51 protein-coding genes and 8 tRNA genes (2 of these 59 cut by a window edge) are annotated in these 57,222 nt (G+C 54.9%); 23 read left to right on the top strand and 36 right to left on the bottom strand.

Features of this window, described 5'->3' with window-relative positions; translation table 11 throughout:
* The 3 genes from DARO_RS06990 to DARO_RS06980 form a co-directional block, all read right to left on the bottom strand.
* Positions 1–161: the beginning of a flavin reductase family protein gene (locus DARO_RS06990; RefSeq protein ID WP_011287103.1), read on the bottom strand. It extends 364 nt beyond the left edge of the window; only the first 161 of its 525 coding nucleotides appear in the window; it begins with the start codon at positions 159–161; the stop codon falls past the left edge of the window.
* On the bottom strand, positions 158–1,399 hold the full coding sequence (locus tag DARO_RS06985; RefSeq protein WP_011287102.1) for a styrene monooxygenase/indole monooxygenase family protein: 1,242 nt from the start codon (positions 1,397–1,399) through the stop codon (positions 158–160). The genes DARO_RS06990 and DARO_RS06985 overlap by 4 nt, the downstream gene beginning before the upstream one ends.
* Before the next feature lie 269 nt (positions 1,400–1,668).
* Positions 1,669–2,649, bottom strand: a complete 981-nt coding sequence (locus DARO_RS06980; RefSeq protein WP_157037151.1) for an AraC family transcriptional regulator — start codon at positions 2,647–2,649, stop codon at positions 1,669–1,671.
* A 297-nt stretch (positions 2,650–2,946) separates the two neighbouring features.
* Between DARO_RS06980 and DARO_RS06975 the strand changes: the two genes are divergently transcribed.
* Complete coding sequence (locus DARO_RS06975; RefSeq protein WP_041224798.1) at positions 2,947–3,234, top strand: putative quinol monooxygenase; 288 nt, start codon at positions 2,947–2,949, stop codon at positions 3,232–3,234.
* 29 nt (positions 3,235–3,263) lie between these two features.
* Here the strand turns inward: DARO_RS06975 and DARO_RS06970 are convergent, their stop codons facing one another.
* From DARO_RS06970 to DARO_RS06940, 7 genes are all read right to left on the bottom strand, one after another.
* Positions 3,264–3,707, bottom strand: coding sequence for a heme-binding protein (locus tag DARO_RS06970; protein WP_011287098.1), 444 nt, complete (start codon positions 3,705–3,707; stop codon positions 3,264–3,266).
* Positions 3,708–3,824: 117 nt separating this feature from the next.
* Positions 3,825–4,460 (bottom strand): nitroreductase family protein, encoded by a 636-nt coding sequence (locus DARO_RS06965; protein WP_011287097.1) that lies wholly within the window; start codon positions 4,458–4,460, stop codon positions 3,825–3,827.
* A 184-nt stretch (positions 4,461–4,644) separates the two neighbouring features.
* Positions 4,645–5,973: an acetylornithine deacetylase gene (locus DARO_RS06960; protein WP_041224262.1), complete on the bottom strand. Its 1,329-nt coding sequence runs from the start codon at positions 5,971–5,973 to the stop codon at positions 4,645–4,647.
* Positions 5,974–6,080: 107 nt separating this feature from the next.
* Complete coding sequence (gene iaaH, locus DARO_RS06955) at positions 6,081–7,577, bottom strand: indoleacetamide hydrolase (protein WP_198134114.1); 1,497 nt, start codon at positions 7,575–7,577, stop codon at positions 6,081–6,083.
* Positions 7,578–7,800: 223 nt separating this feature from the next.
* The gene (locus DARO_RS06950; RefSeq protein ID WP_011287094.1) at positions 7,801–8,553 is read right to left on the bottom strand and encodes an aspartate/glutamate racemase family protein; all 753 of its coding nucleotides are present in this window, start codon (positions 8,551–8,553) and stop codon (positions 7,801–7,803) included.
* Between the two features lie 72 nt (positions 8,554–8,625).
* Complete coding sequence (locus DARO_RS06945) at positions 8,626–9,513, bottom strand: VOC family protein (RefSeq protein WP_011287093.1); 888 nt, start codon at positions 9,511–9,513, stop codon at positions 8,626–8,628.
* 32 nt (positions 9,514–9,545) lie between these two features.
* Positions 9,546–10,049, bottom strand: coding sequence for a lipocalin-like domain-containing protein (locus DARO_RS06940; protein ID WP_497463038.1), 504 nt, complete (start codon positions 10,047–10,049; stop codon positions 9,546–9,548).
* A gap of 771 nt (positions 10,050–10,820) precedes the next feature.
* Between DARO_RS06940 and DARO_RS06935 the strand changes: the two genes are divergently transcribed.
* Positions 10,821–11,306: a hemerythrin domain-containing protein gene (locus tag DARO_RS06935; protein WP_011287091.1), complete on the top strand. Its 486-nt coding sequence runs from the start codon at positions 10,821–10,823 to the stop codon at positions 11,304–11,306.
* A gap of 48 nt (positions 11,307–11,354) precedes the next feature.
* On the opposite strand, the gene DARO_RS06930 is transcribed toward DARO_RS06935, so the two are convergent.
* A complete protein-coding gene (locus DARO_RS06930; protein WP_011287090.1) occupies positions 11,355–11,891 on the bottom strand; it encodes a winged helix DNA-binding protein in 537 nt (178 codons plus the stop codon).
* Between the two features lie 212 nt (positions 11,892–12,103).
* On the opposite strand from DARO_RS06930, the gene DARO_RS06925 reads away from it, so the two are divergent.
* Both DARO_RS06925 and DARO_RS22750 read left to right on the top strand, forming a co-directional pair.
* Positions 12,104–12,940 (top strand): alpha/beta fold hydrolase, encoded by an 837-nt coding sequence (locus tag DARO_RS06925; protein ID WP_011287089.1) that lies wholly within the window; start codon positions 12,104–12,106, stop codon positions 12,938–12,940.
* 134 nt (positions 12,941–13,074) lie between these two features.
* Positions 13,075–13,278 (top strand): hypothetical protein, encoded by a 204-nt coding sequence (locus DARO_RS22750; RefSeq protein WP_157037150.1) that lies wholly within the window; start codon positions 13,075–13,077, stop codon positions 13,276–13,278.
* Positions 13,279–13,664: 386 nt separating this feature from the next.
* Here the strand turns inward: DARO_RS22750 and DARO_RS06920 are convergent, their stop codons facing one another.
* From DARO_RS06920 to DARO_RS22745, 3 genes are all read right to left on the bottom strand, one after another.
* Positions 13,665–14,540, bottom strand: coding sequence for a response regulator (locus DARO_RS06920; protein WP_041224261.1), 876 nt, complete (start codon positions 14,538–14,540; stop codon positions 13,665–13,667).
* Positions 14,541–15,228: 688 nt separating this feature from the next.
* Positions 15,229–15,426, bottom strand: a complete 198-nt coding sequence (locus DARO_RS22190) for a DegT/DnrJ/EryC1/StrS family aminotransferase (protein WP_083761495.1) — start codon at positions 15,424–15,426, stop codon at positions 15,229–15,231.
* A gap of 36 nt (positions 15,427–15,462) precedes the next feature.
* Positions 15,463–15,717: a PLP-dependent aminotransferase family protein gene (locus DARO_RS22745; protein ID WP_157037149.1), complete on the bottom strand. Its 255-nt coding sequence runs from the start codon at positions 15,715–15,717 to the stop codon at positions 15,463–15,465.
* A gap of 178 nt (positions 15,718–15,895) precedes the next feature.
* Between DARO_RS22745 and DARO_RS06915 the strand changes: the two genes are divergently transcribed.
* Both DARO_RS06915 and DARO_RS06910 read left to right on the top strand, forming a co-directional pair.
* The gene (locus DARO_RS06915) at positions 15,896–16,882 is read left to right on the top strand and encodes a restriction endonuclease (RefSeq protein ID WP_041224260.1); all 987 of its coding nucleotides are present in this window, start codon (positions 15,896–15,898) and stop codon (positions 16,880–16,882) included.
* Positions 16,883–17,417: 535 nt separating this feature from the next.
* Entirely contained in the window at positions 17,418–17,759 is a 342-nt protein-coding gene (locus DARO_RS06910; protein ID WP_011287086.1) for an integration host factor subunit alpha, read from the top strand.
* Between the two features lie 219 nt (positions 17,760–17,978).
* Here the strand turns inward: DARO_RS06910 and DARO_RS06905 are convergent, their stop codons facing one another.
* The 4 genes from DARO_RS06905 to DARO_RS22185 form a co-directional block, all read right to left on the bottom strand.
* The gene (locus tag DARO_RS06905) at positions 17,979–18,617 is read right to left on the bottom strand and encodes a hypothetical protein (protein ID WP_011287085.1); all 639 of its coding nucleotides are present in this window, start codon (positions 18,615–18,617) and stop codon (positions 17,979–17,981) included.
* A gap of 12 nt (positions 18,618–18,629) precedes the next feature.
* The gene (locus tag DARO_RS06900) at positions 18,630–19,385 is read right to left on the bottom strand and encodes an HD domain-containing protein (RefSeq protein ID WP_198134113.1); all 756 of its coding nucleotides are present in this window, start codon (positions 19,383–19,385) and stop codon (positions 18,630–18,632) included.
* Positions 19,386–19,471: 86 nt separating this feature from the next.
* Entirely contained in the window at positions 19,472–20,707 is a 1,236-nt protein-coding gene (locus DARO_RS06895) for a site-specific integrase (RefSeq protein ID WP_011287083.1), read from the bottom strand.
* The gene (locus DARO_RS22185) at positions 20,700–20,984 is read right to left on the bottom strand and encodes a hypothetical protein (RefSeq protein WP_011287082.1); all 285 of its coding nucleotides are present in this window, start codon (positions 20,982–20,984) and stop codon (positions 20,700–20,702) included. Before DARO_RS22185 ends, DARO_RS06895 begins: the two co-directional genes overlap by 8 nt.
* A gap of 124 nt (positions 20,985–21,108) precedes the next feature.
* Between DARO_RS22185 and DARO_RS06890 the strand changes: the two genes are divergently transcribed.
* Positions 21,109–21,363, top strand: a complete 255-nt coding sequence (locus tag DARO_RS06890) for a helix-turn-helix domain-containing protein (RefSeq protein WP_011287081.1) — start codon at positions 21,109–21,111, stop codon at positions 21,361–21,363.
* Between the two features lie 180 nt (positions 21,364–21,543).
* On the opposite strand, the gene DARO_RS06885 is transcribed toward DARO_RS06890, so the two are convergent.
* A tRNA-Val gene (locus DARO_RS06885) sits at positions 21,544–21,618 on the bottom strand.
* Positions 21,619–21,713: 95 nt separating this feature from the next.
* Between DARO_RS06885 and gltX the strand changes: the two genes are divergently transcribed.
* The 8 genes from gltX to DARO_RS06845 all read left to right on the top strand — a co-directional run bounded on the left by gltX (position 21,714) and on the right by DARO_RS06845 (position 25,485).
* Positions 21,714–23,108 carry a glutamate--tRNA ligase gene (gene gltX, locus DARO_RS06880; RefSeq protein WP_011287080.1) on the top strand — a complete coding sequence of 465 codons (1,395 nt, stop codon included), beginning with the start codon at positions 21,714–21,716 and terminating at the stop codon, positions 23,106–23,108.
* A gap of 64 nt (positions 23,109–23,172) precedes the next feature.
* Positions 23,173–23,248 (top strand) — tRNA-Ala (locus tag DARO_RS06875).
* A gap of 23 nt (positions 23,249–23,271) precedes the next feature.
* A tRNA-Glu gene (locus DARO_RS06870) sits at positions 23,272–23,347 on the top strand.
* A 27-nt stretch (positions 23,348–23,374) separates the two neighbouring features.
* Positions 23,375–23,451: transfer RNA gene (locus DARO_RS06865), tRNA-Asp, on the top strand.
* 85 nt (positions 23,452–23,536) lie between these two features.
* Positions 23,537–23,612 (top strand) — tRNA-Ala (locus DARO_RS06860).
* A 38-nt stretch (positions 23,613–23,650) separates the two neighbouring features.
* A tRNA-Glu gene (locus DARO_RS06855) sits at positions 23,651–23,726 on the top strand.
* 27 nt (positions 23,727–23,753) lie between these two features.
* A tRNA-Asp gene (locus tag DARO_RS06850) sits at positions 23,754–23,830 on the top strand.
* A 242-nt stretch (positions 23,831–24,072) separates the two neighbouring features.
* Complete coding sequence (locus tag DARO_RS06845; protein ID WP_497463037.1) at positions 24,073–25,485, top strand: transglycosylase SLT domain-containing protein; 1,413 nt, start codon at positions 24,073–24,075, stop codon at positions 25,483–25,485.
* A gap of 1 nt (position 25,486) precedes the next feature.
* Here the strand turns inward: DARO_RS06845 and DARO_RS06840 are convergent, their stop codons facing one another.
* The 6 genes from DARO_RS06840 to DARO_RS06810 all read right to left on the bottom strand — a co-directional run bounded on the left by DARO_RS06840 (position 25,487) and on the right by DARO_RS06810 (position 34,297).
* Positions 25,487–27,463, bottom strand: a complete 1,977-nt coding sequence (locus DARO_RS06840; RefSeq protein ID WP_011287078.1) for an ABC transporter ATP-binding protein — start codon at positions 27,461–27,463, stop codon at positions 25,487–25,489.
* Complete coding sequence (locus tag DARO_RS06835; RefSeq protein ID WP_041224794.1) at positions 27,464–28,867, bottom strand: ABC transporter permease; 1,404 nt, start codon at positions 28,865–28,867, stop codon at positions 27,464–27,466.
* A complete protein-coding gene (locus DARO_RS06830) occupies positions 28,867–29,844 on the bottom strand; it encodes an ABC transporter permease (protein WP_011287076.1) in 978 nt (325 codons plus the stop codon). Before DARO_RS06830 ends, DARO_RS06835 begins: the two co-directional genes overlap by 1 nt.
* 432 nt (positions 29,845–30,276) lie before the next feature.
* A complete protein-coding gene (locus tag DARO_RS06825) occupies positions 30,277–30,846 on the bottom strand; it encodes a hypothetical protein (RefSeq protein WP_157037148.1) in 570 nt (189 codons plus the stop codon).
* A gap of 708 nt (positions 30,847–31,554) precedes the next feature.
* Entirely contained in the window at positions 31,555–33,171 is a 1,617-nt protein-coding gene (locus DARO_RS06815) for a hypothetical protein (RefSeq protein WP_011287074.1), read from the bottom strand.
* Positions 33,172–33,583: 412 nt separating this feature from the next.
* Positions 33,584–34,297, bottom strand: a complete 714-nt coding sequence (locus DARO_RS06810; protein ID WP_041224255.1) for a hypothetical protein — start codon at positions 34,295–34,297, stop codon at positions 33,584–33,586.
* A gap of 217 nt (positions 34,298–34,514) precedes the next feature.
* On the opposite strand from DARO_RS06810, the gene DARO_RS06805 reads away from it, so the two are divergent.
* From DARO_RS06805 to DARO_RS06785, 5 genes are all read left to right on the top strand, one after another.
* On the top strand, positions 34,515–35,078 hold the full coding sequence (locus DARO_RS06805; protein ID WP_011287072.1) for a recombinase family protein: 564 nt from the start codon (positions 34,515–34,517) through the stop codon (positions 35,076–35,078).
* An 89-nt stretch (positions 35,079–35,167) separates the two neighbouring features.
* Positions 35,168–35,989, top strand: a complete 822-nt coding sequence (locus DARO_RS06800; protein WP_011287071.1) for a helix-turn-helix domain-containing protein — start codon at positions 35,168–35,170, stop codon at positions 35,987–35,989.
* On the top strand, positions 35,982–36,623 hold the full coding sequence (locus DARO_RS06795; RefSeq protein ID WP_011287070.1) for a hypothetical protein: 642 nt from the start codon (positions 35,982–35,984) through the stop codon (positions 36,621–36,623). Before DARO_RS06800 ends, DARO_RS06795 begins: the two co-directional genes overlap by 8 nt.
* A gap of 145 nt (positions 36,624–36,768) precedes the next feature.
* On the top strand, positions 36,769–37,002 hold the full coding sequence (locus DARO_RS06790) for a hypothetical protein (protein ID WP_041224254.1): 234 nt from the start codon (positions 36,769–36,771) through the stop codon (positions 37,000–37,002).
* Positions 37,002–38,726 carry a DEAD/DEAH box helicase family protein gene (locus tag DARO_RS06785; protein WP_011287069.1) on the top strand — a complete coding sequence of 575 codons (1,725 nt, stop codon included), beginning with the start codon at positions 37,002–37,004 and terminating at the stop codon, positions 38,724–38,726. The genes DARO_RS06790 and DARO_RS06785 overlap by 1 nt, the downstream gene beginning before the upstream one ends.
* A 307-nt stretch (positions 38,727–39,033) precedes the next feature.
* Here DARO_RS06785 and DARO_RS06780 read toward each other — a convergent pair whose 3' ends face one another.
* Together DARO_RS06780 and DARO_RS06775 are read right to left on the bottom strand one after the other, a co-directional pair.
* Positions 39,034–42,267, bottom strand: coding sequence for a type I restriction endonuclease subunit R (locus DARO_RS06780; RefSeq protein WP_011287068.1), 3,234 nt, complete (start codon positions 42,265–42,267; stop codon positions 39,034–39,036).
* A gap of 73 nt (positions 42,268–42,340) precedes the next feature.
* Positions 42,341–43,315, bottom strand: a complete 975-nt coding sequence (locus tag DARO_RS06775; RefSeq protein WP_497463061.1) for a restriction endonuclease subunit S — start codon at positions 43,313–43,315, stop codon at positions 42,341–42,343.
* Between the two features lie 97 nt (positions 43,316–43,412).
* Here DARO_RS06775 and DARO_RS06765 point away from each other — a divergent pair.
* Positions 43,413–44,539, top strand: a protein-coding gene (locus DARO_RS06765) for an IS3 family transposase (RefSeq protein ID WP_497462969.1) whose coding sequence is annotated in 2 segments (ribosomal slippage) — positions 43,413–43,671 and positions 43,671–44,539 — 1,128 coding nt in all. Because the reading frame shifts where the segments join, the coding sequence is not laid out codon by codon here.
* A gap of 356 nt (positions 44,540–44,895) precedes the next feature.
* Here DARO_RS06765 and DARO_RS06755 read toward each other — a convergent pair.
* The 3 genes from DARO_RS06755 to DARO_RS06745 form a co-directional block, all read right to left on the bottom strand.
* Positions 44,896–46,443: an HsdM family class I SAM-dependent methyltransferase gene (locus DARO_RS06755; RefSeq protein WP_041224793.1), complete on the bottom strand. Its 1,548-nt coding sequence runs from the start codon at positions 46,441–46,443 to the stop codon at positions 44,896–44,898.
* Positions 46,444–46,519: 76 nt separating this feature from the next.
* Positions 46,520–48,184, bottom strand: a complete 1,665-nt coding sequence (locus DARO_RS06750) for a site-specific integrase (protein WP_198134112.1) — start codon at positions 48,182–48,184, stop codon at positions 46,520–46,522.
* 146 nt (positions 48,185–48,330) lie between these two features.
* Positions 48,331–48,418 (bottom strand) — tRNA-Ser (locus tag DARO_RS06745).
* Positions 48,419–48,472: 54 nt separating this feature from the next.
* On the opposite strand from DARO_RS06745, the gene mltF reads away from it, so the two are divergent.
* A complete protein-coding gene (gene mltF / locus DARO_RS06740; protein ID WP_049758550.1) occupies positions 48,473–49,981 on the top strand; it encodes a membrane-bound lytic murein transglycosylase MltF in 1,509 nt (502 codons plus the stop codon).
* A gap of 44 nt (positions 49,982–50,025) precedes the next feature.
* Here the strand turns inward: mltF and serS are convergent, their stop codons facing one another.
* Genes serS through DARO_RS06725 form a run of 3 tightly spaced genes read right to left on the bottom strand, consistent with a single transcriptional unit; the run spans position 50,026 to position 53,247 of the window.
* Complete coding sequence (gene serS, locus DARO_RS06735; protein ID WP_011287061.1) at positions 50,026–51,309, bottom strand: serine--tRNA ligase; 1,284 nt, start codon at positions 51,307–51,309, stop codon at positions 50,026–50,028.
* Positions 51,310–51,358: 49 nt separating this feature from the next.
* Positions 51,359–51,928: a DUF4126 domain-containing protein gene (locus tag DARO_RS06730; RefSeq protein WP_011287060.1), complete on the bottom strand. Its 570-nt coding sequence runs from the start codon at positions 51,926–51,928 to the stop codon at positions 51,359–51,361.
* 5 nt (positions 51,929–51,933) lie between these two features.
* On the bottom strand, positions 51,934–53,247 hold the full coding sequence (locus DARO_RS06725; protein ID WP_011287059.1) for a replication-associated recombination protein A: 1,314 nt from the start codon (positions 53,245–53,247) through the stop codon (positions 51,934–51,936).
* Positions 53,248–53,464: 217 nt separating this feature from the next.
* Between DARO_RS06725 and DARO_RS06720 the strand changes: the two genes are divergently transcribed.
* A complete protein-coding gene (locus DARO_RS06720; RefSeq protein WP_011287058.1) occupies positions 53,465–54,043 on the top strand; it encodes a uracil-DNA glycosylase family protein in 579 nt (192 codons plus the stop codon).
* A 12-nt stretch (positions 54,044–54,055) separates the two neighbouring features.
* Here the strand turns inward: DARO_RS06720 and lolA are convergent, their stop codons facing one another.
* The 3 genes from lolA to DARO_RS06705 form a co-directional block, all read right to left on the bottom strand.
* Positions 54,056–54,676 carry an outer membrane lipoprotein periplasmic chaperone LolA gene (gene lolA, locus DARO_RS06715; protein WP_497463036.1) on the bottom strand — a complete coding sequence of 207 codons (621 nt, stop codon included), beginning with the start codon at positions 54,674–54,676 and terminating at the stop codon, positions 54,056–54,058.
* A gap of 73 nt (positions 54,677–54,749) precedes the next feature.
* Positions 54,750–57,056 (bottom strand): DNA translocase FtsK, encoded by a 2,307-nt coding sequence (locus DARO_RS06710; protein WP_011287056.1) that lies wholly within the window; start codon positions 57,054–57,056, stop codon positions 54,750–54,752.
* A gap of 2 nt (positions 57,057–57,058) precedes the next feature.
* Positions 57,059–57,222, bottom strand: partial view of a Crp/Fnr family transcriptional regulator gene (locus DARO_RS06705; protein WP_011287055.1) — the final stretch only. It continues 499 nt past the right edge of the window; the window shows 164 of its 663 coding nt (coding positions 500–663); its start codon lies beyond the right edge, outside the window; the stop codon is at positions 57,059–57,061.

Genomic DNA, 57,222 nt, shown 5'->3' with positions numbered 1-57,222 from the left:
GAAACGGAAGCAAACGAATTGATGGTGAGCCCGACTGCCCGGCCCTCAGGAGACAAGGCAGTCACCACGGCAACGCCGGTGGGGTAGCATCCCAATGCCGTACGAAATTCGCGGGGATTTTCCCAGCCTCCGTGACTCCAAATATGAGGCCCGTGCTTCATAACACCTCGCAAACCGTTTTTTCAAACGATGCGATAAAGCGATCAGCCTCTTTCTCGTCGTAATACCAGGGATTAAGGATCTTCGGATCATCAAACGCATTGGCAACGGCCGAGGCCATGCGGGCATTCGCTCCGCAAGCCGAAAAAACTTTGAGGAGGTGCTGCGGCGGAGGAAGCAAGTGGGTATTGGTGAATTTGGCAACCCACTGCGCGTAGTCCCAATAATGCTCAAAGGTATCGACCATCCAGTCATTGTCGAATTTTGCGGCACCGTGGGCGATGATGGCATCACCGTAAATTTTTGCGCATTTGCTGGCGTTATTGGAGCCCTGCCCGGTAATCGGATCGTTCAAGACCAGAACATCAGCCATGCCCAAAACGGTCGTTCCAGCCGGCGTCCTCGCCACTGGCTTTCTGACGATCGGAGTAATCCGACCGACTAGCGTACCGTTGTTGTCGGTCAAGCGGATATTTTCACAACGGTCAGCTTCCCAGGGGAAAAATTCCTTGATTTGCGCCTTCCCGAGTTCCAAATACTCAGCTGGGCTCATAGGCTTGTTCCACTGATCCATCGGTCCGCCGGCTATTGACTCCAGATTGATGATGTCACAGGCGCCCGAGTGAGTAAGCGCAGGGAAATTGATGAATTCGCCAACCCCTGGGTTGATGTTGATATTGAGCGCGGAAAATCCGGATTTCGGCGCCATACCATGCACATACAACAAAGCAATAGTCCGCAGTGGCTGATCGAAGGCGCTGCGCACCGAATCACGTTCGAACATCGCGCCGATGGCCCCCTTGCCGCTGGCGACAATTACCAGATCGCTGCTCGCCCCGTAACGGTCGAGATCGGACATACCGACATCGAGGAACTCCATCGTGCCACCACGACGCTGAAACTCATCAATCCAGAACGGCATTTTGATGCGCTGGTCGACAGACTGGCCGGGTGCGGACATCAGGGATTTCCAATCGATCATCGGCTGACCACTGGCATCGCCTGCCCGCATGTGAACCCCCTGGATTGGCGGGCAATCCTCATCCCAGAACGAGATTCCGATTTCACGTTCGTAACCAATTGCCATGTCATACATTGACTGGCTCGACATAACGCGCCCTGCCGCGATTTCCTCCGGCAGGCGGTTCGACACCAGCGTTACCTGATAGCCACGTCCTAGTAGAAACATGCCCAGCTGCAGACCGCCCTGACCGGCGCCTACAATCGTGATTTTTCTCATTTCAAGTCTCCTTTTTGTCTATGTACTCAGCCCTTGATGTGGGCGAATAGGCAAGTTACGGACAAGAAGTGGGGATCGCTATGCAGCTGTGGCAAGCACTATGCAAAAGCTGCAATTGCAGACAAGCAGCGCGGGATCGAATCGACTTTAGGAATGGAAAAAAGCCAGAAAAGCGCTCTACCGCATGGAAAATCGCCGGAAACGCAGGGCTTCCGTAAGCTAGCCGCTACCGTTGGCTACCGAAGAACAGATTGGCCCGCTTGTCGCGACTACTCGCTATAACGCTTGAGTGTTTCTGAGGGGTATTCACCAAACCGGCTTTTGTAAGCCGCGGCAAACCTGCCCAACTCATAGAATCCCCAGCGCGTGGCTACCTCGGTCACGCTGCTTTCTGTTGACGGGGTTTCGAGTTCGCTGCGCACACGGGACATCCGGATATTTCGCAGATGATTCATCGGGGAAATACCCCTGAACTTTCGGAATCCGGCAAACAAAGATCGCCCGCTAACGCCGGAAATGGAGACAAGATTCTCCAGGGTGATAGGCAAGTGACAGTTCGCTTCCATGTACTCCTCCACCAGCCGTACATAACGGGGCGAACCCACCACCTGCTGTTCCCTGAACGCCGTCAAATGGTTGTTCGGCTGCCATTCCAGCAACGAGGTCATAAGCAGTTGCTCGAACTGTGCTGCAACAATGGGCGATTTGAGAATCGAGGGTGTCCGTCGGATTTCATCGACAAAGCTTGCGGCCAAACGCCCCCAACTGGCGCCCGGACCGGATTCGACATCCATCGCCAAGTCGAATTCAAGCGATCCGCGCAGTGCTCCACCAGTCAGGTTAACAGCCTGCCGCTCAAGGGCCACCTTATCGACCCGAACGACCAGTTTCTTGCAGTCGGCACTCCAGCACATCCGAAGATGATGGTGCGGTGAGTGAACCGAGGCGCAGCCTTTATGCGAAATCGCCTCGCTATTGTCCGCCAGGACAACATCTACACCTTCTAGGGGAATTTGAACCAAGTAAAACGACTCAAGGGGTCCAGGCTCGACCGACACCCGAGCTCCATAGTTCATGATACTGAACTCGACCGCCGCCCCACCAATCAAGACATGGTGGTAGTTCAGTCGCTCATCGGCCCCGATTTGTTTGAGTCCATGATCACAGAACACATCCGCAACCAGTTGTCGTGTCTCATCAATATCGGTTGAACTCAGAATCCTGACGTGCCCCCCGTCTGAATCACCCACTGTTGGATCCAACGATATTTCCCCCTATGACAGGAAGGCCCCCCTTCCTCAAACCAGAAAATCGGTCACCGCGCACCAACCCAAACGCATCGCGACGCTAGCCAAGACTAGAAAATCATAAAACACAAACACCTGAGCACTTAGACATCCAAGGCGCGCGAATTATTAAACTATTTACAATCGATTGATAATTGATTAATTTTAACAGATCAAACAATACATAAGTATTCATCGCCGACAGGCTTTCCGACTGACTTCACACCACCTTAAACAAGCTGCTTCCAAGGAAATATGTTCATGAGACTCCACGTCGTCGCTAGTTTCTTGGCTAGGCCAGACTCGACTGATGCATTACGCCAGCTACTGGTCGAAATCGTCAAATCGGTGCGCAGTGACCCAGGCTGCCTGCGGTGTAATCTGGTCTCGAGCCTAGAAACACCAAACGAGTACACATTCATTGAAGAATGGATTGACCGGGCGGCGCTCGACTCACACTTGGCGGAACCCGAGGTGGAGGCTGATATTGTGAAAATTCTTGCCTTGGTCAGTGCACCACCGGATGTTCGTCTTTATACAACTTGCTGAAGAGCGACCCGACCAGACGAGCGCCCGAATCAAAAGACCTCGACCACACTCAACCCGGCCAAGGCACAGCGCTCATCCTGTTCGACATTCGCACCGGAAACACCGATTGCACCGATAACCTGCCCATCGACCTGGATCGGCAAGCCACCGCCAAATGCAACCAAGCGCGGGCGCTGCAAAATTCCTCGCTGAACGTTCTCCGAGAATCCTGCAAGCACTTCGTCCCACTGGGCAGTTGGAAATCGAAAACTTGCGGCGGTATAAGCTTTGTCGATCGCCGTATCCATCGAATGAAGAGACGCTTCTGGCATTCTCAGAAAAGCCATCAGGGTGCCAGCACGATCAACGACAGCGACATTGATACTGACACCAATACGCTCCGCCTCGTCAATGGCCCCCACTGCGATGAGCTGAGCCGCGCGTTGCGTAATATTGCCCTGCATGACACAAAGCCCTCCCTTCTTGGAACTCACCTAATTGCACTCCAATAGCTGCCGAACAGAGACGGGGCCTGCCGGAAAAAAAGCGAGGCGAAAAACGGATAAAAACAGGAGGGCTAAAGGCCCTCCGTAACTATTCGCCGACAACACTCAACGAATTTCGGAAACAAACTCATCGCGAGAACGGCGAATCTTTTTCAAGGGAGACAACCAATCGGTATCGTTATCCCTGTATCCCAAAGGCATCATCAGGACGCTACGGAGTCCCTTCGATCGCAGGCCCAAAATGTCGTCAAGCGCTGAGGGATCGAAACCTTCCATCGGCGTGCTATCAACCTCTTCGAAGGCAGCACCCAACAATGCGGCAGCCAGCCCGATATAGGCTTGCCTGGCCGCATGCTGGAAATTAACCTCGGCACCGCGCTGCGGATACGTGCTCAACAACATATTCCGGTAGTTCTCCAGCCCTTCGTTTGAACCACCACGCTCTTGATTAGCATAGTCGTACATTTTGTTTATCCGCTCCGGGGTGTAATCATCCCAGGCGGCAAAGACCAGCAAATGAGAACACTCAGTAACCTGGGGCTGCCCCATCGAAACGGATTTGATTTTTTCGCGCAACGCGGAATTCGTGATGACGATGATTTCGAAGGGCTGTAGGCCACTGGATGTCGGTGCAAGGCGCGCTGCCTCAACGATACGAGCAACCTTTTCCTCCGGCACGGTCTTCGCCGGATTCATTCTTTTTGTTGCGTAACGCCATTTGAGTGCTTGAATCAGGTCCATTTTAGTACTTCCCTTCGGCGATTATGAACGACGATGTAAAGCTCGCTGCCTAATTAGAGCAGCGAGCGTGATTCAGCTACGAGATACGATCTTTACAAGTAAATTTGGGGGCAAACTGCCTCCAGCCATTCATCGACTCAAACAGATCCATCGACAATACTTGTGGTCGGTGACCTATTACGAATCACAAGGCGAGATCTTCCCGCTTTCTTGTTAACGTATCGATCAGGATGTACATGATTTTTCGGGCACAAGGCATCAGATCTGGAATATAAGTCGCGCCCATTCCGCCCAGCCCCTCTGCAGTCGGTAGGGGAGAGCCGTCTGCCGGCCAAGGCCAGCCGATACGGATGGTCGGGATACCGAAGCGGCGCAAGGCGGCACCATCTGTTTGACCTGCCAAATAGTCAGGTGTCGGGTGCTCTCTACCCTCTACGTGCTCCCATGCCCGAAAAGCCGACCGGACAATCCAGTTTTCTTCAGATGTTGTACCACCAGGTACGGACCCGTACATTTCCCAGTCAAGGTCCAGATCCGGGTGACGTGCCTGCAGTTCGGAAACGAACAATGCGAATTGCGCCTTAACCTCCCCAGGTGTCGTCCTCGGATTGATCCGGACATCAAAACATATTTCCGTGACCGCTGGTGGAAACGCCGGACGCTCGGGGTCACCTGAACGGATTGCCGAAATCCAGCCGTGAGGCTTGATCACCCCCGAGGTGTTTCGTTCCGCATACTCGATGATCCATTGTTCAAGTTCAGGAATAACGATTGCTGCGGGCGTAATTGAACTGCGGAATCCTGGAACGCCTCGAGGAATCCCCGCATAACCGAAGGTTCCATGAATACGAAGTTTGAACCAGCCCATGCCAGGCTCTTCGTGATAGACAAAATTCCACGGCTTCATGATCACCGCAAAATCCGGAGCAACACCACGATTCAACATGTGAATCACACCATTGGACATTCCCGCATTGTCGCGCTGCGGCACATTGACTGGCATCCCGCCATCTGCAGCAGCAAACATCAAGTCGCCGACCAAAGGCACTCCTGCTTCAATCAGCGCAGTCGCCACCTCAGTCAGTGTTGCGAGCATCGCTTTCGGGTTGGAAGCCCCCAAACCATAAACCCAGTCCCCAAGAACCTTCGCTTCAGGAACGAGATCGACAAACCCCTCCGGGCCAACCCAAGGATAGTCAGCCTTGTTGCCTTCCAGATGGGTGTCTAACGGCGAATACAATAATACTGATGCACCGCCTCCCGAACCTCTGACTTCACCAAGCACATTTCCTGACTGTTCGTTCATCGGCCGATAGCTACCTGCCATGCCAACGCTCGAAAGGTAGCCCGCCATATATTCGGCAATATCTCGGGCTGCACCAGTTGGACTATGGATATCAATTAACTTAGCCAGCAAATCCTTCAATCGCTCTGGGTCAAGCTTTTGGCAAGCTGACTCGTACCATGTTTGCTGTTCTTCAGAGAACCCGGGTTGGGTTGCTGTACTAGTCATTGTTTTCTTTCCATTCTAGTTTTCGGATCATCTGTTCGATGGGGGGAACTGCTTTGCTAGCAGCATTAGTTTTGTCGAATGTCGAGCCACACAAGACTTCTCGTAGATCAGCTTTTCTGGGGCAGCGGTGCAGCCGGAATCCGGCCAAGCAAGGATTCAAGCTCAATGCCAATCGCAAGCATTTGGCGGTCTTGCCCGAACGGCCCATCGAGTTCGAGGCCGACAGGCAATCCGGTGCTTGGCCCGAGGCCGATTGGCAGCTGGATGGACGGCAAATTTGCGCTCGCAGCTGGCTCGGTGTTCTGAATCAGCCAGTGAAAATTTTCCGGTAAGCACACTTCCGGGCGAGCAACCGGAGCCACAATCGGTGTCGTGGGAAAGACAAAGGCATCCAGTTCATAACGCTCAAACAGCTCGCGATAACGTGCTTTCAGCGCAGGTCGCCCATGCTCCACCGCTTCAGCGTATACCGGCACAGCATCGACCAAGGCTCCACCCTCACCTATCGTTCGGCGGGGCAATACCATGTCTTTGTAGATACCCTTAACATCAGGACTTGCGATCTGCTCGAAAAGCTGTTCGATCGATATTCCCGGTCCTTGCTCACGCAGATAAGCCACCATGTCATCGTAAGCTTCGTAGATAACGACCGGGAACCCAATGGCCTGATTCAACTCCTGCAGGCCAGCATCGGGAATCTCGATGAAGCAAACCCCGGCATCCTCAAGTTTCTTCAGGGCAGCCGCCGAAATCGCTTGAGTATCTGCATCTAGATTGGCCCAGAATCCGGGTACAACACCCAATCGCAGCTTATCCAATTGCACAGGAGGAAGTGCATCGTCACCGGTAACGATGGCGTCAAGTAAAGCCACGTCTGCCATGCACAACCCCATCGGCCCGACAGTGTCACGGCTGCAGGAAATCGGAATCACCCCCTCCCCCGAATAACGCCCCCAGGATGGTCGCAGTGACGCACAACCATTCAGCGCACAAGGAATCCTCATCGACCCCCCGGTATCAGTACCTAAGGCCGATATCGCCATCCTTGCGCCCAAGGCTGCAGCACTGCCCGATGATGAACCACCGGCAATTCGCGAGGCATCGTACGGGTTGCGGACGCCAACCGTGCCTTCCTGATGGAACGCGTAGTTATATCCGGTTGCCCCGAATGCCAACTCGTGCATATTGGTTTTTCCCAAGATGATCGCACCGGCATCGCGCAAACGTTGCACAGTAGGTGCGTCAGCATCCGGCACAAAATTGGCCAAGGCCGGCGTACCAGCCGTCGCAGGAAGGCCCGCTGCGTGGATGTTGTCCTTTATGACGATCGGAATACCGCTTAATGGTTTGGTTGCACCACCCTTGGCACGATTGGCGTCGACAGCCCGAGCTTCTGCCAAGGCACCATCGACATCAAGGGTGATAAACACGTTGAGATCGGCATTAGTTTTCGCACGCTCAATGAAATGAGTCACCAAGGTCTCGCAACTCAATGCACCCGAGGCAAAATGCCTCATTGCTTCGCTGATGGTCAGCGTAGAGAAATCGATCTCGTGCTGGTCGGCAAACCCAGCTTTTGGGGTGGGGTTAATTTGAAAGTTCATAGAGTTTCCACATCGTTTCCGAAATATTTTCCACATTCAGCTCAAGCGTCGTTTTGTCTGGAAGAAACAATCAAATCGAGCCTCATTCCGATCTTTTTATATCCTGTGCGAGCCCAAATCCTTTGCAAACTCCTGCACGGTTAGATCGAAAGTGTGACCAAGGCTCTGGAGCTCTTTATTTGCTTGGAAGAGCCGGATATCAGACATCCGACAACATTAATTGCTAAGCAATCTGGACCGTTCGGGAGAATGCCGAGTCCTTGTTCAGCTCGGGCGATGGGTATGCCAACTTGCTCTGCGCCAATCCCAGGTCGAGGAAAAGTTCGCAGATTTTGTAGGCGACCACACCGGGATTCAGAACCGGAACCGGCAAACGTGACGCCAGATACGCGTGGGACTGATGCATGGTGGTAGAACCAAGCACGATCACATCGGCGCCGTCTTCCTCGATCGCTTGACGCGCCGCCTCCTCAAGCCGTGCAAAGACAACCTCTTCCTTGCCTGCCAGCAAGGCCTCCGCATCGGGACGAACATTGATTGAACGAATTGATGCGAGCCGCGACTCAAGACCGTACTCTTTCAACGTTTTCCGATACAAAGGGTACCAGCGCGGCCACATCGTCAAAATGCTGAACTTATGCCCGAGCATTGACGCCAGATGGAAGGCGCTCTGACCCGGCGCAAGAACAGGAATCGACAAACGAGAACGCAGAGCGCTCAGGCCAGAATCACTGACGGTATTGATGCATACCGCATCAAACCCCTCTTCTTCGGCACGCATGCCGGCTTCGATGACCGCCATTTCCATCAATGCCATATCGTAGTAGCTGTCAGCCAATGTCATGACATGACCAGCTCCAACAAAAGCCACTTCAATGTCAGGCCGACAAAAGGCCGGAGGGAGTTGCGCCTCCACCAGCGGACGCGTTGCGTCGTTTAGCGGCACGGGGAAAATCATCTTAACTTTTTTGCTCATTTGCGCTTTCCAGTCAATATAACTGCCAGTTCTGGCAGGAGGACGAAGAAGTCAGGACCGCCATTCATCCATCTATTTCTTGAGAAGATGCTGATGCCCCCAGACGCTCGTCACGTCGTAGGTTTTGACATCGTTACTACCTTCCTCGACCTCAACCCCTCCCCAGCCATACTCAATCTGGATACCGGAAGGACTCTCGACGTAGAAAGAGAACATCCTGTCGTTAATGTGCCGACCTAGGGCCCGGGTCTGGCGAAAACCGCTACGAAGTACCCGATCCAGGCCACGGCCGACATCATCAAACTCTTTCACCTGCAGCATCAGATGGCCAAGTCTCCGACCAATCGGCAGGAAACCGATCGCCACGCTGTGGTGACGCTCGTTACAGCGCATGAATACAAAATCCCCCTTAAGACCACCGTAATCAGGAGTCGACACCAAGTCGCTAGTTACGAAACCAAGCATGTCGCAGTAAAAGCGGTGCACTGCCGGCACGTCTTCAACCGAAAGCATGAGATGCCCCAAGCCTTGGTTGGCCGTCACAAACCCACCGTGGGCAATCGGCGTATTACAGGGCGACTGCGGGCGCATCAAAGAGCCATAGGACAACTCGACCGACATCCCAGAAGGATCGACAAAAAACAACAAAGACTGAACGCCTCGAACACTACATTCAGCCTTGCTTCCTTCTCGAACCTGATGCCCTGCCGAAACCAGTCTGGCCTGAATAGTCTCCAGATCCTCCAAGCAATCGACCTCAAGGCCAATAACAGCTAGATCGTTCTTCGGACCGAGAGACAAATGCACTCGCCAAGGGCGATCATCGATCCTCAACCATTCATTCTTTGGATCCGCACCGTCAACAACTTCGCAAGCCAAAACCTCGCGCGCAAATCGACGCCACTCATTGAGATCACTGACCTCAATTTCCACATATGCCAGACGCTTTACCTGTGCCATTACTGTCTCTCTTATAAAAATTGGGCAATCGTTTAAACGGCGTGATCTCGACGCCAGGCCAGAATCGCCGTCCGTGCCTCGCTAGTACCTTCCTCAATCCGGGCAACAAGCGTGATCTCGTCATCACCCTCGCAGATAACCTTTCGACGTTGCGAACTTCCCTGCCAGTTGGGGAAAATGCATAGCTCGATCTGATGAGTAACGAACTCGCCGTCAAAGTCGTAGCCGCCGGCATATGTCAGGTATTCGTTGTAAGCCTTAGCCTTGTCCGCATCGGATGCATCCCACTGTCCGCCGGAACTAAAGCGCGTTCTCGGGCTACGGGAGATGACGCAGAACATGGTTTCCTCGCCATATTCAATGAACCCCTCCAGTCTTTCACCAAAAGGGAAAACGCGCCTGCCGTCGTCATACTCCTGACTCCACGACACAATTTTCCAGCGGCCTTTTAGATCCTGTTTTGTCATTTTTAATCCTATCAAGCCAGCCTCCTTGGAGGCCACGGCAACCATTAATGTCTTTCGATTGATATTCAATTGATAGTCAATCTTTCGAAGATGGACGTTAAATAATGCGGAAGCCGTTGTCAATAGGTAGATAGCTTTTCATCCAAGCATGGGTTTGCACGAGCGGTAAGCCACCAACTCACACTCACCACACAGAATCGACTCAGAAAGCTAACAGGGGCGCTCCCCCCTCAGCAGATGGGGAGGATGGCAAGTGGCACTCAATAGAAACTGAGGAGCGCAGGAGCCAATGGTTTCGGGATGGACCGACTACCTGAGCATCAAATGACACAGGATTGTCTCAATGAGACAGCCTCAAACGATCGTCAACCCAAAGGTATCTGCTCACGAACACCGGAAAGCATTCACCGATACACAAAAGTTGACTTTCAATTGATTTTTGATTGACACTAAATGAAACAGCGGAACCACGTACCCTAATAGAGAAAGCATCATGGATCCCCACCTTGGCCCCCCACCCTCCACGACCAAAAGCGTGGGTATCAGGAAGCTGTTCCAAATGCACAAATCAATTGTAAACAGCGAATTGACAGGAAATGGAAAGCAGTTTCTAGCCTAATCGATCATCGATCAATCAACATGAAAATACGTCTGTACAGTGGAATTCAAATTTGTCAGACGGAGCTTTTTAGCCAGCCCTACAAAATTTATCTCTAACAATAATTGTGCAAAATTAATTTCGCATTTCTTGATGGCCATAGGCACCACATCGCAAGCCGTTTCTCAAAATAGTGCACGAGAATTCGGCAACGAAAATCCGTCAGTCTTTAAGGAAAAATAATGGGTAAAAATGAGAAACCACTAATTTTTGGTGAACACCAGAAATCAAAAATCCAATGGTCGGACAATTTGCTTGTCGGACACTCAGGAATTGACGAAACCCATCGCGAATTTGTCACGTTAGCGAATGCATTGAGCGAATCCTGTGAAGAATCAGCACCAACGCGGCTTCATCAACTAGAAGAGCATCTCATGTCCCATTTTGACAATGAAAAGCTATTAATGGAGAAAACTGAATTTCCCGCAACCGATTGCCATATTGAAGAACACGCGAAGGTTTTTGATGCTGTCGTACTCGTCAGAGAACGATATTCGGATGGAACAGCAAGTTTAAATGACATAAAACGCTTGGCTCAAGCGTTGATAGACTGGTTCCCCGGCCACATTTTCTACATGGATTCAGCGCTATCCACTTGGGTCAGCAAAAAAACACACAACGGATCCCCCCTTATATTGCACCGGAGCAAGCCTAGTTCATCGACATAGAGTGACTTAGGCACAGCTTTCAAAGCACTTTTCATTTCTAAGTATCTATCAATCGAGTATTCGTGGCGCAAATGTTGCCGAATCCCTTGCAGCCTCTTCGTAAATACCAGTCATGAGGGACAAAAACCTTGCCCCCTTTTCAAATTTCTCGGAAGCCCCGGAGATATCCTCCAGGCGCGAAATCAAGATTTTACTTCTCAACTCATTATATTCATCGGTAACCTTTATACCCTTTTCAGTCGCAATATAAGAAAACGTTTTACTGTTTCTGTCTTTTTGTTTTTCAATCAACCCGGCTGATTCAAGCTTCCGCAACGAGTACTGAATATTAGGAATATCGTCACGATTAACAATTCTAGCAATCATCGTACTATTCTTAGGCCGATCAAGCATTCTGACCACATGCAGAATTATGTATTCCTGGTATTTTATTTCAACATCAGAATCCACCGATATACTTCCGACCGAAATGACGTATCTCGAAAATGCTTCATTGAAGCGAATCAAGGCCAATTCAAATTCAGTGGCATTAAATTCAAAATCCGTTTTTGATAAATGCCAATTCTGTTGATATTTTTTTTCCACTCTTGAATTCTCCTATATCTCTATCGAACCGCTCGAAGTAGGCAGTTTAATGTAATTAAATAAAGCCGAACAATTAACTACATAAATTACCCTAAAATTTTTAATAATCACTAATCACAGGCCATTAGTTTTCAAGTATAGCCAAAACCAGATTTTACCCGAACCAAAATCATCTATTTTTACCCCACAAGATTGCAAAAGGAGAGTTACTTATGAGTAAAACGAGCCCAGAAATTGCCAACAGCACGATCGCGAACGGTATCCGCACAAACTACCATGACACAGGCAGCGGATTTCCGCTACTGATGATCCACGGATCCGGTCCTGGAGTATCTGCATGGGCGAATTGGCGATTGGTAATACCCGAACTTGCAAAGCAGTCACGTGTTATCGCCCCCGACATGGTCGGATTTGGCTTTACTGAACGTCCTGATGGGCAAGAGTACAACATGGACGTATGGGTAAATCAGGCGATTGGTCTGCTTGATTCGCTCCAAATCGAACAAACTGATCTCGTGGGAAATTCCTTTGGTGGCGCTTTAGCCTTAGCGCTGAGCATCCGCTACCCAAAGCGCGTTCGCCGACTCGTGCTCATGGGAAGCGCCGGAGTTCCATTTGATATTACACCTGGACTTGATGCAGTTTGGGGCTATACACCTTCAATTGCAAACATGCGGGCTTTGTTAGATATCTTTGCATGGGATCGCAACCTCGTTAATGACGAACTAGCAAAACTTCGTTATGAGGCGAGTATCCAACCAGGATTCCAGGAGTCTTTCTCGAAAATGTTCCCCGCCCCGCGTCAGCGATGGGTCGATGCCTTGGCAAGTTCAGAAGAAAACATACGCTCGCTGCCCCATCACACTTTGATTATTCATGGCCGCGAAGATGCAGTAATCCCTTTATCAAATTCAATTAGGCTAGCCGATCTCATTCCAAACTCTCAATTACACGTTTACGGGCATTGTGGTCATTGGACGCAAATTGAGCATGCAGCACGCTTTGCAAAATTAGTCTCGGATTTCATTGGTGAGTGCAACGATGTTTAGACATGTCTTTAGCCGAGCACACAATGTCAGATGGAAGTCCCCCTGTAGCCACCGGCGACCGATCCTGACCACCTAATAAAGCATTTTTCCTACCTAAATAGGCTTACTCCGGCCGTCATGGTCGGAGAGCTTTTGTGGCAACCGGGGCAGACAATGCGAATTGTGGCTCGCTCCTTTTGTTTAATACCGTAGCTTTATGCGAAAGAAAATCAGATATTCTGGCTGCAGACAGCCCCAAAGGTGTATTGCTGGTGGTGCATAGAAGAATCGACGGGCAGCCGAAGAAACAAATAAGTTTCTTTGCAGGTGCTGCAAAGTTGGATCTTGGCAGCGGCTAGGAGGTTTCGAGCGCCTTTATCGGCACATTGCAGCCCGATCAACAATTGCTGACCAACGACCGCTTCGGCCGAGCAACGACCTCATGCCAGCGACAACAGGCTGCTCCTCGGCCAATCCGGCCATTGGCCTAATGCCCAGAATCAGGCGGCAATCAGTCGCTAACCCGCCATCCAGCCCTGAACCAGGGCGAACGGCAGCTTTTCCATTACAGCGAATGCGCACCCCGTGCTCACTCCTGCCCTTCACCTCTCCAAGGTTCCGCAGGCAGGTTCTTGAGTAGAGCGGGCACTTATAGCGGCAACTGATGGTCAGCGCACCACCAGTGGTTCAGTTTTTGGTGCAAATCAACAAGCTTTTCAACATAGTCGGCTAGCTTGTCTCGTTGCTAACGCGACAAAGCCGAGTGAACTCTTGAAACTAACTCATTAGCGCCGGACTTTTTATTCAATAGTTCCATCCCCAGCTTTACTGATTTGTTCTTTGCTGAGTCGGTCGTATTTGGGCTAATCATGATTATCGGCAGCTGGCAAGTATGCGGATTGCGGCGAATCTGCCTAGTCAATTCATATCCATCCATCACCGGCATCGTTAAGTCGACGAGAACGAGATCTGGAAGCTGAGTGTAGTTTGCAAGATGCCCTAATGCCAACCAACCATTTTCGGCTGCCTCGACGCGGAACCCGAACCGTTCGAGCATTCGTTGCAAATTGGCACGTGTCACTTTGGAGTCGTCCACAACTAAAATCGTCTTCTTGGGTTCCTGCTCAATGCTGAGGCGTTCAATGGTGACTGGTTGGGTCACTTTACCTTCGTCCGCTACAGGAAGCCCCTCAAATGTGTGCGGCAAAATTACGTCCGTACCAATTTCTCTTTGCTGTAAGAACAATTCCTTGTCTATGAATCCTTGCATCTCATCCGGAGGGGCTCCAAACAACATGACGAAGTCCTCCGAACCTAGCACCGATTCGCATTCTTTAAACATTAAGGACAGCAGGTTATTGAATCTGTCGACATACTCCGTAGCTAACAGGTCACCGTTCTCAAGTTGTTGAGTAGCTATCGCTTGGTGCTGATGAAGTAATTTTTGGGCAGCAAGGACAGCACGCTTCTTCTCTTGCGAATAGTCTGCCCCCAAGAACGCGTCGAACATCGCAACGATTTCTTGCTCGTGTGTGGAGTAGGTTGAAACTGGATTTACTTCCTTATGGATTTCCATGAGCGTTTGAGCAAATAAGTGCTCTGCAGTTCCGTTGGTTTGCATGTTTCGCCTACGGATGACTATGTTGCCTTGCACACATGTCGAGTTCTGGCCAAGGGAAAAGTCCGGGTGAGTACGGCTGCCCATTCCCGGGATCTCGGCCGTATAAGCCCCAAGCAAAGATCGACCCTCGCGCTCCTCGTGCTGCAGCGACGGTTGTCTTAGAGGGCCACAAAATGCGGTTTGCTGCTTGATGGCAGACGCCACTAATCCCGTAACGGATGCCAGCCGTTTGCACTGGAGTCGCCAAGCAGTCCGCCTGGTCAACGTTCCCAATACCACTGCAGACGACAGAGCCGCCCTTAGAGCGGCCATGGCATCCCCACACATGACCGGAGTTGGATCCCACGTAGGTGTGGTCCAAACCAGGGAGATTGAAGGCCGGGATTGCGTATCCGATCAGAGTACCTAGTGCCACGTGTTCTCCTGTGGAGACTTATTCCATCAGACTACACCAAAATGTTGCGAGCGGAAAGTACTGTCCTGACCTGCCCCCAAGACAAATCCTAGCTTGATGTAGAGTCTGCCCCGAAAGAGCGGGTATGAAGAAGCGATTTTCGGAAGAACAATCATTGGCATCCTGAAAGAAGCCGAAGCGGAACTGAAGGTAACGGAGTTGTGCTGCAAGCAGGGGATTACGGAGGCCACCGGGGCATTGGGAAGGTGATCTACTGTGCGGCAGCAAGAATAGTCAGATTGCGACTGAAACAAGACTTTTCATATCAGCCGGAATACCCCACATGTGGACGGCGAGTACGGCTTTTGTTTTTGAGGAGACAGCTGCGGCTACTAGGTCGGGGTCAATATTCCCAGTTAACGGATCAATATCCACAAGAACTGGGGTCAGTCCAAGATGCAGAAGCGGTGTGGCACATCGAATGAATGTCATGCATGGCACGATGACTTCATCGCCAGGCCTTAGAGGTCATGCCATCAAACTTGCATGCAATCCTGCCGTGCCGGTTGAGCAGAAAATTCCGTACTTGACGCCCAACCTATTTGCGTACTTTGTAGGCACTTCAGCCAGAAGCCCATCTAAATCCCAATCATCCCACGCAGGAGAGGTCGTGAACTCGCGAATGGCATTGGCCATCTCATCTGAATAACGAGGAGACTGATACTCCTCCCGAATCCTCTCGCCGCAATGCCTGGCGTGCATCAATCCACCGCCTTGTTTCATGCCATTCGATTGACTTCGGAAAAGCGCCCCTTACAATTCCCATAACCATCGCCCGTCCGGCGGTCCAGTCCAACGAGGTTTATCCGCCGATATGACTTCCTGCTCTCTTCAAACTCGTTTGCGACGGCGGATAAACGCTATTCGTTGGGCGTCACAAAGAAACCGGGGCTAGCAGATCATGGACTATTCAAAATTCGGCTGGCAGGAGTTCGAGATGCTCTGCGCCCGGCTGCTACAGGCTTGCGGCTATGCGCTCCAGCGGCAAGGGGCGCGGAGCCAAGACATCGGAGTCGACTTCACGTTCACTGATCCTTCGGGCGAAACATGGGTTGCCGAAGTAAAGCACTTCACGCGACCGAGGACCGGAACAACCGTACTCCGGGAAGCAGCTGTTCAACTTAACTCCGCTAAGCAGTTGACTGGTGCGACGAACGGTCTGCTGATCGTCTCAATGCTGCTCCCGCAGAACCTTAAGGACGATATCGAAGTACGTGAGGGCATCACGGTTTGGGACTCCCGCCGCCTGAATGACCTTCTGGCCACTCGTCCCGAAGTTGAGCAAGACTTTCTACTACTGTTGGATGCCCAGGCTGTCGTGCGTCGCGGTCTGGAGCAACCCGCACCACTTGATCCACGGGCACAGGAGTTGATTGGCCGACTAGAGGCGCTTCCGCCAGGAAGAGAGACTTTCCGTGAGTTTGAGGACCTATGCGTGGAAATTCTGAACTACGCATTCTTTCCGCAACTGGGTGTCCCATCTGTGCAAAGCAGGAGCGAGGATGGTCTCGATATTCGAGACGCCGTCTTTCCAATTGCAGGTGACCAAGCCTTTTGGCAAGAGATCAAGCGAACCTGCTCAACGCGCTTCATGGTTGCCGAGTTCAAGAATTACACCGAGAGCGTTCGACAGCGTGAAGTGGAGTCTATTCAGCAGTATCTCTATTCGAAGGCTATGCGCATGTTCGGAGTGTTGTGCAGCCGGAATCAACCGTCCGAATCAGCGCTCTTGGCTCGCCGGCGCGCTTGGGTAGAGGCTGACAAACTCATACTTCTGCTTTCCGATGAGGAGCTGAAGGATCTTGTTCGCGCAAAGTCATATGGCGAGAAGCCGACAGACGTCCTAGACGTCCAGCTGGGTGAGTTCTTTCTCAGACTGGCTCCGTGAACGCGCCCAACAAATCATTCCACTGGACCTGTAGCGAGCATGCCATTGAGGGCGATCAACTGATCCGACGAATAGGGTTTCCGGTGGTCTCGGGGGGCGGTACTGCCCAAATAAGCATTTCCATCAAGCGGATCAGCCGCATCGGTTATCGTGAGTCCGCTTAGCGCACGATGCCGACGTAGCTAGGATGTGAAAGCCACCACATTCACTCCCAGAAATTTCAAATGGCCGGTCTGGAATTAGAACCGGCCATTTTTCACTAAGGGCACCATCGGCCGCTTTGGCCGAGGAGCTGAAACTGATACTGAAGCATTTCGAACGCCGCCGAATTGGCAAATTCTGAAAAGGCCTCATCACATGCTCATTCGACATGCCGGCTGCCAAGAACTGAGCAAATTCGCTATCGATAAAATCGATGCTAGAATGAAAGCCGAAGTGGGGGCGCTGGACCTTATGTTCGTTACCCAGGACCACTTCACAAAAGCCTCTCCTTGAGAGGCTTTTGTGTTTTCAGTTTTGAGCGTGAATTCGACGCATGTCCTTCAGAAACCATGCAAGCATGACGATAACCAAAGCAGACCTGGCCGAACACCTCTCCAACGAGATCGGATTCAACAACCGTGAAGCCAAGGAAGTGGTTGAGGCCTTTTTTAAGGAATTGTCCGATTGCCTCGAGCGTGGCGAGGAGATCAAACTGGCGGGCTTCGGCGTATTTAGCATGCGAAACAAACCGGAACGCCCCGGCCGCAATCCGAAGACGGGTGAGGAAATACCCATCACCGCGCGTCGAGTTGTAACCTTCCATGCCAGTGGCTGCCTTAAATCAGCTGTCGAGTCGAGTCCCAACCTTTCACTCAAGGCCGTGAAAGCTGCGTAACAATCGCCAGAGATCACGACAAAAAAATAGGCCCCGTTTGATCGGAGCCTATTGATTTAAGCGCGCCAGGATCGAATCACAATCCACCAGGCAAATCTCAGCAGGGCGAAGCATCCGATTACACCTTCATGCAGTGCATGGATAAATGCTTGCCACGGTGTATCGCTGTCCCCCACGTATCGAGGGTTCAGGCGTTTCCACTCGGCCCGACAACGTTGTCTAAATCGGACCTGAGTCATCGTTGCCTCCCCCTTTCGCTGTACCAGCGTTCACCAGTAGTTGCGCAACATTTCCCTGAACCTCAACGTATCTGACCAGTGTCTCGACACGACTGACGACCAGGGAGGTCGAACTGGCGACCTCGATAGCCAGACATGGGACTCCCCCACTAGTCGTCCAATAGATTCGATCACCGGTGACCAGGCTGATCAGGTCTCCATTCAGCATTTCACGGAAATGATGCATGGACCGGAGTTTCTCCCAGAGCTTGGCCTGCTGCCGGCGGGTTTCGTTTTCAATTCCGATGAGCGGCCCTTCTGTTTGTTCGGTCCTAGGCAACCCACCGAAATATCGATACAACCAAGGCATACCAAGCATGAGCCAGACACATCCCCCAATCACCATGGGAAATACGATGAAACTGGCCAGTTGCTGACTAACCCGAACGTAGATCATCACGTTGGCGGTGGCCATGAGCAGTACCCCCATGAGCCCCCCAATCAAGGCTAGTCGCTTGGCGCGTTGGTTGATCGGGATGACATCTTCGGTGGCCATACGCGCTAGAAAAAACAAAACAATCGCCAGCGAGAACAGCACACCATAGGCAAAAGCCTGTGATTCAAGCATATCGGTTTCCATAAAGATCTCCTCCTAGCGGGCCAACGCATCGAACACAGGGTCACAACTCAATCGATCAGCCGTCGCCAACACACTGGCTTCAATCGATGGGGTTTCCCGTGCCTCGAGATGGCGCCGGGCAATCAAGGCATGTACCAGCGCCAGATACAGGGAGTCCGGAACAATGACCCGGGTACGTGCCACAGCCAGCCACTCGAGTATCGTGTACTGGTAACCCACCCACTGCCCACGCTCAGAGAGAACATAGCCCTCCGCTGACAGCCGGTAGTCGTCGGCCTTGCCTGCATCGTGAAGCAATGCGGCGGCGATCAGAACAGGGGACGAGATACCCGATAGACCCCGCGACAGCGTAGCGGCTTGCTCGGCCACCACCACTGAGTGCTTGAAATTGCGCCCATGCTCCCAGGGATAGTCGCTGCATCCGACAGGCCCCGTGACATAGCGATAGAAGCGCCCCCCGTCCCACATCACCGCATTGAACAAATGCTGTAGGGGACGCCCCATCTGCTCCCAGAGCGCGGCCGCGCGACACACCGTGTCACGGTCAGCAAACCAGGCGGCAGGGATGGTCAGGAAGGGATTGATGGTCGGAATCGGTTTGTCGATCAGGTCGAGCCGACTGACGGGCAGACGCCCTTCCCTGAATTGATGGAAGCAGGCGCCTCGCAAGGCAACACAACTACCGCGCTTGAGCCTGGTATCCACGTAGCGAGAGGTCCAGCAGGCTTTGAACTGAGCATCATCGTGATAGAGCATGGCTTCATTCATAACGCCCAGTCCTGAAGCGGCCGGCAGACGCGCAAGGCTGATCACACGAAAGTGAAACGGAAGAATTGGTGCGAGCGATTGCATGGTCAAGCTCCTTGGGACGGGGTCGTGATCGGGTTGTGGCCGAGATTGGCGGCCAGCAGGCGTTCGAACGCAGAGCCGTCACGCCGGGTCAAATTCGGGACATAGCGGGAATAAACGCGAAAGAGCATTTCCGTGGTGGTGTGGCCAAGTTGGCGAGCAATCCACTCTGGGTTCTCCCCTGCCCCCAGCCAAAGCGTGGCTGCCGTATGGCGGCATTGATAGGGGCGTCGGACCTTGAGACCAAGAAGCCGCAACAAGGGCTTCCAGACCCGGTTATTGACGTTCTTGTAGTCGAGCGGCAACCCCTCCCGATTACAGAAGACGAACTCAGAGATATGGCGAGTGGCTTTCTCTTGCTCCTTGAGCGCGTCGTACACCTGCTGAGACATCTGGATTTCGCGTTGCGAGGAATCCGTCTTGGTGTAGGTTTCTTCACCGTCGACAACCGTCTCACGCACCAGGATCAATCGGCGCTCAAAATCGACGTACTTCCATTTCAAGCCATGGACTTCGCCAGTCCGCATCCCGCTGAGGAATCGCACAATGAAGTACTGCTTGAAGTCCAGTCGAACGCTCTCGATGATCCTTTTGACTTCATCCAGAGAGAACGGCTCGACATCCGTGCGTTTCACCCGCAATTGTTTGATGTTCTGGAATGGCGTGCGAAAATCAAAGCGGTCGGCGGCTTCGCAGAGGATTTGCCGCAGCGGATTCAAGATTTTGTTGATTCGCGGGTTTGACAACAGGTTGGTCTTGTTCCGTGCTGGAGCTTTGGCGAGGTCTGCGCGGAATGCAAGAATGTCTGCCTTGGTGATGTTGCCGACCATCCTTTCCCCGAAGCGGGGAATCAGGCGCTTGTCGATGTCTTCCCGAACAGTCTTTTTATGGGATGTGCGCCATTCAACCGATTTCTCTGCGAACCAGGTTTCGGCAAAGTCCTTGAACATCGGCGTAGTCTTACCACCGCCCTGCTCTCCCACTGCGTGGGCGATCACCGTCATTTGAACCATCGGTGCCGGCTGATCGAATTTTCCCGCGTTTTTGCCACCAGGGAAGAACTCGCGATAGTTAAATGCTCCCGTGAAAATCTGCTCTTCGATTTTGGCGAGTACCTTTGACAATCGCTTACGGTTCGCCGGGTTATCCGCCAACATCGTTTGTTCTCGACAGCGCTGTCCTTGAAAGTAAAAATCGATAATCAGCGTACCGGTCTCTTTCCTGACTTGAATGCTAGCCATGGCAAATTCCCCCGTTAGCCATCGGGATAGCAAAGCTCTGACGAGCCGCACTGCCCATATCAGCTTCGATCTTTTCCCAGATGTAGAGAATTTTTCGACCACCAAATGGGCGGATGTAATGCACTCCCTCAAACAAAACACTGTCTTTAAGGCGCTCCCGAATTGTTCGAGAGTCGTACTTAATACGTGAAGAAAGTTCGTCCGTAGTCAAATACGTAAATCCAGGTTGACCACTACTGACGGTTGCGAAAGTTGTAGAGCTAAGAATGGCCTGCATATCGTCCTCACATTGTTTATATAAAAGTACATCAGATCGCTTTAGCGAACTAACGTAAATATATATTTACACCGCAATATGGACTTTGCAAGTCATTTGTTACATACGTTAAGATTAATGAACAATGATCCGTTTTCGCATACAAGAACTTCTTGCAGACAAGCACTTCACCGAAGGGCGAAGAGTGACGTTGCTTGAGCTGTCTCAAGCAACAGGAATTAATCGCGTCACATTGTCCAAAATGGTTAACCAACGCGGCTACAGCACGGTGACCGACAATCTGGACAAGCTTTGTCAGTACTTCAACTGTAAGTTAGAGCAGTTAGCTGAATTTGTTCCAGATGCGAAAGACGGCTCAAGCAGTCACGGAGAGCAATAGTCAGATTCTGATAGGGAAAAATGACTGGCAAATTCGTGGTCACGGGATAGCCACAAATTAGTCACAGAAAAGTCACATCCCCCCTCGTCAATAGTAAGGGGGAGCGGTTAGAGCAAAAACAAAAAACCCGCTGAGCCTTGCGCTGAGCGGGTTTTCGGTTTCTCGTGAGGGACCAGTGACTGGTGGGCGGTACTGGGATCGAACCAGTGACCCCTGCCGTGTGAAGGCAGTGCTCTACCGCTGAGCTAACCGCCCTCACAAGAGGCGCGCATTTAACCACAAGTCGAGCAGCGGGTCAAACGCGGGTCGGCTAAAATACCCGCTTTGCCAACGTATAGACTCCGTACTCCATGAAGCCAGTCCGCACCCGTTTCGCCCCCAGTCCCACCGGTTATCTGCACATCGGCGGCGCCCGTACTGCCCTGTTCTCCTGGGCTTATGCCCGACGCCACGGTGGCGATTTCATCCTGCGCATTGAAGATACCGACGTTGCTCGCTCGACGCCGGAAGCCGTACAGGCCATTCTCGACGGCATGCAATGGCTGGGTCTGGAACATGACGAAGGTCCGTTCTACCAGATGCAGCGCATGGACCGCTACAAGGAAGTCATCCAGCAGATGCTTGCCAACGGCAGCGCCTATTACTGCTACACGACCCGCGAGGAACTCGATGCCTTGCGTGCCGAGCAGGAAGCAAAGAAGGAAAAGCCGCGCTACGACGGCCGCTGGCGCCCCGAGGCTGGAAAAGCCCTGCCCGTGCCACCAACTGATGTTCCGCCGGTCATTCGCTTCAAGAATCCGCAGGGCGGCGTTGTGGCTTGGGACGATCAGGTCAAGGGCCGCATCGAGTTTGCCAATACTGAACTGGACGACCTGATCATCGCCCGCGCCGATGGCACCCCAACCTACAATTTCTGCGTCTGCGTCGACGACTGGGATATGGGCATCACCCACGTCATCCGTGGTGACGACCACGTCAATAATACCCCGCGTCAGATCAACATCCTCAAGGCGCTGGGCGCAGAAGTGCCAACCTACGCCCACCTGTCGATGATTCTTGGCGACGATGGCGCCAAGCTATCAAAGCGCCATGGCGCCGTATCTGTCATGCAGTATGACGAGGAAGGTTTTCTGACCGAGGCCGTGATCAACTATCTTGCCCGTCTTGGCTGGTCGCATGGCGATGATGAAGTTTTTTCACGCCAACAGTTCGTCGAATGGTTCGACCTTGACCACATCACCGCCTCCGCCGCCCAGTTCAACACCGAAAAACTGCTGTGGCTGAACCAGCATTACATGAAACAACTACCGCCGGCCGAACTGGCCGCCAAGGTTCAAGCCCGACTGACAGCGCGTGGCGTGGATACGGCCAACGGCCCGGATCTTGAAAAAGCAGTTGTTTTGTATGTCGACCGCAGCAATACGCTGAATGTCCTGGCCGATGCCGTCGAGGTGTTCTACGCCCATGTGACGCCCAACCCGGAACTTTTGGCCCAACACCTTGCCGATGACGCCCGCCCCGCCCTGGCCGAGTTTGCAGCCGGCATCGCCACAGTCACCTGGGAAGCACCGGCTATCAACGCCTTGATCAAGGAAACCGTGACCAAACATGGCCTGAAGATGCCCAAACTAGCGATGCCGCTACGGGTGATTCTGACTGGACAGGCACAAACCCCGGCTGTCGATGCAGTGATTGCATTGATCGGGCGCGACAAGGTGGCAGCGACCCTGGCAGCTTATCTCTAAAAAATAGCGAAAGGCCCTTTACAAGGACCAGGACGGTCCCTATAATGCGGCCTTCTTTCGCGGCGGGGGTATAGCTCAGCTGGGAGAGCGCTTGCATGGCATGCAAGAGGTCCGCGGTTCGATCCCGCGTACCTCCACCAAAGTGCGAAAGAATAAAGTCCGGGTCCCCATCGTCTAGAGGCCTAGGACACCGCCCTTTCACGGCGGTAACCGGGGTTCGAATCCCCGTGGGGACGCCAAGAATTAGGCAGTAAAGGTTTAAGCGCGGAGTGGTAGTTCAGTTGGTTAGAATACCGGCCTGTCACGCCGGGGGTCGCGGGTTCGAGTCCCGTCCACTCCGCCAACATTAAAGGAATCGAAGAATTTCGGTTTCTTTCGGATAGATGGCCAAAGCCAAATATCTGAAAACAGTTCGGCTGTCCTCAAATGGGGGTATAGCTCAGCTGGGAGAGCGCTTGCATGGCATGCAAGAGGTCCGCGGTTCGATCCCGCGTACCTCCACCAAGCGCCGAACTGGTGGTAGTTGTAGATTGAAAGTCCGGGTCCCCATCGTCTAGAGGCCTAGGACACCGCCCTTTCACGGCGGTAACCGGGGTTCGAATCCCCGTGGGGACGCCAAGAATTAGGCAGTAAAAGTTTAAGCGCGGAGTGGTAGTTCAGTTGGTTAGAATACCGGCCTGTCACGCCGGGGGTCGCGGGTTCGAGTCCCGTCCACTCCGCCAAAAATAAAAAAACCAGCTCCGGCTGGTTTTTTTGTTCCTGCTCGGAAAAGTGCTACCCACAGCACCGGGGTATAATCGAGGTTTTCGTCGACCGGTTCGTGCCCAAGCCCCAATTCATGCAGCAACGTAACCTTTCGTCGTTTCTTCGCCGTCTGTGCATTACCAGCCTGACCGCGGCAATCCTGCTTCCAGTTGCTCCCGCTCTAGCTGAGCCAGCAGATAAACCATCCCTGTTTTCCCTGATGATGCCGTCGCTCAGCGATACCGGTTTCAGCGCAACCGAAGACGTGCTGACCGTGCAGGAAATTCGGGTTCCGCCTCAGCTGCCAAACACGATTGATCTGACCACCCAGGCAACCAACCTGTGGGACAGGATTCGCAATGGCTTTGCGATGACCAATCTCAACGATGATCTGGTCCTCTATTACCAGCAGTGGTACCAGAACCGCCCAGATGCCCTGCGGCGCATGGTCGAGCGCAGCCGCCCCTACCTGCACTATATCGTCGAGGAACTTGAGGCCCGCGGCATGCCGACCGAGCTGGCATTATTGCCGATGGTTGAAAGCTCCTTCAACCCGAACGCCTATTCGCCGGCACACGCGGCCGGCCTGTGGCAGTTCATTCCAGCGACCGGCAAGCGTTTTAATCTGGAGCAAAACTGGTGGCGTGACGAGCGGCGCGATATCGTTGCCTCGACCGGGGCAGCACTGGACTACCTGCAAGCCATCTACGAAATGCACGGCGACTGGCATCTGGCGCTGGCTTCCTACAACTGGGGCGAAGGCGCAGTCAAAAGGGCCATCGTCAAGAACGAATCACGCGGCCTGCCGGCAGACTATCCAAACCTGACGATGCCGAACGAAACCCGGCATTACGTTCCGAAACTGCAGGCGCTAAAGAATATTCTCGGCAACCCGACATTGATTGCCCAGCTCGGCCTGCCCTTTATTCCCAATGAGCCGTACTTCGCAACCCTCGAAACTCGGCGGCCAATTGATGTCAAGACAGCAGCCCGCCTGGCCAACATGTCGCTGGACGAGTTTCTGCGACTGAACCCCTCGCACAACCGCCCGATCATCAAGGCCGACACCTCGGTCGTCGTCCCGGCCGACAAGCTCGACACCTTCCGCGACAACCTGCGAAACAATCAGTCGTCGCTCACCCAGTGGCAAGCCTACACAGTAACTTCCGCCGAACGGCTGGACAAGATTGCTGCCCGTTTCGATACCACGGCCGGCGAACTGGCCCGCGTCAATAGCCTCTCGGAAAAGGTTCGGCTCGGCGCCGGCTCAACGGTACTGGTACCTGGCGGCGATAGCGGCAGCGGTCTGAGCAACCTGCTCAATACCTCGACCCCGCAACACTTTATCGAGCCGGAACGGGTTGCCCGTCCGTGTGGCAAGGCTGGCAAGCACGCCAAGTCTTCGGCCAGAGCATGCGACAGACCGGAATCCCGGATCGCTACCAAAGGCAGCCACTCAAGCGAGCGTGCAGCGACCAAGGCTTCTGGCAAATCGGCAAAAAACGGTCCGGCCCCAAGCAAGGCACACACCAAGGCGGCCGAACACGGCAAGACAAAGCCCGCCAGCAGCAAGCCCGTCAAGAGCAGCCCATCCCACCAGCTCTCCAAATCAGGACCCAGCCGGCACCGCTGATTCAACCCAGCAGATGACAGCTGACAGCGTGGGTGGCTGAAATCTCGGTCGCCTGCGGATAGCGTTGCCGGCAAACATCCATTGCCTGAGGACAACGTGGATGGAAATGACACCCGGTCGGTGGATTGGCCGGCGACGGGGTTTCTCCAGGCAGTTTGATGGCCACGGTAGGCCGATCCAGCCGCGGCACCGGAACAGCCGACAGCAAGGCCTTCGTGTAAGGATGCTGCGGTGAGCGCAGAACCTCCTCCGCACGTCCCCGTTCGACAATACGCCCCAGATACATCACGGCCACATCGTGGGCCAGATATTCGACAACCGCAAAGTTGTGGGTAATGAACAGATAGGCAACGCCCAGCTCACTTTGCAATTTCTTCAGCAGATTCAGGATCTGCGCCTGCACCGAAACATCGAGCGCCGAGGTCGGTTCGTCACAGATCAGCAACTCTGGTTGCACCGCCAGCGCCCGGGCAATGGCGATACGCTGACGCTGGCCTCCGGAAAACTCGTGCGGATAGCGGTCCACTGCGTCGCCCGGCAGGCCAACCTGCAGCAGCAACGCTGCAACGGCCGCTGTTTGCGCTGCTGCCTCAGCCTCGATGCCCAGCGCGCCCATGCCTTCTGCAATAATCTCGCCGACCCGCAGGCGTGGATTCAGCGAGGCAAATGGGTCCTGGAACACCATCTGCAGATGGCGCCTGGCGCTACGCAAGCGCTTGCCTTGGAGTCCAACCAGTTCGCTATCGCCCAGCCTGACGCTGCCCGCGGTCGGCTGGATCAACTGCAGCAACGACTTGCCCACCGTCGTCTTGCCACAGCCGGACTCTCCGACCAGGGCCAGCGTGCGCCCGGCGGAAATCGCCAGCGACACGCCATCAACGGCTCGGACATGGCCCACTGTCCGCTGCAGAAAACCCTTGCGGATCGGAAAATAAACCTTGAGGTCGGCCACTTCCAGGAAGGCACGCCCCGGGGTGAGATCTTGCTCAGTGATGCCGTGCCCAGCCCCATTTCTCGCTACCGATTCACCCTGCCAGTGACAGCGCACCACATGCCCAACGGCCGATTCACGCCACGGCGGAGACTGTTCGCGGCAAACCGGCATGACGTACTGACAACGGTCGGCAAAACGACAACCAGCCGGCATGGCCGCCAGCGCAGGCACTTGACCGGGAATCGTTGTCAGGCTTACGTCGCGCCGGGAAATATCCGGCAAAGCTTCAAACAGCGCTTGCGTATAAGGATGGCGCGGCCGGGTGAAAAATTCCTCACGGCTGGCCACTTCGACCAACTCGCCGGCGTACATGACACCGATGCGATGGGCCATCCGCGCGACGACGCCGAGATCGTGGGTAATCAGCAGCATGCCCATGCCACGCTCGGCCTGCAGTTTGGCCAGCAAATCGAGAATCTGCGCCTGAACCGTGACATCAAGCGCGGTGGTCGGCTCGTCGGCAATCAACAACTCCGGCTCGCCAGCCAGGGCGATGGCGATCATGACCCGCTGTTTCATGCCACCGGATAGCTGGAACGGATATTCGGTCAGGCGGCGCTCGGGGTCGGCAATCCCGACCTGACGCAGCAGATCGACCATGCGCTCAGTCGCTTCCACGCCGCCCGTGCCAAGATGCCGGGCCAGCATTTCACCAATCTGCTGGCCGACCGTGAGCACAGGATTCAGGCTGGTTGCCGGTTCCTGAAAGATCATCGCCATCCGGCCGCCGCGGTAGGCGCGCATATCGGCCTCTGGCAGGCTCAGCAGCTCCTCGCCATCCAGCGTGACCCTGCCGTTCAGGATACGCCCGGCGGCGGGCAGCAAGCGCATGATGCCCTGCGCGGTCGCCGACTTGCCACAGCCGGATTCACCAAGCAGCGCAAACGTCTCGCCTTTGGCAATGGCGAAGGAAATGCCGTCCACTGCCGCCAGCGTTTTCTTGCCGGCCGTGAAGCCCAGGCGGAGATTTTCGACCTTCAGCATCTATGTAGCCCTCGGGTCGAATGCATCGCGTACGGCATCGGCGAACAGGTTGGCGGCCAGCACCAGGATGAACATCGCCGAGAATGCTGCAGCCAGCGACCACCAGACGACCGGCTCGCGCCCCAGTTCCATGCGGGCGTTGTTGATCATGGTGCCGAAGCTGGTCATCGTTGGATCGACACCGATACCGACGTAGGACAGCACGGCTTCGGCCAGCACCAGCCCGGAGAAATCCATGACCAGCGAGATAATGACGATATGCATCAGGTTGGGCAGGATGTGACGAACAATAATGCGCCAGCTTGATACGCCAAAGGCCTGCGCCGCCTGGATGTATTCCAGTTCGCGCAGCTTCAGCGTTTCGCCACGCAGCAGGCGGCACAGCCCTGTCCAGCTGGTGATACCGAGAATGAAGCAGAGCGCCAGCAGGCGCAGGTCAGCCCGCTCGGCGGCGGTCGAGAACCACTCCGGATGCGTGTCGATAACCACTTGCATCATCAGCACTGCAGCGGCGATCAACAGGACGCCGGGAATCGAGTTGAGTACGGTATAAATGTACTGAATCACGTCATCGACCCAGCCGCGGAAATAGCCGGCAACAATGCCGAGCAGTACCGCCATCGGCAGCATGACCAGCGTTGTCACCAGGCCGATAATCAGCCCCGTACGCACGCTTTTCAGAACCTGGTAGAGCACATCCTGGCCCACCTTGTCGGTGCCGAAGACATGGTACTGCCCGGCCAGCCAGAACAGCGGCACGATGCACAGCAAGATAAAGCCAAACGTGATCAGCACGGCATCCCAGGCGAAGACCGTCTCGCCACGCCAGATTCTTTGCCATCCGGAGGCCTCGGCCATAGCCGAGCCACGAGCCACCACAGCGGCGGCGAGAGCCGCCAGCATCGCCCAGCCAACAAAGGCCAGCCCGGCCGCACGGAAAGCCGTGAACCCGGCGTCGGCGGCCACCTCATCCTCGCGTTCGCCAAGATGCTTGCCACCGTACTTCAGGCGTGGATAGTCACGTACCGAACCCTGCCCCGGGACATCGATGGTTTCCTTCGAGTAAAGCCGGGTAGCAAACGGCTCGGAATAGGTTTTTTCATTGCGCGAGCGCAGCGGCACCGCCAGCGCATCGAGCACCGACAACACCTCGATGGCATAGCTTGCCTTCTGCCCTGCCTTACTTTCCAGCTGCGCCCGGTAGTGCAGCGAATCCAGCAATCCAATCAGGATGAAAACTAGCAGCACCGTTGCCGAGGCCATGCCGACACGGCTCGCCCCAACCCGGCGCCACGCCGCAAGCAGCGGCGGATTATTGGCAATCAGAAAACCGACGCCGACTCCGGCTACCACCAGCAACCAGATCAGCACATCCGACCAGAGCACGACAATCTGAAAGCCCATCATTCGAACCGGATCCGCGGATCAACCAGCGTGTAGGAAATATCGGTCAGGATCAGGCCGACGATATAGAGCGCCGAGCCGATGAAAACCATCGAACGCACCACAGAAAAGTCCTGTGCATTGATCGCATCGATGGTGTAACTACCAAGGCCGGGAATACCGAAGAAGGACTCCGTCAGCAGCGACCCCATGAAGAGCAGCGGAATGACCACGACGACGCCGGTCAGGATTGGAATCAGCGCATTGCGCAGCACGTGACGGAAGAAAACCACCGTTTCCGGCAGGCCCTTGGCGCGAGCCGTACGAACATAATCCTTGCTGACCTCTTCGAGGAAGATGGTCCGGTACCAGCGAGTCGAGGAGCCGATGCCGGAAATCACCCCAATCGCTACTGGCAGGATCAAAAAACGCCAGGCTTCCAGCCCGGCACCAAAACCTGAAATCGGCACCAGACGCCAGAGCTTGCTGATCAGGTATTGCCCGCCGATGATGTAAAACAGACCCGAGATCGACATCATCGCCACACACAGCACGACACCCCAGAAATCAAAAGCCGTCGCGCGGAAAAAAGCCAGAGTCAGGGCAAAAGTGACCGTGACAAGCAAGCCCAGAACAAAGGTTGGTAGCGCGATGGCCAAGGACGGCCCCATGCGTCCGCTGATCTCGCGGGCAATGTCCCGTCCATCCTCGGCACGGCCAAAGTCACCAACGAACATGCGTGCCGATTTCTGGAAAAACACGGTATCGGTGACTGTCGACAGGCCCGAGGCCTCAGCGTTAATCAGCAGCGGCTTGTCGTAGCCACGCTCGACCTTCCATTTCTGGATCGCCTCCGGCGTCACCCGCTTCACGCCGAGCTGCATGCGCGCCATGTCATCCGGCGTATTGACCACGAAGAACAGGGCAAAGGTAACGAGATTTACCCCGATCAGGATCGGCAGGGCGTAAAGAAGACGGCGAACGATGTAAGCGAGCATTGCCCCGATTATGCCAAGAGCTGGCCATAAGTGCTAAGGCAAGGCATGCAAGGAAGCACACAAAGCTTTACATACCTCTGACAGGACAATTTTAAGCGTCGGTTATACTGCGTCCCGTCCGAAGGCGACTGAAGCAAAAGGCCAACAGACAAAAAGAAAAAGCCACATATCCAAGTCGTTGTTTTGACATAAATAATGTGGCTTGTTCGGGTGCTGGCGGAGAGGGTGGGATTTACACAACTCTCCGACAAACAACGAAGCTATGCGGGTTTCCGAGCACGTCACCACATAATTGTTCCCAGATTTGTTCCCAAGAACGGCGACAATTTTAGCCTTGCACTGCCATCGCTCGCAAGCTCACAACTGCTCAGTTTTGATTCACGGGCTGCATGTCGCGAAGGAAGCTGTATCTACTCTACCCCCCTGCTCCACCTAGATTTTTCTTGCTCCGCGTTTATCGATCTTTTCATTTAGGTCCGACGAGAGCGTTGCATGGAGCATCGCCTCACTTACAGCCCACTTCACATCTACTGAGTGCTCCCTAAAAACTGCTGATGCATATTGCTGTAGTGCAGATGTGTAAGAAAGACGTCTTTCCGGCGACAAGTCCCGAGCGCTGTAGTCAATCACTCCGCATTGCCTTACAAGCTCCTCAGCAAGCTCCAGACAATTCCGGTAGACCTTGAGCACCTCTATTTGCATGTCCAGCGCCTCGTCTGCGCTTGGATTCTGGTTTGCTTGTTCGACTTTGAGAGTGACGAAGGAAAGGAATCCAGACGATATGACTTTAAACACCTCCTCCAGAATAGCCCTCCCAACGTCCGAGTTAGCCGCCTTGTTTAAGAGGCCATACAACTGATCAAGACTCAATCCAGCTTTCAGTAACTCCTCCAGCCCCTTGTTGAAATCAGTCAAAACCTCACTAACTCCTCGGCCTTTCGCATTCTGAGATCCTTTTTTTGCCTTTACTGATGACGAGGAAGGCTTTTTTCCCTTTGACATCCCAACTCCCAATCTAACTTAAATAAAATAGGATTATTGCATAGGACAAATGGGCTTCGGTAATCCTCATTATCTGTGACGACCGGCATTCACTTAGGTCATTCATATGACGCTCGTCTTTGGACAGTGCGACCAAGTCCAACAAGTGAGGTATGAATTAATTTTGGCGGAAAATTGCGAGCCCCCTCTCTTGAAAGACAAACAGGCGAATTCCCCCCTTGGGGCTATATCACCCTATCTCCGAATCTCAGGAGGAATTGAAGCTCGCATGAAACAACCAATGTCGGCAGCCGACTCTAGTTTCTTGGCATTCAAATGGACTTGTCCAAGGTAGCAGAGACCAAGGCCCAGAAGCGTGGCAAACGGAATGGTTGCAATCGCGGCCCCTACCGCCCCGGTCTCTTCTACCTGGAAGCCACAGATTTCTTTTAGCGTAACGAGTAGATCACTACGTTCGGTATCCGTGATGATCCCATCAGCCAACACTGCCCGTACTCGGTCGGCAATCAGCTTTCCAGGCTAAGCAGTAGTGACTTCCGGATACTGCGCCAGCCACAGGTCCAAGAACCTTATCTCACCATCCTCAATCCGGTTGTCTGCTAAAGGCTGGTACAAATCCCAACAGATGTTCCACAGCCATTGATAGATTCCGATTGCGAATTGCCATCATGGCGAGAACTTCATTCCCTCGATATGCCATATACCCGCCTAGGATTTTGCGGCCTTGATGATGTTGACGACACCGTCAAGCAACTCCTTGGGTTTCAAAAGTGACAGGGCCGTTACTGGATCGTCATCTTTGTGGGTTGGAGGCTCTTTTTCTGGAACAGCAAAGGAGCGTTCGCCTATTTGCAGCCTGAACTGGTCCCGCTGCTCTTTGTCGAGCGGTTCAATAAATGGCCCTAATGCTTCGAGTTCAAGGGCACGTCGTCTATTCTTTTGTTCAGTCTCAAAGAATCTGCTGGCCTGTCGAGCAGCATAGGCGGCAAAAATACCGAAGGTAATCGATAGAAAAGCTCGGGTGGCAAAACCCTGATAGAAGGCAGCATCCCTCAATTCGGATTTTTCATCTGGCCGAGTTGTTTCTGGACTTAATTTGTTTTTGCTGGAGATGTCTGGTGTAGCAGCATTCTCTCCCTTGTCTGCCGTGATCGCCTTTTGGCCTGACTTAATCGTTTCTGGGGGCGTTTTATCTTTGCTGGCCATTTCTGAAGAAGCCACTTTCACAGCTTTTTCCAGCATGGCAATCTTTTCGTGGTAGCTCTCCTCTGGAGTGTTCGAGGGGAAAGCGACCTTGAAGGCGACTATGATCAACCCAATAAGGGCAAGTACGGTAACCCCCTGCCAAATATAAAGCATCATTCGGGCGTGATTGGCCACCTTCAGATAACCAGAGGTGACACCGAGATTGCCGATTACCCCCAGCAAGCTTTCAACGTCGCTTCTGTGTTTTTCAATTTGTTTGAGTATCCCAGCAGCAGTTCCCTCATAGCTTGCCGTAAGAAGCTGAACATGTTCCTGGTGTTTTTCCTCAAGCAAATCGCGTTGCTCGGAATATTCAGATTCATGTTTTTTGAGTTTCTCTGAGTATTCAGTTAATAGGGCAAGAACCTTTTCCTGGCTTTCTCGCTGAGACTCAGAAAAAGCAGTTCGACGACTATCTTGTTCAGCAGAGAACTGTGTCTGTTGCTCAGAGAGCGCAGCAATAAACTTTGCCTGATTCTCTGAATGGGCCGAGGAAAACTCACTTGCTCGGCGGTCCTGCATTGATGAAAATTGGGACTGCTGGTCATTCAAAAGAGCAGAAAGCCGGGATTGTTCGTTGGTTAAAGCGACCTCCAAAGCAGTAAGTCGCTCAAAGTTCGTTTTGCTGACTGCCTCCAATTCGCGTTGGGTTTGTAGCGCCCCCTGAAGATAACCTTCCAAGACCTTTCTGAAATTAGACGCTGCCTCGCTAATAACTGTTAAGTCCTCCGATGGCGTTGAGCCGGGAATAGACCCAAGATAAATCAGTATCTCATCGGCATTAGCATTGCCATTTATGATGTGTTGACCATTGCCATTTTGCGTGAAGGAGTCTATCTGCCCCCTCATGGCGTTCAGTTGGTTGTTCAGTTGGCCGAGTGTTCCTGGGGGAACAAGTTGCGGGTCAGTAGATGACAATCTTTTGCCAACGGCTGCAATTACTAGACGAGAACGTTCCAGGCCGGCAACCCACTCTGCATCGGTAATACCACGCTCCAAAGCTCTGTCGATAGAAACCCCTGTTTGTTGTAATTCGCTCCAAACAGCATGGTCTCTAATCCTTGAATCCCATTGACTCATCACAACACCCCTATGCACGCGCAGTATTTATCCCAACATTATATGAATAATGGGTGATCGTTTTTCCTTCAGTCACAAAAATCCGAGGCCCCTCCTTGAATCCCTAGGGCGGCGACTCCCCCCCGTGCCCCCCTCGATCTCCCAGGCGAATCCTACCGAGAAGTCTTTCAGATAACAAAAAGGGCCGCGCAAGGCGACCCTATAGCAGCACCAACGACCTGATCAGCCACCGCTAGGCAGACCTTCTTCGTTGTAGCACCGCTCCCAACCTCAGAGCTTGATGCACATGGTTGTTTTTCCGACGTGTTGTTGAAGCAGTCAGGCTATACAAATATAATTAAATCAATGATTTACATTAATTGGCAGTTCCTGCGTTTCGGTAGGTACTACTCAATAGGCACTCTCTGCAAGCCTAGAAGACCAGCCGTTTCTCAGGCCCCGTTCCAACCTCTTTCAGATTCGGAATCTGTTTAACGATCTTGGTTCGCATAGCCTTGTCGTGACCAAGTTGGGAGAGAACCTGACCCACTGCCGATGCTGCGTATCCACCTTGCTTATTGGGTTTGAGTTGCTGACGTATCTTGGTAATGGCTGCGGCAACAAGTTGGCTGTCTGGCTTGTTTGCTGGCTGAACAGCGGTAGTGGTAGATGGTAGGGTTGTAGGGTTTACGGCTGGTTGGGTGTTTACCTGCTGCGGTGTAGTTAGGACGACCACTGGCACATCGGTGTTCAGCGCCATGCCATTCGACCCTGCGCCAATCACAATCATCGCGTTGTGCCCTCTCTGTACAAGAGCCTCTGTTGCCGCAACCAGTAGGTCATCCCGTGAGAAGACGGCAAGCAAGACAGAGGGATCGGGTTCGCCATGGTAGAAGGTGGCAAGCTCAAACATTAGCCTTACATCGGCTGATTGTTTCCTGATGGGGGCTATGTGACAGGAGACTTCAATTCCCGGTACAGCTTCCTTGAGTGCGGCCTCCCAGTTCCGTACTCGGTCCCCCACACCGTTTCCAGCGACAAAAGCCTTCGCGGAGTTTCGGCCAATGGTCTTTAAAAACCGGGTGAGCGTTGAGGCCAGGATCGGCGGTTGGTTGTCTGCATCAACGAAAAGTAAAGTTGTTGCCATGGCGGAACGTAGGTTTGACGTCAAATGGGAGCTTCTATCGTATCGCATCTCTAACCCAATGACATGATCACCGGTTTGTCAGATTGGGGTGTAGCCTGACACCACACATTGGCCTGACAGAATATGTGTCCAATCTAAGTTGTTTAAAAATCAACTTGACACTATCTATACAGCTTCTTAGACTTTGTCCTGACACATCATTCAACAGGAGAGCATCATGTCAGGTCAAAACGTCGGCTACCTCAGAGTAAGCACCCTCGTCCAGAACACGGCGCGTCAGCTTGAAGGCGTAACGCTGGATGAAGTCTTCGAGGACAAGGCCAGTGGCAAGGACACATCCCGCCCCCAACTTGAGGCTTGCCTGAAACATCTCCGCAAGGGGGACACCCTGCACATCCATAGCCTTGATCGGCTAGGGCGCAACCTGGACGACCTCCGTAAGATCATCAAGGAACTGACGGGGCGTGGCGTCGTTGTGAAGTCGCACAAGGAAAACCTGACCTTCACCGGCGACGACTCGCCAATGGCTAACCTGCTTCTGTCCATGCTGGGAGCGGTAGCCGAGTTCGAGCGTTCCATCATCCTTGAGCGACAGCGTGAAGGGATCGCCATTGCCAAGGCCGCAGGTGCTTACAAAGGCGGCAAGAAGAAGATGACCGAGGAACAAGCCCAAGAGATTCGACGCAGGGTAGCCAATGGCGACAAGAAAGCAGCCGTCGCGCGTGACTTCGGCATCAGCCGGGAAACACTGTACCAATACCTGAACCGTTCAATCGACTAGCTGCTCCTTTCATTCAAGAAAATGTGTATTGACACGGTTTTGCGTTTAGCGCAAAGTGTTGTTACACGGTTAAGTGTTTTTGAGGCGAGATGAAAAATCGGGTTCAACAGTTTCGAAAGGCGCTCAAGCTATCGCAGCGGCAACTTGCTGAGGCAGTGGGAACAAGCCAGCAGCAGATTCAACGGATCGAATCCGGCCAAATCGCAGCCAAACTAGAAATGGCGGCGAAGCTCTGCGCTGCCTTGCAGAAGCCAATGGAGGTCGTATTTCCGGGGGCAACCAAAGCACTGAAGTCTGCTGAAAGGGAAATGAACGCCTCGCATACGTTTCCTGATGAGGCATGGCAGAAGCTACGAGAATCGGGAATCGAAGGTGATCCGCGTGAATGGACCTTCAAGGTTCTGCTCAAAGGCCATAACGCACCCATGTTGTTCAGAATATCGTCTACTGAGCAGTCGCGGCTGTATGGTCTGATTCAAGAGGAAAACAGCGATTCCGAGTCTGCATCATTCGTGGTCTTCGACACGGAAGATCGTCGCTGGGCACTGAACCTAGCCGAGTTGGACTTCTGTCACTTCTTGTTCGACGTCTCTCCTGCTGGTGCGGTCAGGGATGAGTCGGACTCCAAAGAAACTGAAGAGGAGGCATGTAGCGTCCTTCTCCATTTCATCGGGGGCGGATCTCCTATGGCTCTAGAGGTTGATGTAGACGAGCCAGACGACATGGACGACACAGGGCAATGTGGACACGTCCTCTACATGCTCGAAATGGCGCCACAGCAATCCGACCGTTATCGAATTATCGATAGCGATGGAGAGCACGCGTTTATCCGCGCCGGATCGATTGCTCTTTTGTCCGTTCCACTTGCTGTATTGGAGCCACTAGATCGCGATGAGGATGAGGATGAGTAATCGAAGCTGGATTGACGAGCATTCCAAGGGCTGGCCGAAATGGTCCGATGTGTATGAGTTGTGGGAAAAGGCCAATGTCCCTGAAGTAAAGGAAGTCCCATTTCAACTTGGGGAGCACTACCCTTCACTTCCTTGGGTTGAGTTGTCTAGCGGGCGACAGGTCGATCAGGGCGCTCGTCCGACCGATGACACTGCATATCATCTGATCAGGCACCTGAAAGGCAAACATAACGAACTCAAGACCGCCTACAAGTTGTTTGCCTATTGTCGCTCACAATACCTCTCCGGGTTTTCGTCGTATGTGCTCGCACCAGCAATGGAGCGGCACGGTGAAAATCTACAAGGGTGGTGGCACTCCAATGCTAGGAATGTTCTTCCATGGCACGGAAATGATCGGTCAAGGTTCGATAGCGACAAGAGGACTCAAGAGCAGAGAACGCACTGGCGAGAACTCGTTCAGGATGCTGCAAAGGCGTGGCAGCAGATCGTCGAACACTGGGGGATCGTCCAAACACCAGACCTGATGGGCAGGGATTCACCGGAATACAAAGCATACGAAGCCCATTGTCGTGCCGCACAGGTAGAGCGCGAGCGAAAAGAGTACGAGCGGCTTAAGGAAAAGTTTGGGCAGTAGCCTCCAAGATTCGTAGGGATTCGATTCCTACACACCATAGGAGATCACGGCCGAAATCGCCGGCCTGACCTCTCCAGCCAACCCAATCACGACCTCCGCAGGGGAAACCCTCCGGGGGTCTTTTCATTTTCGTAAAGGATATTTCATGAACGTCTCCAGCCCTTCCACCCAACAGATCGCAACCCCCGAACAACCCGCATCTGACGTCTTATTAGCCACCATCATCGATGCAGCCGTGGATTCTTTATGCGACCCCAATCCGGATATGGCTCTCTGCCTTGACGCACTGATCGAGGTCGCCAACCAACTACGAGCCAGGAATGGCAGCCTCACCTCTGCTGACACCGAAGTCGCTGTTGCTGCGAAGGGGGTGATCTGATGGTCCTCCGTCCATCGCTCTACGCCGTCTCGACCTCGGTCGGTTCGGGCAAAACCCGCGCTGCCATCGAATATATCGCCAGCCCCGAAGTCAGCACCCAGAACTTCATCTACGTCGCCCCCACGATCCGCCTCGTCAACCAGACAGCGGACAACCTGAGAAAGCGCTTGGATGCCGCCTATGGTTCTGCTGCAAGGAACCTTCACCTGATCCATTCCGAATCCCGCCACAACGACGATTTACCCACCTCGGCGGAAACGCTGGCAGTGATCAATGAGGCTATCGGTAATATCGGGAAGATCGTGATCGTGACGACCAAGACCTTTCTGACCATCCTGCCGGAGATCGCCAAGAAGCATCAGTGGCGGGTCATCATGGATGAAGCGTTCGCCCCGGTCGAGTTTCTCAATTTCTATCTTGGCAACAAGGTCATGGAAGGCTTGAGCTACTTCAAGGAGGCTTTCACGGTAGATCGCGACGACAACAACCGCATCCTTCCGGCAGAAGGGAAAGCTGGCAGGGTCAGGGAAATCGCTTCTGGAAACATCAAGCGATCCGGGCAACGCTACAAGGGATTGCAACCCTTTGCGGCAGCGGTCGCCAATCCTGCGGTTCGCTGTGAACTGGTGCTGACCTCCAAGGTCAAAGCCATCCTTGACTCCGATGGTGACGACACCCAAGGCTATCCGGCACTGGCCGTCGATAATCAGGCGGAGTCGGTTATGTTGATTGCCAGCTACGTCACCCCGGAGCACTTCCAAGGATTCGACGAGGCCATTTTCATGTCCGCGCTGTTCGAGCACACCATGCTCTACCACCTGTGGACGCGGGTGTTCGGTATCCGCTTCATGAGCCATCCCCGTTTCAGCAAGGGACGTCTTCGGGACATCCACCGTGAGCAAGGCAAGTACGTCGCCATCGGCCACCTTCTGCATCCGGACGACAGAAGCAGCAAATACAACCTTTCCCGGAATATCTTCACTGGCGCCCCGGATGAGCGAGAGCCCGGCCAACGGGTTATAGACAAGATGGTCAGTATTAGCTCTCAGTATTTCGAGGGTGTACCGTATTTGTTGCAGGTGAACAATGGCTACGACTACGAGGAAGGAAGTTCTCTGCTGCCACCGAATGGAGTCAGGATTCCCACCTTGAGCCACGGCTTGAATGAGTTCCAGGACTGCAATCATGTCGCCGCACTGGCTATCACCAACCCGATTCCCCAAGAGGCAGAATGGATCATGGCACGTACCGGCCTGAGCTTCGAGGAGACACAGATGGCCTACCGCATCCATACGACCTATCAGGCTGTCGGGCGCAGTTCTATCCGTAAGGCAACGCCAAGTGACGACATGAAGGTTTTCCTTGCATCTGGCTATCAGGAAGCCTGGATGCTGCACCAGCGGTTTGTGGGGTCGCAGTGGCTGGGACAGGTTGGCGACATGCCTTCGTTGCGTCAGTTATCCGCAGAAGGTCGCGAAGGTGGCCTGATCATGGACCTAGCATCCCTAATCCTTGAACACCTCGGGTCACTTCCGGCTGACACGGACAGCATTTCCTCCCGTGCCCTGAAAGCCAAGCTCGCCCCTGAATGCAAGGGAAGGACTTGGAGTTCCGCAGCCGCACTTGCTGGGCAAAACTGCTGGGAATGGACCAAGGCTGGACAATCGTTCATCCGCCGGGACCAATGCGATCCGTCGTCTGGTGAGGTTGCACTGGCAGCTTAATCGCCAAACCCCGCACGATTAACCAGAGGTAGTTATGGTTCTGAATGCGACGTTTGGGGCCACCTACTATCATCCACGACCATGTCGGCACCACCCGAAGTTGTCACCGAGGTTTAACAGAAGACCGCGCTAACGGGAGACCAATGCGGATGACTTCTGTTTGCCCTCGGTGGCAGCTTGGGATTTATGGATGATCGTGATGATGGAAGGCAGATAGCACCGAAGACAAACCTAGCCAATAGCCGAATGGCTTACCGCTAGCGCTCGTTTGTTTTTCAGCTATCTGTCGTTTTTTGATCTCACCGTCTCAGTGGGCACCTGCGGCACCACGCTGGTAGACACTCTGCCCTGCCCCGAAATAATTCTCATAGACATGCGCATAGGTCTTCACCCGCTTGTCCTTCTTGAGTGCCGGGGTGTAGGCAGACGGTAGCTTGATGAAGAAGTCCCGGATGGTGCGCTCGACATCGGCCTTGGTCTGGGTCTTCAGCTTCCAGTCGAGGACCAGCTTCTCGGCCTTCAGCTTGGCGAGAAGTTCCTTGGCGACCTTCTTGACCTCGTCCTTCTCCTTCTCGCTCAGTGCCGGTTCTGGCTGGGTCAGCAGGTCGAAGATTGCCAGTTCCTCCTCGGAGAGGTTCTCACGGTGCGCCCGTTGCTCCTCTTCGGTGAGGTTCTGGGCAAAGGCTAGCAGTTCCTTGAAGAAGGCTTCGAGGTTGTGGCTTGACGAGTTGTAGGCATCGATCAGCTTCTGGAACTTCTCCAGGAAATCAGTGCGCCCCTTGTTCTCGCGGACCATCTTCTCCAGCTTCTGTTCGATCTGCCCCTTGAGCTTCTCAGTCTCGGTAGCCTTCTTGCCCTCGGCGAACTTTTCCTGAAGGGCTGCGAAGTCGATCTGCGAGAGGTCGATCAGGGCCTCGGCTTCTGGCTTGTGGCCGATGCGGTAACCCTCGGTGGCGATGGAATCATCCAGCAAGGCATCCAGATCGTTCATCACGTCGGAGATGTCCGGGGGCGGACGCAGGGCCTTGATCATCGCCCCCAGGTACGCCACCAGAACAGACATCGGTGCATAGGCGTTGGCAGCCGCATCAGGCAGGATGGACTTGAAGGTTCGGGCAACCTGACCCGCCAGCAGCAGGTACGCCTTGGTCGTGTTCTCGCCCTCGCCGAGGATGGTGTTCATAGCCTCCTGAAGGGCTTCCAGGCGTTTTTCCGGGGGCGTGTTCACCACACCCTTCAGATTGATGCCAAGGTCGGTACAGAACGATTCTGCACGTTCCAGCAGGGCTTCCAGTTGAGCGACCAGGGCAGCTTTGTCGTTGATCGGCAGTTGTCCCGGCTGGTTGGGCTTGGCGTAGATGCGGAGGGCGTCCTGAAGGTTACGGAAGATGCCCACGTAATCGACGATCAGGCCAGCACTCTTGCCCGGCGATACGCGGTTGGCCCGTGCGATGGTCTGCATCAGGGTGTGGTTCCGCATCGGCTTGTCGAGGTAAAGGGTGGAACAGGTCGGCACATCGAAGCCGGTGATCCACATGGCGCAGACGAAGACCAGTCGCAGATTGCCGTCGGGGTCTTTGAACTGCTCGTCGAGGTCTTCCTTCAGCATCCGCTGCCGGTGGGGGACGATGTCCAAGCCCTTGGCCTTGAGGTCTTCGATCTCATTCTGCGACTGGGAGACGACCACGGCCATGTCGGTGGTGTCCATCACCATGATCTTCTCGGCCAGTATCTCCTTGTCGTCCCCGGTGGCCTTGGTGAGTTTCTCATGGAGTTCAGCCAGATGCTGTTGCCAGTAGGCTTGCACCTTGTCGTACATCCGCACTGCGGTGGCCTTGTCGATACAGACCATCATTGCTTTGCCACGATAGCCACGCCCAAGGAAATGCTTCACCAAGTCCTCGGCAATGGTCTCCAGCCGATCATCCCGAGTGATCAGGTGGTATTCCCTAGCAAACTCACGCTCCAGTTTTTGTTCCTGAGCCTCATCCAATTCGGCTTCTTCGAGGAGCTTCTCGATGTCCTTGTTGAGGTTCTGGTTGGTGATCTGGAGTTCCGGGGTGCGGTTCTCGTAGTAGAGCGGTACGGTGGCCCCGTCCTCGATAGACCGGGCGAAGTCATAGACTGAGACGTAATCGCCGAAGACCTCACGGGTGCGCTCCTCCTCCCCAGCGATCAGCGGGGTGCCGGTGAACCCTAGAAAGGCCGCATGGGGCAGGGCGTTCCTCATGTTGAGGGCGAAGATGTCGTACTGGCTGCGGTGGGCTTCGTCGGTGATGACGATGATGTCGCTACGATCCGAGAGCTTCTCGTACTGCGCCCCGGCCTCGGTCCTGAACTTCTGGATCAGCGTGAAGATGTACCGCTCGTCAGTTTTCAGCAACTGCTTCAGGTGGTTGCTACTGGCAGCCCTGACCAGGATGTTGTCCTTGGTGCCCCCGAGCTTGGCATTGGGGATCGCCCCCGTGGCCTTGAACGTCTTGCTGATCTGGTCGTCCAGTTCCTCCCGATCAGTGACGATCAGGAAGGTCCATTTGCCGGGGAGGGTGCGGAGTATCTTCTGGGTGAAGAAGACCATCGACAGGCTCTTGCCGCTGCCCTGAGTGTGCCAGAAGACGCCCAGACGCTTGGCGGCCTCGACATCCCCCGATTCGCGCAGCTTGATCATCTGGGCGATGGCTTTATTGACCCCGAGGTACTGGTGGTTCTTGGCAACCTTTTTGATCAGGCCACCACGGGCCTCCTCAAAGATGGTGAAGTTCTCGACTATGTCCAGCAGTCGCCGCTTGTCGCACATCCCCCGGATGGCCGTATCCAGTGAGGTGGAGCCAGCCTCTGTCTCGTCATCAATGCGCCGCCACTCGAAGAAGTGTTCCCAGGGGCTGGTCAGGGTGCCGATGCGGGTCTGCGATCCATTCGACAGCAGGATGAAGGCGTTGGGGTGGAACAGTTGCGGGATGCTCTGGCCCTTGTAGTCCTTCAGGTTGTCGTCGTAGGCAGACTTCAGGGGGACGTGGGGAGCCTTCAGTTCGATGAATACCAGAGGGATGCCATTCACGAAGCCTACAAGGTCGCAGCGGCGTTTGTACATCTCACCCGAAACCCACATCTGCTGGGTCAGAAAGAAGTCGTTGTTCTCAGGATTTCGCCAGTCGATGACCGTGAGTTCAACGGTCTGTGGGTTGCCCTCGTTGTCGGTGATCTCTACTTTTACCCGATCACGCAGCAACTTGTAGAACGCTTGGTTAGCATTGACCGGCAACTGCTTCGAGCGGTCCTCGGTCAGTTGTTCAATGGCCTGATCATAAGCCGATGCCGAGTAGCCCGGATTGATGCGCTCCAGCGCCTTGCGGAGTCGCCGGGTGAGAATGACCTCTGCTTCTGAGGTACGCCCCTCGGTGCCATCCTGCCCGAAGGTTTCGTTGTATAGGTTGGCGACCGCCCAGCCGAGGGAAGCAAAGCGATCCATTGCGGGTAACTCGACGAGGACGAGTTCTCCGTACGCGGCGGTGACTTCCTTAGCGGTGAGGACGGTGGTCATGGCATCTAGTGGTGAGGCGGAGCGGACATCCGGTCACGGGTAACAGGGTGCCTAGTATTCTGTCATGGAATGATCAGGCTGCGATCTCGGATACGTCGAGTTCCCCAGAGACCAGTTTGGGGAGCAGGAGGTCGCGGGTGGTGCGGAGGTTGGCGTTCTTGTGTAGTAGTGTGTTGATTAGTTCGCCAATAGGTAGTGCTGTGTTGTTGAACAGAGAGAGCACGTCATCCGGGGGTAACACTAGAACAACATCATTCACGATTTCCTTGTTGATGTGCTGTTGCGCTCCGCCGCTAGCGTGTTGGATGATGGCCATGATCCTGTTCTGGATTAGCCGATAGATATACTCGCTGTATTTTCCTGATGCGTCGAACACCCCCACGACAGACTGGTTGGCAGACATCTCTGTGCATAAGTAGCTCACTTGCCCAAGGGTGGCTCCAGTGATAGCAATAACAGTGGTTGCTGCTGGCATCAGCTTGGCTGCCGATTTTTTCAGGCCAAGATCAGTGATGTATTCGCTAGGCGTAGTTATTCGAAGATCATTAACCTTGCCAGAGTTGATCCAAGGGATGGTGCCTTGGTCCCAGTATTCGGATTTGTTTCGAGATGGCGTACCACCCAATACTATGTTGAAGGCTTCACCGAGCGAAGTGATTTTCCACCCTTCTGGTATCACCCCAAACTCGGACTCCACCATCTTCACCTGTTCGTGTAAAGGAAAGCGGAAGTGGACGAACCACTCCTCGTAAATCCTCCGGGCCATCTCCTCAAGGATAGCGATCCGCCGCGTGTTGTTCTCAATCAGGTCGTCGTAGGTGGACAGGATGGAAGCGATTCGGCGTTGTTGCTCAATGTTGGGCAGCACTATTTCTAAGCCTCCAACTTGAGACGGACTGACGTTTGCCTGACTAGCAGCGCCGTGGGCCATTGAGGCGATTTGTCCCCGGACTGACTGCTGAATCAGCACCCGGTACAAATAACCAGGATCACAAAGAGCCCTGTTCTTGACGATGATTTTCCCTGCTCTCTGATTTAATAGGGAAATTGGGAGGTTAGAGGTGGTCCCGCGAATCAGGACATCCGGTTAAGTGAAATCTCTGCTTCAATGGGCGATGGAAATCGCCTGCCAAGGAGCAGAAGCAATGAGAAGACCTCGCCGTAACCACACAGCCGCCTTCAAGGCCAAAGTGGCGATTGCCGCCCTCAAGGGTGACGAGACGCTGGCCACGTTAGCGGAGAAATTTGATGTTCATCCGAATCAAATCACGCAGTGGAAGACGCAACTGCTCGAGAACGCCTCGGGTGTCTTTGCGACGGCTGCCGAGAAGCAGGCGGCCACGCCGGACCTGAAGGATTTGCATGCAAAGATCGGCCAGCAGGCGTTGGAGATCGATTTTTTGGCCGGCGCGCTCGGTCGCATCGGCGATGCGAGCGCAAAACGATGATCGACAAGGCCCACGATCTGCCTGTCGTCAGGCAAGTCCAGTTGCTTGAACTTTCCCGCTCTTCTGTCTATTACCAGCCGCAGCCCATCCCCGAAGACGATCTTCGGTTGATGCGTCGAATCGATGAACTGCATCTGGAATACCCCTTTGCCGGGGCGCGGATGCTGCGTGACATGCTCAAGTTGGAAGGCCATGGAATCGGCCGCAAGCATGTCGGTACGCTGATGAAGAAGCTCGATATTCAGGCCATCTACCGCAAGGCCAACACCAGCCGGCGCAACCAGGCGCACCGCATCTATCCCTACCTGCTGCGCGACCTCGCCATCGACCGTCCGAATCAGGTCTGGGCCATGGATACGACCTACATCCCAATGCGCCGGGGCTTCGTCTATTTGAGCGCGGTGCTTGATTGGGCCACTCGCCGGGTGCTGGCTTGGCGCCTATCGAACAGTTTGACCTCCGATCCTTGTGTGGATGCCCTGGAAGAAGCCATCATGAAGTACGGCCGACCAGAAATCATGAACACCGACCAAGGCAGCCAATTCACCAGCTCCGCCTTCATTGGCTTGCTTCAGGAGAGCACCATTCAGGTCAGCATGGATGGCAAGGGCTGCTGGCGGGACAACGTCTTCGTTGAGCGCCTCTGGAAATCGGTCAAGTATGAGGAGATTTACCTGCACGGCTACGACACCGTTTCCGAGGTCCGGCAGGCGCTGGCCCGCTATTTCGATTTCTACAATCGCCGTCGCCCGCACTCAACGCTTGACGGGCAAACCCCGGATACGGCTTACTTCAACCAGCCGCTGCTCGCCGCAGCGGCTTAACCCGCAGAGAAATCACTTAAGAAAACCGAATTTCTGTCCAACTGCGCGGGGCCACCTCTGTTTGAACTGAATCTGGCAACACGTCCAACTACGGAATTGGGTTGTGAGATGTGAGACCCCGTAAGGGAGATTAGTATGTCCCCCCCGGACACCACGTACTTACGGTTTAATTTCTCAAGATAGTCATCTGGCACGAATTGCGAATCAGACAAGTCCACATATCCGACCCGGATGTTGGAAATCTTAACGACAGGGATTCCCTTTTCAGCAAAGACAGAACTGGGGAACGCATAGCCAGAAATTACGTCGGCGATTTCACTTAGCTGAACCTTTACGTTTGGAAACTTCATGTGTTGTCAATTCCAACTGAGGAGATTTTGAAGGTCCATTTCGATTTTCTGAGAAAGATCACTGGCTTCGTTGTTCAGGGTGGCGAACTCTTCGGTGAGTGAAGCAATCCGTTCCTCAAAATCAAAATCCTCAGCAGAGTGATGTACCACCCCCACATACCGCCCCGGATTCAGACTCCATCCTTGGGCCTCAATGTCAGCCAAGGTTGCCACCTTGCAGACCCCTACGATGTCCCGATAGGCTCCTTCCGGAAACTGCTCCGTCATCATCTCGCCGCTCCCCGCTTCGGTCTCAACAGCTTCACCCCGCCAAAGCCGAACGATGTTTGACAGGAACTCGACTTGTTCAGGCAGGAAGTCACGGATGGCACGGCTGACTTGCCGGTAGTAGCCTCGGGCATCAATGAACAGGACCTTGTCCTTGCGTTCTCTCTTGGCCTTTGTCTTGTCAAAGAACCAGAGGGTGCACGGCAAGGTGACGGTATAGAAGAAATTGGGGCCAACGGAGACGATGGCTTCCAAACCACCGCTCAGGATCAGTTTCTTCCGGATTTCGAGTTCAGCACCTCGGGCATCCCCGGCAGAGTTCGCCATGACGAAGCCAGCGCGGCCCGTATTGTTCAGTGCAGAATAGAACAGTTGAATCCATAGGTAGTTGGCGTTGTCTGTGGTCGGGACGCCGAAGGGGAAGCGTGGGTCGTCCTTGATTCGTTCCTTGTCCACGCCGGACACATTGAAGGGTGGGTTTGCCATCACGAAATCGAACCTGCCGACGGCCTTGTGGGGGTCTTCGTAGTAGGTGTTCGATTCACGGACATCGCCGGAGAGACCATGCACGGCAAGGTTCATCTTTGCCAGCTTGACCGTGTCGTTGGATTTCTCGGTGCCGAAAACAGTGAGTTCCTCGGCTGCCCGTTTCTTGTGGCGACCAACGAACATGGCACTCTGCACGAACATACCGCCCGAGCCACAAGCTGGGTCGAAGATTTGCCCGTGGAAGGGTTCGATAATTTCGACGATCAACTTGACGATGCTGGTCGGGGTATAGAACACGCCCCCCTTCTGGCCTTCTGCCAGAGCGAACTTGCCAAGGAAGTATTCGTAGATTTTGCCGAAGGCATCACCTTCGATCTCTCCCAAGCCATTCAGGAGGCGCAGGAGTTCGACCAAGACGCGGTTCTCGACCTTGCCATAGGAGCGGGGAAGTACGCCCTTCAGTTCGTCATTGTCAGCTTCAACAGCAGCCATTGCCTCGTTGATAGCCTTGCCGATGTCGTGGCCTTCTGCCAAGTCGAGCAGGTAGGTGAATCGTGCGGTCTCGGGGAGGTATAAGGCCCCCTCGGCTTGGTAGTCGAACTTCTCGATGTCGGAGACCTCCAGACCACCCGCTACCAGCTTCGCTTCTGCCTCATGGAATCGCTTTTCAGCGTACCGGAGGAAAATCAGGCCGAGAACCGGGTTGGAGAACTCGGAGGGCTTGAGGCCGGTGTTGGCCCAAAGTTGATCGGCTGCTGACCAGAGGCGGGATTCGAGGTCTTGGAGGTTGATTGTCATTCGATTCTTTTCTTGGGTGCCAAGCACCACTTCGTTATTCATTCGGGATTGTACTGACTCATCTGAAAATCAGGCGCTAATTGACCAACCACGAAGCCCTTGGCGGTTCCACGGTGAATCGTATCGATTCCATGATCTGTGCCTTCTTCGTGATTTCCGCCTCACCCTGATACTTGGCCACCACCTTTGAAACCCCCTCCGGTGCATGTCCGGTCAGCCATTCAGCAAAACTGATGTCGTTGTTCATCGCGTTGTTCAGGAAGGTATGGCGGAATGCGTGAAAGCCGACCAAACGCGCCTGAGGTGTTTCGTCACGCAGCCCGGTAGCTTTGATCAACTTTCGGAACCAGCGCTCGGCGACCCCGGCTGCCCGACCGGCACTCGATGGATTCCAGCTAGGGAATAACAGTTTCGCCCCCTGCTCTTTCACCGAGTCCACATATTCAAGGAAACCCAGTCGAATCAATTCAGAGTGAATAGGCACCTTGCGCCGAGAAGACGCATTTTTTACCGTCTTTTTGACCCGCTCGTCACCCTCGGTTTTTTCGTTGATGTCGAAAATCCACACCCCCTGCTCTTGCCGAATATCGCATTGCGGATTCAACTGGCAGATTTCATTGATTCGCGCCCCGGTGTATAGCCCGACCAAAGGCAACCAGTAGTAATGGCGACATTCTGGATCATTGGCAAACGAGACATATTCCGGCCCGGTGAAGAGACGCGCCAACTCGTCCTGGCGCATAGCCCGTTGCTCGTTTTCGGTTTCTTCGCGCTCGCCTGAATATTTGATACCGGCTATGGTCAGATGTGGAGGGAAACCTTGATCCTGAAAAACACGTACTGCATCGACGAGAAATGGCCTGAAGGCAGCCATGTACCCATCTTCAAAGGTTTTCTTGCTGATGCATACAGGCCATTCGATCTTTGCCAAGTCCCGGATCGAAAGCTCCAGTTTCCGCTTTGCATCGGCCCAACGTGGCGGCAGTTTGCAGAGCAGATCGAAGTATTCGTCAATCTCCCGCTGCCTTAGCTGGTCAACAGACTTATCTCCGACATATTCGAGAAACAGACCGAGAGTCGGCCTGAACTTCTTGAACATAGGAACCGTGTCGTCCTGTTTTCCAATGAAATGCTCAATGACCTCTGATAACTTCGGAGCCACCTGTTTCGTTTCGCGCTCAGGTACAGGAGGCGTATCGACCCACTCCCCCCGTTGACGGCTATCGGCAATCTTGGTGGCCTCAGACAAGCGACGGAACAGGCGCAGGGCAAACTGTCTGAACTCTACCGAATCATGCGGTAGGTCGTAGCCATGAGCGAAGAGCCATTCATGTGCCAAGTCCGTTGCATTAGCAGTCAGTACGCCACGCGCAATCGCCAACTGCTCCTTTTGCCGAGACTCGTCGTTTTCCTCGTCCAACTTGGCGAAGGTATGATCGTCGACACCAGCAACGCGGATTGCCTCATCGGCACTTAGCCGACTGTGAATGATCCGCCGAATGATCAGTTCGGCCTCTTCTTCAGGCAACTGCAGACGATGTTTGGAACCGGTCTCTCGGACCCGTTGAAACTCATCTTCAATCTCACAAAGCCAAGACCAAGCCTTCACGCCAGCTTTCGGCTTATCTGATTCGCCTGTGTTGAAGCGAATGAGCCCCTTGGGGTACTGCTGCGGATATGTGCGGATTAGATCAAGCGGCACGCGTTTGTTCACGCGCCATGTGGAACCATGCAGTTCCATACCTGGAGGGTATGCCATAAACTTCTGTATCATTCCTAGATTTTAGCCGGATTGTTCCCAGCCTTGTTCCCAAGACGACACTCAGAAGTGCTTGATTTTCAAGAAACCTATAAAAAACAAAAGCCCCGAAGGGCTTTGTTGTTCGCTGGCGGAGAGGGTGGGATTCGAACCCACGGTACCTTGCAGTACGCCTGATTTCGAGTCAGGTACATTCGACCACTCTGCCACCTCTCCGCAGCGGCCGGGATAATAGCACAACTGATGTACTGGATAAAACGACTATTACTGTTGACAGCATCCCTGATCGCCGCCGGTTGCGGCGAGGTTGGCCCATTGCCATTTCCGACACCAGCCCAGCATGATCTCGTCGTCCTCACCCGTCCCGGTCTGCTCACTTATTCGACCGATGACAACGGCAACCCGGCCGGCATCGAATACGATCTGACACAAGCCTTCGCCCAGGAACTCGGTGTCGGCGTCAGATATGTCGTCGTAGCGCCGGAAGAACTGGAAGCCCAGCTTACCGAAAGCAAGTATCACCTTGCCGCTGCCTGGCTCTCGCCAATGGCCAACAGCGCCATCCAGTCGACACCTGCCATTTTTCAGACACGAGACATTCTTGCCCAGCACGAGGCATCGTTGGCGCTCACTGAACGCTCGCAACTGACCAGCAAGACGGTGCATGTCATGGCCGGCACCCGCCAGGCGAAAACGCTGGCCAGCCTGGCCAAGGAAATACCGGGACTCAAGGTCGTCGAAGTCGGCCAGGGCGACATCCTTGATCTGCTGGAAAAACTTGGCAATCGTCAGATCGAGTACGTCGCTATCGACGAGGGCTTTGAGGACATTGCCAATCAGTACGTTCCCAACCTGCGTACCACGCTAGCGCTGAGCGAAACCCGTCCGGTAGTCTGGCTGCTCGGCCAGCACCCAAATGCAGAACTCAAGGCTCGCCTCGACACCTTCATCGAGCGAGTGCAACACGATGGCACACTGGCCCGACTGGAAGACCGCTACCTCGGCCATGTCCGGCGCCTAGAACAAGGCGACATCATCAAATTTCTTGGTGAGATAGAAACCACGCTCCCCAAATTCCGCAAGTACTTCCAGGCAGCCCAAGCCCTGACCGGCATCGACTGGCGATTGATTGCGGCAGTGGCCTACCACGAATCGCATTGGGATCCGAACGCAACCAGCTATACCAATGTGCGCGGGATCATGATGCTGACCGAAGATACGGCCGACCACCTGGAGGTCAGCAACCGGCTCGACCCCAGCGAAAGCATCCTGGCCGGCGCCCGCTATATCAATATGCTGAAGGAACAGTTGCCGGAAGAAACCGAGGAGCCGGATCGCACTTGGCTGGCGCTGGCTGCCTACAATATTGGCCCCGGCCACTTCAATGCGGCACGGACGCTGGCCAAACAATTGAAAGCCGACCCAAACACCTGGTACGAGATGAAGCGGATCTTGCCCAAGCTTGCGCAGCCGAAGGTTTACCAGCAATTGAAGACTGGTCGAGCTCGGGGTGGTGAAGCAGTGATCCTGGTGGAAAATATCCGCAGCTATTACGACATTCTGCAGCGCAATACCGCCCCCTTCGGACCGACGCCAGCTGCTGCAGAAAGTCTAAAACGGCTGGTCGCGGAGGTTGAAGGACGTCGAAAAACCTACGTCAGGAAGATGGCTGCCTCAAAGGCCATCAATGCCACCGGCACAGATACCTCAACAGCCGCATTCAGGCTGCCGACCATCGAATCAGGCAAATACCCAGCCCGACCGGCAGAAAACGAATAAGGGGTTTCCGCCCGCGCCGGAGCGCGAGCGGCGATCGATTCCGATCAGGCGGCCGAGAGAACCTCAAGCCCGCCCATATACGGACGCAGCACAGCAGGAATTGTCACGCTGCCATCGGCGTTCTGGTTGTTTTCCAGAATTGCCACCAGCGTGCGGCCTACGGCCAGACCCGAGCCGTTCAAGGTGTGGCACAACTCGGTCTTGTTCTTGTCGTTGCGGAAACGCGCCTGCATGCGGCGAGCCTGGAAGGCGCCGAAGTTGGAGCAGGACGAAATCTCGCGATAAGTGTTCTGCGCCGGTAGCCAGACTTCGAGGTCGTAGGTCTTGGCAGCAGAAAAGCCCATATCCCCCGAGCACAGCGCCATGCGGCGATAAGGCAGTTCCAGCTTCTCGAGAATGATCTCGGCTTGCCGAGTCAGTTCCTCGTGGGCTTCGGCCGATTTCTCCGGATGCACAACCTGCACCAACTCGACCTTGTCAAACTGGTGCTGGCGGATCATGCCGCGCACGTCACGACCACCGGAACCGGCTTCGGAACGGAAACACGGCGTGTGACAGACAAACTTCAGCGGCAGCGCTTCGGCGGAGAGGATTTCGTCACGCACGATGTTGGTCACCGGCACTTCGGCTGTCGGGATCAGGTAGAGCGGATCCTGATCGCCGCGCAACACCTTGAACAGGTCTTCCTCGAACTTGGGCAACTGGCCGGTACCGTACAAGCTGGCGGCATTGACGAGGTAAGGGGCATAGAGTTCGGTATAACCATGTTCGGCGGTATGCGTGTCGAGCATGAACTGGGCAAGTGCCCGATGCAGACGGGCCAGGCCGCCCTTCAGCAGCGAGAAACGGGCGCCGGAAATCTTGGCAGCGGTACCGAAATCAAGCTGGCCGAGCGCCTCGCCGACATCGGTATGGTCCTTGACCTCAAAATCGAAGACGCGCGGCGTCCCCCAGCGCTTGATTTCGACATTACCGGTTTCGTCACTGCCGACGGGCACGCTGTCATCTGGAATATTCGGCAGCGCGGCGAGAATGGCGTTGAACTGGGTCAGCAGTTCGGCAAGGCGGGCTTCGGAAGCCTTCAGTTCATCGCCGATCGAACCAACCTGCGCCATCACCTCGGAAGCATCTTCACCCTTGCCCTTCAACATGCCGATCTGCTTGGACAGGCTGTTGCGCTGAGCCTGCAGATCCTGGGTGCGGGTCTGCAGTGTCTTGCGCTCGGCTTCCAGCGCAGAAAATTCGGAGAAATCGATAGGCTTGCCGCGCTTGGCCAGGCCCTCGGCAACGGCGTCAAGATTGGAGCGGAGTTGTTGAATGTCGAGCATGCTTGTTCCTGAAAGTCTCGGTCGACCGTAAAAACGGCCAAAAACGAAATTATACGCGACGGAACAGGCGTCCTACGACGCCCCACAGCTTGACCAGTACGAGGCCGGCGATAATCAGGAAAATCGCCAGCAAGCCTAAAAAGACCAGCGGCGATGCGAGCATTGTCCACAAGCCACCGAGCACCATGCCCTCCTCGCCAAAAGACGCAATCCAGTTGGAGAACGGCTCCGGCGAAGTATTGATCGCCAGGCGACTACCCGCCTTGGCGAAATGCGTACCGGCCGTGATCGTGCCGCCAATCAGCCCGGCCGCCACCGTCCATGAAGGATCAACATCGCCCATGGCAAAAGCCGCGAGCAGCGCCCCGGACGGAATACGGATGAAGGTCTGGAAGCTGTCCCACAGCGAATCGAAGGCTGGCACCTTGTCGGCAATCAGTTCGGCCAAGGCCATGATGCCAGCAACGACGATGACCAGCGGGTTGTGCAGCACGGCCAGCGTTTCCGGCAAGTGCAGATAGCCAAAAGTCGACAGCAGCCCGGCCAGAAAGACCACGAGATACAGCCGCAAACCGCTCGCCCAGGCCAGACCAGCCGACAGCGCGACGGTCTGCACCATCTCCACTATTTCTTGCCCGCCTTGCGATCCAGGTCGCGCAGATGGGCCAGTTTTTCCCCGATCTTGCCCTCCAGGCCGCGGGGTGTCGGCGCATACCAACCCGGCTCTGACATGCCATCCGGCAGATAACGTTCACCGGCCGCATAGGCTTCTGGCTCGTCATGGGCGTAGCGGTACGCCTTGCCGTGGCCGAGTTCCTTCATCAGCTTGGTCGGCGCGTTGCGCAGGTGGTTCGGCACCGGTCGCGAACCATCCTGCTTTACGAAGGCTCGCGCTGCGTTGTAGGCGTTGTAGCCGGCATTCGACTTGGCCGCCACAGCGAGATAGGTCACGGCCTGAGCCAAGGCCAGTTCCCCCTCCGGGGAGCCGAGCCGTTCGTAGGTTTCAGCCGCATCGTTGGCGATCTGCATGGCGCGAGGATCAGCCAGACCAATGTCTTCCCAGGCCATGCGAATGATGCGCCGAGCCAGGTAGCGCGGGTCGGCACCGCCGTCGAGCATGCGGCAGAACCAATACAGCGCGCCATCGGGGCTGGAGCCGCGTACCGACTTGTGCAAGGCCGAGATCTGGTCGTAGAAGGCATCGCCGCCTTTGTCGAAACGGCGCAGGTTCTGCGCCATTGTCGATTCGATAAAGGCGCCATCAACCGCCGCAATCCCCGCCGCATGGGCCGCTGTTCGGGCCTGTTCAAGCAGGTTCAGCAAACGCCGGGCGTCACCATCAGCCAGACCGATCAACCGTTCGCGTGCCCCTGAATCGAAGCTCAAATCAGCCAATGCCCGATCACAGGCCCGGTCGAACAAGGTGCCCATTTCGGCTTCGTCGAGCGACTTCAGCACATAGACCGAAGCCCGCGACAGCAGCGCTGAATTCACCTCGAAAGAGGGGTTCTCGGTCGTCGCGCCAATGAAGGTGAACAGCCCGGATTCGACAAACGGCAAAAAGCCGTCCTGCTGCGCCTTGTTGAAACGGTGAATTTCATCGACAAACAGGATGGTCCGCTTGCCCTGCCCGCGCCACATCTCGGCCTGTACCACCGCCTCGCGGACTTCCTTGATGCCGGAGAACACTGCCGACAGCGCAATGAATTCGCACTTGAATTGCGTCGCCATCATCCGCGCCAACGTGGTTTTGCCGACCCCCGGCGGTCCCCACAAGATCATCGAATGCGGCTGACCGGACTCGAAGGCCAGACGCAGCGGCTTGCCCGGCCCGAGCAGGTGCTGCTGGCCGATCACCTCATCCGGTATCAACGGGCGCAGTTGCTCAGCCAGCGGGGCATTGCGGTCAACGGCATTGGAGGAAAACAAATCGCTCAATCAGGAACCCTATCTAGCAAAAACGCCACCCTATCGTGACTTTCGGCGAGTGTACCCGCAGACTGCCGACAACCCAAACCACCCCAGTTCTTCCGCCGGATAGCGCAGCTTTCAGCGACAGCACGGGCGGGTGCAGAATGCAGGTTCTTCGACATACCATTGCCAACGGTAGCACCCGAAACATCGCCGCCTCAACGTCTTGACCGGAGCGCCAGCAATGCCCTCTTTCTCTGCCCTGCTCAACGAAATCCGCCATTGCCAATTGTGTGCCGAGCACCTGCCACTCGGCCCCAGACCGGTATTGCAGGCCGCCAGAAGCGCCCGCATTCTGGTGGCCGGGCAGGCCCCTGGGCGTAAGGTACATGCCTCCGGGGTTCCTTTCGACGATGCCAGTGGCGATCGCCTGCGGCAATGGCTGGGGGTGTCACGGGAGATATTCTACGACCCGGCGCGCATCGCCATCCTTCCCATGGGCTTCTGCTTCCCGGGCACGGGCAAGTCGGGCGATCTGCCACCCCGGCCGGAATGTGCACCTGCCTGGCGGCAACGTGTACTAGCCGAGCTCGGGCAGATCGAAATGACGCTGGTGATCGGCCAATATGCGCAGGCCTACCATCTACCGGACGCAACGGGGAACCTGACCGACACGGTGCGCGACTGGCGCCGGCACTGGCCGGCCGTGCTGCCATTGCCCCACCCCAGCCCGCGCAACAACCTGTGGCTGAGCAGGAATCCGTGGTTCGAAGCGGAAGTATTGCCGGCACTGCGCCAGCGGGTTGCCGAAGTGCTGGGCTGATTCGGCCCGCGTTTACTCGCCGACCACGTCGGCGCCGGCCGGCGGGGTAAATTTGAAGGTCGCGGCCGGAAGAGCCGGGTTGCGCTCTATCTTCGAGAAGCGGATCTGCGTGGTCTGGCCGAAGCTATCAAACAACTCCATTGCCCTCAGGTCACCACCAGAAAAGCCCAGACGGACTTTTTCGAAGCCGCTGTCACCCGCCTTGGGCGTCGCATCAACCCAGGCCATGCCTTCTGCCTCACCAGCATCCTTGAGCGTGAAGTTCTTTTCCAGATCGTTGTTGCCAGAGAGCAGTGCCGCCGGCGAACTGCCGATGGCCTGCCCGGCCTTGCGCACAGTAACCTGCTGCAACTCGGGATCGTGGATCCAGATTTTCTCGCCATCGCCAACGACCAGTTGTGGGAAGGGTTTGACAATTTCCCAGCGCAGCTTGCCAGGACGGGAAATGGCGATAGTACCGGAGGATTGCTGCGGCTTGCGGCCGTTCCTGGAAATCACCGCTTGCGAAAACTCGGCTTTCAGCGTGCGAGTGTTTTTCAGGAAGTCATGCAATTGATCAACCGCGCCAGCATGGGCAAGCAGAGGAAGAAGTGCGAAGCACGTGGCAGACAGGATTTTTTGGACGATGTTCATGCGCATAGCTTACCGCGCCAACCAGTGGCGCGGTGTTTCAGGGTGTAACAAATTGATTGCTTTGCTGCTGACCTTACTCGGCCGGCTTCTTCATCAATACTTCACGGCCACCACGACCATCCATGGTCGACACCAGGCCAGCCTTTTCCATGGCTTCGATCAGTCGCGCCGAGCGGTTGTAGCCGATGCGCAGGTGGCGCTGGACCAGCGAAATGGAGGCACGCTGGTTCTTGAGCACGATGTCGACCGCTTGGTCGTAGAGCGGATCGCTCTCGGCATCGCCACCGCCCTCGCCGCTTTCGCCGCCCTCCTCTTCATCACCACCCGAACCGGTCAGGATGTCTTCGATATATTCCGGTGCCCCGGTCGCCTTTAAATGCTCGACGACGCGATGCACTTCATCATCGGACACGAAGGCACCATGAACACGGGTCGGATAACCGGTACCCGGCGCCAGATAGAGCATGTCGCCCTGACCAAGCAGCGCCTCGGCCCCCATCTGGTCAAGGATGGTCCGCGAGTCGATCTTGCTCGACACCTGGAAGGAGAGGCGGGTCGGGATATTGGCCTTGATCAGGCCGGTGATCACGTCCACGCTTGGCCGTTGCGTCGCCAACACGAGGTGAATACCGGAAGCCCGGGCCTTCTGGGCGAGACGGGCAATCTGCTCCTCGACCTTCTTGCCGACCACCATCATCAGGTCAGCCAGCTCGTCGATGATGACGACGATGAAAGGCATGGTCTTCAGCGGCTCCGGGGTTTCCGGGGTCAGGGTGAGCGGGTTCGGGATGTGCTCGCCGCGCTTTTCGGCATCACGAATCTTGGTGTTGAGGCCGGCGATATTGCGAACGCCCATGGCCGACATCAGCTTGTAGCGCTTCTCCATCTCGGTGACGCACCAGTGCAGCGCATTGGCCGCCTGCTTCATGTCGGTGACGACTGGCGCCAGCAGGTGCGGAATGCCCTCGTAGATCGACAGTTCCAGCATCTTCGGGTCGACCATGATCAGGCGTACCTGGTCCGGCTCGGCCTTGTAGAGCATCGAGAGAATCATTGCATTGACGCCGACCGACTTGCCGGAACCGGTCGTCCCGGCGACCAGCAGGTGCGGCGTCTTGGCCAGGTCGGCCACCACCGGCAAGCCGCCGATGTCCTTGCCGAGGCAGACAGTCAGCGGGCTGGTCATATCGTTGTACGGCTTGCTGGAAATGATCTCGGACAGCTTGACCGTCTGCCGCTTGGGATTAGGCAGTTCGAGCGCCATGCACGACTTGCCTGGTACCGTTTCGACGACGCGGATCGACACCATGGCCAGGGCGCGCGCTAGGTCGCGGGCCAGGTTGACGATCTGGGCACCCTTGACGCCAACGGCCGGCTCGATTTCGTAACGGGTAATCACGGGGCCGGGCATTGCCGCCAGCACTTTCACCTGCACGCCGAAGTCGGCCAGCTTGCGTTCGATCAGTCGCGACGTGTATTCCAGCGTTTCGGCGCTGACCGTTTCGGTAGCCGGCGGCGCGGGATCAAGCAAGTGCAAGGGCGGCAACTGCCCACCAAAAATAGCCTCGGGGAACAGTGCTACCTGCTTTTCCCGTTCGATACGTGCCTCAGCCTTTTTGGAGACCGGAACTTCGGGTGGCGGTGTCTCGATGATGATTGGTTCGTGCAGTTCGACGCGGCGCTTTTCTTCTTCAACCACGACTTCGCGCTGCTGCGCGACTTCCTTGCCGATCTGCCGATCACGCCACGCATCGACGCGGCCGTAGAAAAAGCCGACAAACGTCTCGAGCAGCACACCCAATTGTTCAAAGGCCCACAACCAGGACATGCCGGCAAAAATGCTCCAGCCAGCCGCCATAATCGACAACAGCAACAAGGTCGAGCCGGTATAACCGAGCTGGGTAGACAGAACCCTGCCAAGTTCGATGCCCAGCATGCCACCAGGCGCCAACGGCAACTCCGCCTTCATCGAATAAAAACGTAGCGCTTCGAGCGAAGAACTGGCCAACAGCAGAAACGAGAACCCGCCCAGCGCAATGAACAAGGGATGCTGCTTGTGCTCTTCCGGTGAATTGAACCGGCGGAACCCCCACCAGACAAACATGCCGAGCAACACAATCCACCACCAGGCGGAGAGACCAAAAATATAGAGCATCAGGTCGGCAATCCAGGCCCCCGCCCGCCCGGCCGGGTTGTGCATGGTCTGCGAGATGACGGCGTGCGACCAACCCGGATCTTCCTTGCTGAATCCCCACAAGGCCATGATCAGGAACAGCGCGATAGCACCAAGCCCCAACCAGCGTGATTCCTGTAAAAGGTTGCCAATTTTTTCCGGCAACGGGCTGGGCGCTGCCCGCCGATCAACCGCCCTAGCCCCCATCCTCACGCCCCCGGGATGACCGTCAGGTCATTCTCGATACGGATGTAGCCGCTCAACTCCAGGTCGCGCATGACCTTGCTGACCATTTCGCGCGATGCGCCAATCATTTTCGCCATATCCTGCTTCGACATTTTTTTCTTGATGATACGTCGCCCATCAACGACTT

The organism is Dechloromonas aromatica RCB, from assembly GCF_000012425.1.
Note: the sequence above shows the minus strand (reverse complement) of the source record. Positions and strands in the feature narration are given on the sequence as shown.

What these genes read in the sequence shown, in the direction of transcription:
- DARO_RS06985 (WP_011287102.1), bottom strand. Translation starts at nt 1,399, where the DNA reads ATGAGAAAAATCACGATTGTAGGCGCCGGTCAGGGCGGTCTGCAGCTG.
- DARO_RS06975 (WP_041224798.1), top strand. Translation starts at nt 2,947, where the DNA reads ATGAGACTCCACGTCGTCGCTAGTTTCTTGGCTAGGCCAGACTCGACT.
- DARO_RS06965 (WP_011287097.1), bottom strand. Translation starts at nt 4,460, where the DNA reads ATGGACCTGATTCAAGCACTCAAATGGCGTTACGCAACAAAAAGAATG.
- DARO_RS06960 (WP_041224262.1), bottom strand. Translation starts at nt 5,973, where the DNA reads ATGACTAGTACAGCAACCCAACCCGGGTTCTCTGAAGAACAGCAAACA.
- iaaH (WP_198134114.1), bottom strand. Translation starts at nt 7,577, where the DNA reads ATGAACTTTCAAATTAACCCCACCCCAAAAGCTGGGTTTGCCGACCAG.
- DARO_RS06950 (WP_011287094.1), bottom strand. Translation starts at nt 8,553, where the DNA reads ATGAGCAAAAAAGTTAAGATGATTTTCCCCGTGCCGCTAAACGACGCA.
- DARO_RS06945 (WP_011287093.1), bottom strand. Translation starts at nt 9,513, where the DNA reads ATGGCACAGGTAAAGCGTCTGGCATATGTGGAAATTGAGGTCAGTGAT.
- DARO_RS06935 (WP_011287091.1), top strand. Translation starts at nt 10,821, where the DNA reads ATGGGTAAAAATGAGAAACCACTAATTTTTGGTGAACACCAGAAATCA.
- DARO_RS06925 (WP_011287089.1), top strand. Translation starts at nt 12,104, where the DNA reads ATGAGTAAAACGAGCCCAGAAATTGCCAACAGCACGATCGCGAACGGT.
- DARO_RS06920 (WP_041224261.1), bottom strand. Translation starts at nt 14,540, where the DNA reads ATGCAAACCAACGGAACTGCAGAGCACTTATTTGCTCAAACGCTCATG.
- DARO_RS22190 (WP_083761495.1), bottom strand. Translation starts at nt 15,426, where the DNA reads ATGACATTCATTCGATGTGCCACACCGCTTCTGCATCTTGGACTGACC.
- DARO_RS22745 (WP_157037149.1), bottom strand. Translation starts at nt 15,717, where the DNA reads ATGAAACAAGGCGGTGGATTGATGCACGCCAGGCATTGCGGCGAGAGG.
- DARO_RS06915 (WP_041224260.1), top strand. Translation starts at nt 15,896, where the DNA reads ATGGACTATTCAAAATTCGGCTGGCAGGAGTTCGAGATGCTCTGCGCC.
- DARO_RS06910 (WP_011287086.1), top strand. Translation starts at nt 17,418, where the DNA reads ATGTCCTTCAGAAACCATGCAAGCATGACGATAACCAAAGCAGACCTG.
- DARO_RS06905 (WP_011287085.1), bottom strand. Translation starts at nt 18,617, where the DNA reads ATGGAAACCGATATGCTTGAATCACAGGCTTTTGCCTATGGTGTGCTG.
- DARO_RS06900 (WP_198134113.1), bottom strand. Translation starts at nt 19,385, where the DNA reads ATGAATGAAGCCATGCTCTATCACGATGATGCTCAGTTCAAAGCCTGC.
- DARO_RS06895 (WP_011287083.1), bottom strand. Translation starts at nt 20,707, where the DNA reads ATGGCTAGCATTCAAGTCAGGAAAGAGACCGGTACGCTGATTATCGAT.
- DARO_RS22185 (WP_011287082.1), bottom strand. Translation starts at nt 20,984, where the DNA reads ATGCAGGCCATTCTTAGCTCTACAACTTTCGCAACCGTCAGTAGTGGT.
- DARO_RS06890 (WP_011287081.1), top strand. Translation starts at nt 21,109, where the DNA reads ATGATCCGTTTTCGCATACAAGAACTTCTTGCAGACAAGCACTTCACC.
- gltX (WP_011287080.1), top strand. Translation starts at nt 21,714, where the DNA reads ATGAAGCCAGTCCGCACCCGTTTCGCCCCCAGTCCCACCGGTTATCTG.
- DARO_RS06845 (WP_497463037.1), top strand. Translation starts at nt 24,073, where the DNA reads ATGATGCCGTCGCTCAGCGATACCGGTTTCAGCGCAACCGAAGACGTG.
- DARO_RS06840 (WP_011287078.1), bottom strand. Translation starts at nt 27,463, where the DNA reads ATGCTGAAGGTCGAAAATCTCCGCCTGGGCTTCACGGCCGGCAAGAAA.
- DARO_RS06835 (WP_041224794.1), bottom strand. Translation starts at nt 28,867, where the DNA reads ATGGGCTTTCAGATTGTCGTGCTCTGGTCGGATGTGCTGATCTGGTTG.
- DARO_RS06830 (WP_011287076.1), bottom strand. Translation starts at nt 29,844, where the DNA reads ATGCTCGCTTACATCGTTCGCCGTCTTCTTTACGCCCTGCCGATCCTG.
- DARO_RS06825 (WP_157037148.1), bottom strand. Translation starts at nt 30,846, where the DNA reads ATGTCAAAGGGAAAAAAGCCTTCCTCGTCATCAGTAAAGGCAAAAAAA.
- DARO_RS06815 (WP_011287074.1), bottom strand. Translation starts at nt 33,171, where the DNA reads ATGAGTCAATGGGATTCAAGGATTAGAGACCATGCTGTTTGGAGCGAA.
- DARO_RS06810 (WP_041224255.1), bottom strand. Translation starts at nt 34,297, where the DNA reads ATGGCAACAACTTTACTTTTCGTTGATGCAGACAACCAACCGCCGATC.
- DARO_RS06805 (WP_011287072.1), top strand. Translation starts at nt 34,515, where the DNA reads ATGTCAGGTCAAAACGTCGGCTACCTCAGAGTAAGCACCCTCGTCCAG.
- DARO_RS06800 (WP_011287071.1), top strand. Translation starts at nt 35,168, where the DNA reads ATGAAAAATCGGGTTCAACAGTTTCGAAAGGCGCTCAAGCTATCGCAG.
- DARO_RS06795 (WP_011287070.1), top strand. Translation starts at nt 35,982, where the DNA reads ATGAGTAATCGAAGCTGGATTGACGAGCATTCCAAGGGCTGGCCGAAA.
- DARO_RS06790 (WP_041224254.1), top strand. Translation starts at nt 36,769, where the DNA reads ATGAACGTCTCCAGCCCTTCCACCCAACAGATCGCAACCCCCGAACAA.
- DARO_RS06785 (WP_011287069.1), top strand. Translation starts at nt 37,002, where the DNA reads ATGGTCCTCCGTCCATCGCTCTACGCCGTCTCGACCTCGGTCGGTTCG.
- DARO_RS06780 (WP_011287068.1), bottom strand. Translation starts at nt 42,267, where the DNA reads ATGACCACCGTCCTCACCGCTAAGGAAGTCACCGCCGCGTACGGAGAA.
- DARO_RS06755 (WP_041224793.1), bottom strand. Translation starts at nt 46,443, where the DNA reads ATGACAATCAACCTCCAAGACCTCGAATCCCGCCTCTGGTCAGCAGCC.
- DARO_RS06750 (WP_198134112.1), bottom strand. Translation starts at nt 48,184, where the DNA reads ATGGAACTGCATGGTTCCACATGGCGCGTGAACAAACGCGTGCCGCTT.
- serS (WP_011287061.1), bottom strand. Translation starts at nt 51,309, where the DNA reads ATGCTCGACATTCAACAACTCCGCTCCAATCTTGACGCCGTTGCCGAG.
- DARO_RS06730 (WP_011287060.1), bottom strand. Translation starts at nt 51,928, where the DNA reads ATGGTGCAGACCGTCGCGCTGTCGGCTGGTCTGGCCTGGGCGAGCGGT.
- DARO_RS06720 (WP_011287058.1), top strand. Translation starts at nt 53,465, where the DNA reads ATGCCCTCTTTCTCTGCCCTGCTCAACGAAATCCGCCATTGCCAATTG.
- lolA (WP_497463036.1), bottom strand. Translation starts at nt 54,676, where the DNA reads ATGAACATCGTCCAAAAAATCCTGTCTGCCACGTGCTTCGCACTTCTT.
- DARO_RS06710 (WP_011287056.1), bottom strand. Translation starts at nt 57,056, where the DNA reads ATGGGGGCTAGGGCGGTTGATCGGCGGGCAGCGCCCAGCCCGTTGCCG.